Source organism: Bacillus sp. FJAT-29937 (assembly GCF_001509555.1).
Lineage (GTDB): Bacteria > Bacillota > Bacilli > Bacillales > Cytobacillaceae > Cytobacillus.
The window spans coordinates 1-56353 of sequence record NZ_LMAS01000016.1 but is presented as its reverse complement, the minus strand read 5'-3'; the positions used below and the strand labels follow the sequence as shown (position 1 = coordinate 56353).

The 56353-nt window shown below is 40.8% G+C and carries 72 protein-coding genes, 1 rRNA gene and 2 other annotated features (1 of these 75 cut by a window edge); of the genes, 69 read left to right on the top strand and 4 right to left on the bottom strand.

From position 1 onward, the window contains the following. The 58 genes from gltX to rpsI form a co-directional block, all read left to right on the top strand. Positions 1-156: the final stretch of a glutamate--tRNA ligase gene (gltX, locus tag AR328_RS21120; protein ID WP_066301613.1), read on the top strand. It extends 1302 nt beyond the left edge of the window; the window shows 156 of its 1458 coding nt (coding positions 1303-1458); the start codon falls outside the window, past its left edge; the stop codon is at positions 154-156. 42 nt (positions 157-198) lie between these two features. Further along, positions 199-435: a binding site (T-box leader), on the top strand. Between the two features lie 163 nt (positions 436-598). Further along, a complete protein-coding gene (gene cysE / locus AR328_RS21115; protein WP_331457209.1) occupies positions 599-1318 on the top strand; it encodes a serine O-acetyltransferase in 720 nt (239 codons plus the stop codon). Next, on the top strand, positions 1308-2711 hold the full coding sequence (gene cysS / locus AR328_RS21110; protein WP_066301607.1) for a cysteine--tRNA ligase: 1404 nt from the start codon (positions 1308-1310) through the stop codon (positions 2709-2711). The genes cysE and cysS overlap by 11 nt, the downstream gene beginning before the upstream one ends. 3 nt (positions 2712-2714) lie before the next feature. Further along, positions 2715-3140, top strand: coding sequence for a Mini-ribonuclease 3 (locus AR328_RS21105; RefSeq protein WP_066301605.1), 426 nt, complete (start codon positions 2715-2717; stop codon positions 3138-3140). Beyond that, positions 3137-3880 carry a 23S rRNA (guanosine(2251)-2'-O)-methyltransferase RlmB gene (gene rlmB / locus AR328_RS21100; protein WP_066301603.1) on the top strand — a complete coding sequence of 248 codons (744 nt, stop codon included), beginning with the start codon at positions 3137-3139 and terminating at the stop codon, positions 3878-3880. The genes AR328_RS21105 and rlmB overlap by 4 nt, the downstream gene beginning before the upstream one ends. A 2-nt stretch (positions 3881-3882) precedes the next feature. Next, positions 3883-4392, top strand: a complete 510-nt coding sequence (locus tag AR328_RS21095; RefSeq protein WP_066301601.1) for an NYN domain-containing protein — start codon at positions 3883-3885, stop codon at positions 4390-4392. A 116-nt stretch (positions 4393-4508) separates the two neighbouring features. After that, entirely contained in the window at positions 4509-5120 is a 612-nt protein-coding gene (gene sigH, locus AR328_RS21090; RefSeq protein ID WP_231735073.1) for an RNA polymerase sporulation sigma factor SigH, read from the top strand. A 104-nt stretch (positions 5121-5224) separates the two neighbouring features. Then, the gene (gene rpmG, locus AR328_RS22410) at positions 5225-5368 is read left to right on the top strand and encodes a 50S ribosomal protein L33 (protein ID WP_082677345.1); all 144 of its coding nucleotides are present in this window, start codon (positions 5225-5227) and stop codon (positions 5366-5368) included. 141 nt (positions 5369-5509) lie between these two features. Beyond that, a complete protein-coding gene (gene secE, locus AR328_RS21085; RefSeq protein ID WP_066301592.1) occupies positions 5510-5692 on the top strand; it encodes a preprotein translocase subunit SecE in 183 nt (60 codons plus the stop codon). A gap of 165 nt (positions 5693-5857) precedes the next feature. Next, a complete protein-coding gene (gene nusG, locus AR328_RS21080; RefSeq protein WP_066301590.1) occupies positions 5858-6391 on the top strand; it encodes a transcription termination/antitermination protein NusG in 534 nt (177 codons plus the stop codon). A 188-nt stretch (positions 6392-6579) separates the two neighbouring features. Beyond that, positions 6580-7005 carry a 50S ribosomal protein L11 gene (gene rplK, locus AR328_RS21075; protein WP_066301589.1) on the top strand — a complete coding sequence of 142 codons (426 nt, stop codon included), beginning with the start codon at positions 6580-6582 and terminating at the stop codon, positions 7003-7005. 141 nt (positions 7006-7146) lie between these two features. Then, entirely contained in the window at positions 7147-7845 is a 699-nt protein-coding gene (rplA, locus tag AR328_RS21070) for a 50S ribosomal protein L1 (protein WP_066301581.1), read from the top strand. A 67-nt stretch (positions 7846-7912) separates the two neighbouring features. Beyond that, positions 7913-8048 (top strand) — a sequence feature (ribosomal protein L10 leader region). 34 nt (positions 8049-8082) lie between these two features. Further along, entirely contained in the window at positions 8083-8583 is a 501-nt protein-coding gene (rplJ, locus tag AR328_RS21065) for a 50S ribosomal protein L10 (protein WP_066301660.1), read from the top strand. 60 nt (positions 8584-8643) lie between these two features. Further along, a complete protein-coding gene (gene rplL, locus AR328_RS21060) occupies positions 8644-9006 on the top strand; it encodes a 50S ribosomal protein L7/L12 (RefSeq protein WP_066301579.1) in 363 nt (120 codons plus the stop codon). 89 nt (positions 9007-9095) lie between these two features. Next, on the top strand, positions 9096-9698 hold the full coding sequence (locus AR328_RS21055; RefSeq protein ID WP_066301577.1) for a class I SAM-dependent methyltransferase: 603 nt from the start codon (positions 9096-9098) through the stop codon (positions 9696-9698). A gap of 356 nt (positions 9699-10054) precedes the next feature. Then, a complete protein-coding gene (gene rpoB / locus AR328_RS21050; protein ID WP_066301568.1) occupies positions 10055-13615 on the top strand; it encodes a DNA-directed RNA polymerase subunit beta in 3561 nt (1186 codons plus the stop codon). Positions 13616-13751: 136 nt separating this feature from the next. Further along, a complete protein-coding gene (gene rpoC, locus AR328_RS21045) occupies positions 13752-17351 on the top strand; it encodes a DNA-directed RNA polymerase subunit beta' (protein ID WP_066301564.1) in 3600 nt (1199 codons plus the stop codon). A 169-nt stretch (positions 17352-17520) separates the two neighbouring features. Continuing rightward, a complete protein-coding gene (locus AR328_RS21040) occupies positions 17521-17769 on the top strand; it encodes a 50S ribosomal protein L7ae-like protein (protein WP_066301556.1) in 249 nt (82 codons plus the stop codon). Positions 17770-17873: 104 nt separating this feature from the next. After that, the gene (rpsL, locus tag AR328_RS21035) at positions 17874-18296 is read left to right on the top strand and encodes a 30S ribosomal protein S12 (protein ID WP_066301546.1); all 423 of its coding nucleotides are present in this window, start codon (positions 17874-17876) and stop codon (positions 18294-18296) included. Between the two features lie 44 nt (positions 18297-18340). Next, positions 18341-18811, top strand: coding sequence for a 30S ribosomal protein S7 (rpsG, locus tag AR328_RS21030; protein WP_066301544.1), 471 nt, complete (start codon positions 18341-18343; stop codon positions 18809-18811). A gap of 51 nt (positions 18812-18862) precedes the next feature. Continuing rightward, complete coding sequence (gene fusA / locus AR328_RS21025) at positions 18863-20941, top strand: elongation factor G (RefSeq protein ID WP_066301541.1); 2079 nt, start codon at positions 18863-18865, stop codon at positions 20939-20941. 128 nt (positions 20942-21069) lie between these two features. Then, positions 21070-22257: an elongation factor Tu gene (tuf, locus tag AR328_RS21020; RefSeq protein WP_066301536.1), complete on the top strand. Its 1188-nt coding sequence runs from the start codon at positions 21070-21072 to the stop codon at positions 22255-22257. A 406-nt stretch (positions 22258-22663) separates the two neighbouring features. Further along, positions 22664-22972, top strand: coding sequence for a 30S ribosomal protein S10 (rpsJ, locus tag AR328_RS21015; protein ID WP_009336571.1), 309 nt, complete (start codon positions 22664-22666; stop codon positions 22970-22972). A 41-nt stretch (positions 22973-23013) separates the two neighbouring features. Then, on the top strand, positions 23014-23640 hold the full coding sequence (gene rplC / locus AR328_RS21010) for a 50S ribosomal protein L3 (protein WP_066301534.1): 627 nt from the start codon (positions 23014-23016) through the stop codon (positions 23638-23640). Between the two features lie 27 nt (positions 23641-23667). Then, on the top strand, positions 23668-24291 hold the full coding sequence (rplD, locus tag AR328_RS21005; protein WP_066301529.1) for a 50S ribosomal protein L4: 624 nt from the start codon (positions 23668-23670) through the stop codon (positions 24289-24291). Beyond that, a complete protein-coding gene (gene rplW / locus AR328_RS21000) occupies positions 24288-24575 on the top strand; it encodes a 50S ribosomal protein L23 (RefSeq protein ID WP_197414506.1) in 288 nt (95 codons plus the stop codon). The genes rplD and rplW overlap by 4 nt, the downstream gene beginning before the upstream one ends. Before the next feature lie 26 nt (positions 24576-24601). Next, positions 24602-25432, top strand: coding sequence for a 50S ribosomal protein L2 (gene rplB, locus AR328_RS20995; RefSeq protein ID WP_066301520.1), 831 nt, complete (start codon positions 24602-24604; stop codon positions 25430-25432). A gap of 60 nt (positions 25433-25492) precedes the next feature. Then, positions 25493-25771, top strand: a complete 279-nt coding sequence (gene rpsS / locus AR328_RS20990) for a 30S ribosomal protein S19 (protein ID WP_066301517.1) — start codon at positions 25493-25495, stop codon at positions 25769-25771. A gap of 18 nt (positions 25772-25789) precedes the next feature. Next, positions 25790-26131, top strand: coding sequence for a 50S ribosomal protein L22 (gene rplV / locus AR328_RS20985; protein WP_009336582.1), 342 nt, complete (start codon positions 25790-25792; stop codon positions 26129-26131). A 3-nt stretch (positions 26132-26134) separates the two neighbouring features. After that, positions 26135-26791 (top strand): 30S ribosomal protein S3, encoded by a 657-nt coding sequence (gene rpsC, locus AR328_RS20980; protein ID WP_066301514.1) that lies wholly within the window; start codon positions 26135-26137, stop codon positions 26789-26791. Position 26792: 1 nt separating this feature from the next. Further along, positions 26793-27227 carry a 50S ribosomal protein L16 gene (gene rplP / locus AR328_RS20975; RefSeq protein WP_066301509.1) on the top strand — a complete coding sequence of 145 codons (435 nt, stop codon included), beginning with the start codon at positions 26793-26795 and terminating at the stop codon, positions 27225-27227. Then, entirely contained in the window at positions 27217-27417 is a 201-nt protein-coding gene (gene rpmC, locus AR328_RS20970; protein WP_066301506.1) for a 50S ribosomal protein L29, read from the top strand. Before rplP ends, rpmC begins: the two co-directional genes overlap by 11 nt. 21 nt (positions 27418-27438) lie before the next feature. Continuing rightward, a complete protein-coding gene (gene rpsQ / locus AR328_RS20965) occupies positions 27439-27702 on the top strand; it encodes a 30S ribosomal protein S17 (protein WP_066301504.1) in 264 nt (87 codons plus the stop codon). A gap of 41 nt (positions 27703-27743) precedes the next feature. Next, positions 27744-28112 (top strand): 50S ribosomal protein L14, encoded by a 369-nt coding sequence (gene rplN / locus AR328_RS20960; protein WP_066301501.1) that lies wholly within the window; start codon positions 27744-27746, stop codon positions 28110-28112. A gap of 35 nt (positions 28113-28147) precedes the next feature. Continuing rightward, positions 28148-28459 (top strand): 50S ribosomal protein L24, encoded by a 312-nt coding sequence (rplX, locus tag AR328_RS20955; RefSeq protein ID WP_066301496.1) that lies wholly within the window; start codon positions 28148-28150, stop codon positions 28457-28459. A 26-nt stretch (positions 28460-28485) separates the two neighbouring features. After that, positions 28486-29025 (top strand): 50S ribosomal protein L5, encoded by a 540-nt coding sequence (gene rplE, locus AR328_RS20950; RefSeq protein WP_066301493.1) that lies wholly within the window; start codon positions 28486-28488, stop codon positions 29023-29025. Between the two features lie 25 nt (positions 29026-29050). Further along, positions 29051-29236, top strand: coding sequence for a 30S ribosomal protein S14 (rpsN, locus tag AR328_RS20945; protein ID WP_009499044.1), 186 nt, complete (start codon positions 29051-29053; stop codon positions 29234-29236). A 30-nt stretch (positions 29237-29266) separates the two neighbouring features. Further along, complete coding sequence (gene rpsH / locus AR328_RS20940; protein WP_066301490.1) at positions 29267-29665, top strand: 30S ribosomal protein S8; 399 nt, start codon at positions 29267-29269, stop codon at positions 29663-29665. 31 nt (positions 29666-29696) lie between these two features. Beyond that, positions 29697-30236, top strand: a complete 540-nt coding sequence (gene rplF / locus AR328_RS20935; RefSeq protein WP_066301487.1) for a 50S ribosomal protein L6 — start codon at positions 29697-29699, stop codon at positions 30234-30236. Between the two features lie 32 nt (positions 30237-30268). Further along, complete coding sequence (gene rplR / locus AR328_RS20930) at positions 30269-30631, top strand: 50S ribosomal protein L18 (protein WP_066301484.1); 363 nt, start codon at positions 30269-30271, stop codon at positions 30629-30631. Positions 30632-30655: 24 nt separating this feature from the next. After that, positions 30656-31156 (top strand): 30S ribosomal protein S5, encoded by a 501-nt coding sequence (gene rpsE / locus AR328_RS20925; protein ID WP_057776552.1) that lies wholly within the window; start codon positions 30656-30658, stop codon positions 31154-31156. Positions 31157-31169: 13 nt separating this feature from the next. Beyond that, positions 31170-31352, top strand: a complete 183-nt coding sequence (gene rpmD / locus AR328_RS20920) for a 50S ribosomal protein L30 (protein WP_066301482.1) — start codon at positions 31170-31172, stop codon at positions 31350-31352. A gap of 34 nt (positions 31353-31386) precedes the next feature. Beyond that, positions 31387-31827: a 50S ribosomal protein L15 gene (gene rplO / locus AR328_RS20915; RefSeq protein WP_066301477.1), complete on the top strand. Its 441-nt coding sequence runs from the start codon at positions 31387-31389 to the stop codon at positions 31825-31827. Then, entirely contained in the window at positions 31827-33122 is a 1296-nt protein-coding gene (gene secY, locus AR328_RS20910) for a preprotein translocase subunit SecY (protein ID WP_066301474.1), read from the top strand. The genes rplO and secY overlap by 1 nt, the downstream gene beginning before the upstream one ends. Before the next feature lie 60 nt (positions 33123-33182). Further along, a complete protein-coding gene (locus AR328_RS20905; protein WP_066301471.1) occupies positions 33183-33833 on the top strand; it encodes an adenylate kinase in 651 nt (216 codons plus the stop codon). Beyond that, complete coding sequence (gene map, locus AR328_RS20900) at positions 33833-34579, top strand: type I methionyl aminopeptidase (RefSeq protein WP_066301466.1); 747 nt, start codon at positions 33833-33835, stop codon at positions 34577-34579. Before AR328_RS20905 ends, map begins: the two co-directional genes overlap by 1 nt. 298 nt (positions 34580-34877) lie before the next feature. Beyond that, positions 34878-35096 (top strand): translation initiation factor IF-1, encoded by a 219-nt coding sequence (infA, locus tag AR328_RS20895; RefSeq protein ID WP_009336604.1) that lies wholly within the window; start codon positions 34878-34880, stop codon positions 35094-35096. Between the two features lie 35 nt (positions 35097-35131). Beyond that, positions 35132-35245: a 50S ribosomal protein L36 gene (gene rpmJ / locus AR328_RS20890; protein ID WP_000868344.1), complete on the top strand. Its 114-nt coding sequence runs from the start codon at positions 35132-35134 to the stop codon at positions 35243-35245. 21 nt (positions 35246-35266) lie between these two features. Then, on the top strand, positions 35267-35632 hold the full coding sequence (rpsM, locus tag AR328_RS20885; RefSeq protein WP_066301463.1) for a 30S ribosomal protein S13: 366 nt from the start codon (positions 35267-35269) through the stop codon (positions 35630-35632). A 21-nt stretch (positions 35633-35653) separates the two neighbouring features. Further along, on the top strand, positions 35654-36043 hold the full coding sequence (rpsK, locus tag AR328_RS20880) for a 30S ribosomal protein S11 (RefSeq protein ID WP_057776559.1): 390 nt from the start codon (positions 35654-35656) through the stop codon (positions 36041-36043). 173 nt (positions 36044-36216) lie between these two features. Then, complete coding sequence (locus AR328_RS20875) at positions 36217-37161, top strand: DNA-directed RNA polymerase subunit alpha (protein ID WP_066301462.1); 945 nt, start codon at positions 36217-36219, stop codon at positions 37159-37161. A 77-nt stretch (positions 37162-37238) separates the two neighbouring features. Further along, positions 37239-37601, top strand: coding sequence for a 50S ribosomal protein L17 (rplQ, locus tag AR328_RS20870; protein ID WP_066301459.1), 363 nt, complete (start codon positions 37239-37241; stop codon positions 37599-37601). 654 nt (positions 37602-38255) lie between these two features. Then, positions 38256-39098, top strand: a complete 843-nt coding sequence (locus AR328_RS20865) for an energy-coupling factor ABC transporter ATP-binding protein (protein WP_066301457.1) — start codon at positions 38256-38258, stop codon at positions 39096-39098. Beyond that, on the top strand, positions 39074-39943 hold the full coding sequence (locus AR328_RS20860; protein ID WP_066301455.1) for an energy-coupling factor ABC transporter ATP-binding protein: 870 nt from the start codon (positions 39074-39076) through the stop codon (positions 39941-39943). Before AR328_RS20865 ends, AR328_RS20860 begins: the two co-directional genes overlap by 25 nt. Continuing rightward, positions 39940-40737: an energy-coupling factor transporter transmembrane component T family protein gene (locus tag AR328_RS20855; RefSeq protein ID WP_066301448.1), complete on the top strand. Its 798-nt coding sequence runs from the start codon at positions 39940-39942 to the stop codon at positions 40735-40737. Before AR328_RS20860 ends, AR328_RS20855 begins: the two co-directional genes overlap by 4 nt. A 15-nt stretch (positions 40738-40752) precedes the next feature. Then, positions 40753-41490, top strand: coding sequence for a tRNA pseudouridine(38-40) synthase TruA (gene truA / locus AR328_RS20850; protein WP_066301659.1), 738 nt, complete (start codon positions 40753-40755; stop codon positions 41488-41490). A gap of 240 nt (positions 41491-41730) precedes the next feature. Continuing rightward, the gene (gene rplM, locus AR328_RS20845) at positions 41731-42168 is read left to right on the top strand and encodes a 50S ribosomal protein L13 (protein WP_066301446.1); all 438 of its coding nucleotides are present in this window, start codon (positions 41731-41733) and stop codon (positions 42166-42168) included. 21 nt (positions 42169-42189) lie between these two features. Further along, complete coding sequence (gene rpsI, locus AR328_RS20840; protein WP_066301440.1) at positions 42190-42582, top strand: 30S ribosomal protein S9; 393 nt, start codon at positions 42190-42192, stop codon at positions 42580-42582. 143 nt (positions 42583-42725) lie between these two features. Here the strand turns inward: rpsI and adaB are convergent, their stop codons facing one another. Together adaB and AR328_RS20830 are read right to left on the bottom strand one after the other, a co-directional pair. Continuing rightward, positions 42726-43259, bottom strand: a complete 534-nt coding sequence (gene adaB, locus AR328_RS20835; protein WP_066301438.1) for a methylated-DNA--[protein]-cysteine S-methyltransferase — start codon at positions 43257-43259, stop codon at positions 42726-42728. A gap of 776 nt (positions 43260-44035) precedes the next feature. Further along, positions 44036-44947, bottom strand: coding sequence for a polysaccharide deacetylase family protein (locus tag AR328_RS20830; RefSeq protein ID WP_066301657.1), 912 nt, complete (start codon positions 44945-44947; stop codon positions 44036-44038). Positions 44948-45141: 194 nt separating this feature from the next. Between AR328_RS20830 and AR328_RS20825 the strand changes: the two genes are divergently transcribed. From AR328_RS20825 to AR328_RS20790, 8 genes are all read left to right on the top strand, one after another. Continuing rightward, positions 45142-45585: a YbaK family protein gene (locus tag AR328_RS20825; RefSeq protein ID WP_066301429.1), complete on the top strand. Its 444-nt coding sequence runs from the start codon at positions 45142-45144 to the stop codon at positions 45583-45585. A 261-nt stretch (positions 45586-45846) separates the two neighbouring features. Next, positions 45847-47223 (top strand): sigma-54 interaction domain-containing protein, encoded by a 1377-nt coding sequence (locus AR328_RS20820; RefSeq protein ID WP_066301424.1) that lies wholly within the window; start codon positions 45847-45849, stop codon positions 47221-47223. A gap of 69 nt (positions 47224-47292) precedes the next feature. Continuing rightward, the gene (locus AR328_RS20815; protein WP_066301421.1) at positions 47293-48288 is read left to right on the top strand and encodes an ABC transporter substrate-binding protein; all 996 of its coding nucleotides are present in this window, start codon (positions 47293-47295) and stop codon (positions 48286-48288) included. An 81-nt stretch (positions 48289-48369) separates the two neighbouring features. Then, positions 48370-49167 (top strand): ABC transporter permease, encoded by a 798-nt coding sequence (locus AR328_RS20810; RefSeq protein ID WP_066301419.1) that lies wholly within the window; start codon positions 48370-48372, stop codon positions 49165-49167. A 22-nt stretch (positions 49168-49189) separates the two neighbouring features. Beyond that, positions 49190-50008, top strand: a complete 819-nt coding sequence (locus tag AR328_RS20805) for an ABC transporter ATP-binding protein (protein ID WP_066301655.1) — start codon at positions 49190-49192, stop codon at positions 50006-50008. A gap of 45 nt (positions 50009-50053) precedes the next feature. Then, positions 50054-51379: an aspartate aminotransferase family protein gene (locus tag AR328_RS20800; protein WP_066301417.1), complete on the top strand. Its 1326-nt coding sequence runs from the start codon at positions 50054-50056 to the stop codon at positions 51377-51379. Between the two features lie 147 nt (positions 51380-51526). Next, positions 51527-52249: an N-acetylmuramoyl-L-alanine amidase CwlD gene (cwlD, locus tag AR328_RS20795; RefSeq protein ID WP_066301415.1), complete on the top strand. Its 723-nt coding sequence runs from the start codon at positions 51527-51529 to the stop codon at positions 52247-52249. Between the two features lie 127 nt (positions 52250-52376). After that, positions 52377-53432, top strand: coding sequence for an Mrp/NBP35 family ATP-binding protein (locus tag AR328_RS20790; RefSeq protein ID WP_066301648.1), 1056 nt, complete (start codon positions 52377-52379; stop codon positions 53430-53432). Positions 53433-53484: 52 nt separating this feature from the next. On the opposite strand, the gene gerD is transcribed toward AR328_RS20790, so the two are convergent. After that, on the bottom strand, positions 53485-54120 hold the full coding sequence (gene gerD / locus AR328_RS20785; RefSeq protein WP_066301411.1) for a spore germination lipoprotein GerD: 636 nt from the start codon (positions 54118-54120) through the stop codon (positions 53485-53487). A gap of 155 nt (positions 54121-54275) precedes the next feature. Between gerD and AR328_RS20780 the strand changes: the two genes are divergently transcribed. Beyond that, positions 54276-54917: a KinB-signaling pathway activation protein gene (locus AR328_RS20780; protein ID WP_066301408.1), complete on the top strand. Its 642-nt coding sequence runs from the start codon at positions 54276-54278 to the stop codon at positions 54915-54917. Positions 54918-54928: 11 nt separating this feature from the next. On the opposite strand, the gene pdaB is transcribed toward AR328_RS20780, so the two are convergent. Then, positions 54929-55681: a polysaccharide deacetylase family sporulation protein PdaB gene (gene pdaB / locus AR328_RS20775; RefSeq protein WP_066301646.1), complete on the bottom strand. Its 753-nt coding sequence runs from the start codon at positions 55679-55681 to the stop codon at positions 54929-54931. Positions 55682-55817: 136 nt separating this feature from the next. On the opposite strand from pdaB, the gene AR328_RS20770 reads away from it, so the two are divergent. Next, entirely contained in the window at positions 55818-56048 is a 231-nt protein-coding gene (locus AR328_RS20770) for a hypothetical protein (RefSeq protein WP_066301405.1), read from the top strand. Between the two features lie 233 nt (positions 56049-56281). Next, positions 56282-56353, top strand: a 16S ribosomal RNA gene (locus AR328_RS20765); the annotation flags it as partial.

Below are 56353 nucleotides of genomic sequence, written 5' to 3'. Positions count from 1 at the left end.
GCTGTCCAGAAATCAACAGGCCATAAAGGGAAGAAGCTCTTTATGCCTATCCGTGTAGCGATTACAGGACAGACACACGGACCTGATCTTCCGCAAGCCATCGAGCTTTTCGGGAAAGAAAAAGTAAAAATGCGATTAATGAGTATTTTAGATTAACATATTGCCCAAAATGTAATATAGTAGTAAGTAACTCAATAGCTGAAAGTGTTGAAGAGGAAAAGTAAGAACATGATGCTTTTTAGAGAGAACCATCACCGGCTGAAAGTGGTTTAAGCCTCTCATTGATCTGAAGTGCCCCTCTGAGCCTCATTTCGAACGGATTTTCATGCATGAAAATTTCCTACTAGAAGTGGGCGGAACTAATCCGTTAACAAGTAAAAGTTGAGACATTTCGATGTCTAAACAGAGTGGAACCGCGCATAAAGCGTCTCTGTCGTAATTGACGGAGGCGTTTTTTTTATTCCCTAAAAAGCAGAATCGATATAACAATTTTGATTGGGTTTTTATAAACGTCCTGTAAATGACAGTTTAAATTCACTGAAAAGACATCGTGTACACACACTTTTCAAACCCGTGGAAATAAAAAATTTCCCGGAAAATACTATTCAAAAAAACCATTTTAAAAAAATATGATTATCGAATTAGGGAGGGGACAGACGTGTTTAAAAGGCTAAAGGAAGACATTGAGGTTATATTTGAACAGGATCCAGCTGCAAGAAGTTATCTAGAGGTAATCTTAACTTACTCTGGCCTACATGCCATATGGGCACATCGGTTAGCACACGCGCTTTTCAAAAAGAAACTCTATTTTCTTGCAAGAGTCGTCTCACAAATAAGCCGCTTTTTTACAGGAATTGAAATTCACCCAGGTGCAAAAATTGGGAGGAAGCTGTTCATTGACCACGGGATGGGAGTAGTCATTGGGGAGACATGCGAAATTGGTGATAATGTAACCATCTTCCAAGGGGTAACCTTAGGGGGGACTGGTAAAGAGAAAGGAAAGCGGCACCCTACTATTAAGGACAATGCATTGATTGCTACAGGAGCAAAGGTGCTTGGATCTATTACAATTGGGGAAAATTCAAAGGTTGGAGCAGGATCTGTCGTTTTACATGAAGTACCCCCTAATTCGACAGTAGTAGGAATACCCGGTAGAGTGAAAATCCAGGATGGGGTCCGGATTAACAAAGATTTAAATCACAGTGATCTTCCAGACCCAATCGCAGATCGTTTTAAAGATTTAGAACAAGAAATTGCCAAACTGAATAATGAATTAGAGGAGCTTAAGAAAGAAAGGAGCCTAGTTAATGGCCATTAAAATTTATAATACACTAACAAGACAGAAAGAACCGTTTATCCCTTTAGAGGAAGGGAAGGTAAAAATGTATGTGTGCGGTCCAACTGTTTATAATTATATTCATATAGGAAATGCAAGACCGCCAATTGTTTTTGATACGGTTAGAAGATATTTTGAGTATAGAGGTTATGATATCAAATACATCTCCAATTTTACTGATGTGGATGATAAATTAATCCGTGCGGCGAATGAATTGGGAGAAGAAGTTCCCGTCATTGCAGAGCGCTTTATCGATGCCTTTTTTTCAGATGTTTCGGCGCTTGGCTGCAAACGTGCTGACGCCCACCCGAGAGTGACCGAAAGCATGGACATTATTATTGAGTTCATTGAAGCATTAATTGAAAAGGGATATGCCTATGAGTCTGAAGGGGATGTCTACTACCATACCCGCAAATTTAAGGAGTATGGCAAGCTTTCACACCAATCCATTGATGAGCTTCGGTCAGGCGCCCGCATTGCTGTAGGGGAAAAGAAGGAAGATGCACTTGATTTTGCCCTTTGGAAGGCGGCAAAAGAAGGAGAAATTTATTGGGATAGCCCATGGGGTAAAGGACGCCCAGGCTGGCATATTGAGTGCTCCGCGATGGCGAAAAAGTATTTGGGTGAAACGATTGATATTCATGCGGGCGGACAGGATTTAGCCTTCCCTCACCATGAAAATGAAATCGCTCAATCCGAAGCAGTAAGCGGAAAAACATTTGCGCGCTATTGGATGCATAACGGTTATATTAATATCGATAATGAAAAAATGTCTAAATCACTTGGCAACTTTGTTCTTGTGCACGACATTATTAAGAATCATGATCCGCAGGTGCTTCGATTCTTCATGCTGTCCGTTCATTATCGCAACCCGATCAACTATAGTGAAGAATTATTAGAAAATACACGTGCGGGTCTTGAAAGAATTAAAACCTCTTACCAAAATTTGAAGCATCGCCAAGATACAAGTGCTGACCTAACTGAAAATAATCAGGAATGGCACGACAAAATTGCGGCGCTGCATGAAGAGTTCATCAGGGAAATGGACGATGATTTTAATACAGCAAATGCCATTTCTGTTCTCTTTGAGCTTTCCAAATTAGCGAATTATTATTTAATGGAGAAAAACACCTCCGTACAAGTGATTAAGGCATTTACTAAGGAATTTGAGGATCTTTTCCAAGTGCTTGGGCTCACTTTAGATTTCCCGAAAGAGGATTTGCTTGATGAAGAGATTGAGCGTTTAATCCAGGAGCGTATTCAAGCACGTAAGGATCGAAACTTCCAATTAGCCGACCAAATCCGTGACCAGCTGAAAGACATGAACATCATTCTTGAAGATACACCTCAAGGCATTAGATGGAAAAGAGGCTAAACAATGCTTCAATACGATCATAAAATTGATGAGAAACAGCTTAACAGCCTCGCCCTTGCTTATATGGGCGATGCTGTTTTTGAAATCTATGTAAGAAGACATCTAATCCAGAATGGGCAGGTTAGGCCTAATCAGCTGCATAGAGAAGCCACTCATTATGTGTCTGCTAAAGCTCAATCGGTCATTATTCACCAGTTGCTGGATTCAGACTTTCTGACAGAAGAGGAAATTGCCGTTGTGAAAAGAGGGAGAAATGCAAAGTCCGGATCAATCCCTAAAAATACAGATGTTCAAACCTATCGATATAGCACGGCATTTGAAGCGTTAATTGGCTACTTGCATTTATCAGGTAAAGAGGAGCGGATGGAGGAAGTGATCTTGTCTGCTTTTCGAATGGTAGAAGAAAGGAAAGGAGGAAATTCTAAATGAGCCAAGATTTTATTATGGGAAAAAACCCTGTAATGGAAGCACTTAAATCAGGACGGGATATTAATAAAATTTTCATAGCAGAGGGGTCACAAGGCGGACAAATGCAGCAGGTTATTGGACTTGCCAAAGCATCAAATGTATTTGTTCAATTCGTCCCGAAGAAAAAATTAGATCAGATGGCAGAAGGAAATCATCAAGGGGTTGTTGCTCAGGTTGCAGCCTACCAATATGCGGAAATAGATGATCTTTTCCAAGCAGCAGAAGAAAGAAATGAAGCTCCCTTTTTCTTATTATTGGATGAAATAGAGGACCCTCATAATCTCGGGTCAATCATGAGAACAGCGGATGCAGTAGGTGCTCATGGAATTATTATTCCGAAACGGAGAGCAGTAGGTTTAACTGCAACAGTTGCTAAGGCATCGACTGGCGCAATTGAGCATATCCCTGTTGTCCGTGTGACAAATATGGCTAGAACGATCGATGAATTAAAGGAAAAAGGTGTTTGGATTGCCGGGACTGATGCAAAGGGAAGTGAAGACTACCGCCGTTTTGACGGAACATTGCCGCTGGGACTAGTTATTGGCAGTGAAGGAAAAGGCATGGGCCGATTAATCAGGGATAAATGTGATTTCTTAATTCATTTACCGATGGCAGGCCATGTGACCTCCTTGAATGCATCTGTTGCAGCTGCTCTTTTAATGTATGAGGTGTTCAGGAAGCGACATCCTCTTGAGGGATAGAAATGGACATCCTACTTGTTGACGGGTATAACGTAATTGGTGCCTGGCCAGAGCTAAGAGAGCTAAAGAAAAAGGATTTAGCAGCTGCCAGAGACCGGTTAATTGAAAAAATGGCAGAGTATCAGGGGTACTCTGGATATAGGGTCATAGTCGTATTTGACGCTCATTATGTGAAGGGTACCGAGAAGAAATATAAGGATTCAAAGGTTGAGGTTATTTTTACACGGACAAATGAAACGGCTGATGAAAGAATTGAGAAACTGGCCATCAGCCTAAACAATATCAAAACTCAAGTTCATGTTGCAACCTCTGACTATACGGAGCAATGGGCGATTTTTGGACAAGGTGCGCTGCGAAAATCTTCAAGAGAATTATTAAATGAAATGAATTCGATTGAAAGTAAAATAGAAAAAAGGGTAAAGAAGATTCAAAAAAAGCAGCCATTCTCGAAAATTCCGCTTAGCAAAGAAATGGCAGAAATTTTTGAAAAGTGGCGCCGAGGGGACCAATGAGTGGTTGACGCTGGAAAAATTCTTACTGTATAATATTTCTATCTATGCTTGGTGCGGTCGGGGGGATCTTAGTGGATACTGACTTGAAAACAATCGATGAGAATAATTTAGGGTATATGCAGCTTGAAGATGAAGAATTGATTGATTTAGTGCATAAAGGCGAGAGTGAAGCGTTAGATTATTTAATTCATAAGTATCGCAATTTTGTACGTGCCAAAGCAAGGTCATATTTTTTAATTGGCGCAGATAAGGAAGATATTGTTCAAGAAGGAATGATTGGCTTATACAAGGCTATTCGTGATTTTAAAGAGGACAAGCTATCTTCGTTTAAAGCGTTTGCAGAGCTGTGTATTACTAGACAAATTATCACAGCCATCAAAACCGCTACGAGGCAGAAGCATATTCCGCTTAACTCATACGTGTCATTGGACAAGCCGATTTATGATGAAGAATCAGATCGGACGTTAATGGACGTTATTTCGGGTGCAAAGGTAATGGATCCTGAGGAATTAATCATTAATCAGGAAGAGTTCGATCATATAGAGGTCAAAATGTCCGAGCTGCTTAGTGATCTTGAAAGAAAAGTACTTTCCCTTTATTTGGATGGGCAATCTTATCAAGAGATTTCGGAAGAATTAAACCGTCATGTGAAATCAATAGACAACGCTCTGCAAAGGGTGAAACGAAAGCTTGAGCGGTATTTGGAGGTTCGAGAAATTACGTTGTAAAGCAGATGGGAACAAGCAGACCACTCCCACTCCCTGTTATTGACATCATTTATGGTCCATGATAAAGTTTTAAGGACGTAAATGTATTTTAGTAGGTGGAATGAATGAGGAAAAAAGTAGTACTAGCATGCAAGGAGTGCGGGTCCAGAAATTATTCGACAATGAATAATAAAGACTCTGAGCGCCTAGAGCTTAAGAAGTATTGCAATACATGCAGCAATCATACTATTCATAGAGAAACAAAGTAAGTGATGATAAACGAATTTTATATATGTATTTTTCTAAATTTCATAAACTCTTATTCATAAGAATAATCGTAATTTGATTACTCATTTAGTTAAATACATTATGAAATTTACTTAGATTATAAGTAAGTTGGGGGTTACAATATGCAGCGCATCTTGAATTTTTTCCGCGATATTGGACGTGAAATGAAAAAGGTCAGTTGGCCAAAGCGCAAAGAACTGACTGGCTATACTGTAACAGTCCTAGCAACTGTTGCGTTTTTTGCAGTGTTCTTCGCAGTGGTTGACTTAGGTATTTCTGAATTGATTCGATTAATTCTTGAATAACCCCTGTATATCCATGGTATAATGGTGAATAGCACAGGAAACATTTGCAAAGCCCGGTAACGGGTTTTTTATTTGGTTAAAAATGTTTAATATAGGCAATTTTTTGTGAAAATAGTCAGACCTATTTAATGATACAGGGAGGGAAGGACGATTTAGTCCCCTTGAATGGAAAAGAATTGGTATGTTGTTCATACGTATTCCGGTTATGAAAATAAAGTAAAGGCAAACCTGGAGAAACGTGTAGAATCTATGGGAATGCAAGACAAAATCTTCCGGGTTATCGTGCCGGAAGAAGAAGAAACTGATTTCAAAAACGGCAAAAAGAAAGTAGTAAAACGTAAAGTTTTCCCTGGTTATGTCCTCGTAGAAATTGTGATGACAGATGATTCATGGTACGTAGTTCGGAATACACCAGGCGTTACGGGCTTTGTCGGATCAGCCGGTTCCGGCTCAAAGCCGACACCGTTATTACCTGAAGAAGTGAATGTTATCTTAAAGCGTATGGGTGTCGATGAAAAACGAGTGGATATTAACTTCGAACTTGGAGAAACGGTACAAGTGAAAGAGGGACCGTTTGCCAACTTCACAGGATCGATTGAAGATATTGACAGAGACAAAGCGAAAATCAAAGTCCTTGTTAATATGTTTGGCCGGGATACACCGGTTGAATTGGATTTTTCTCAAATCGAGAAACTATAATTTGAAAAAAACTTGAAATTAGCTTTGAAAAGTGATAATATTTCAAAGGTCAGTATGTCTCAGGTTTTGAGACCAGACTATTGTTATGTTCTTTATCTTGATATAAAGACTATAAGTTGAGTGGGAGGGACCCTAACAGTCACTTAGGCCCCAATTACCACATCACGGACTTTAAGGAGGTGTGTCTCGTGGCTAAAAAAGTAATCAAACTTGTAAAATTACAAATTCCAGCAGGTAAAGCAAACCCTGCGCCGCCAGTAGGACCAGCACTAGGTCAAGCGGGTGTTAATATCATGGGATTCTGTAAGGAATTTAACGCACGTACAGCTGAACAAGCTGGCCTAATCATTCCTGTTGAAATTACGGTTTTTGAAGACCGTTCATTTACATTTATTACGAAAACTCCTCCTGCTGCCGTTCTTCTAAAAGTAGCAGCTGGAATCCAGTCTGGTTCTGGTGAACCAAACCGTAATAAAGTAGCAACAGTCAAGCGTGACAAGGTACGCGAGATTGCTGAAACAAAAATGCCTGACCTAAACGCTGCTAGCGTAGAAGCTGCAATGCTTATGGTTGAAGGTACTGCACGCAGCATGGGTATCGTTATCGAAGATTAATCCATGCTTAAAGTTTTAGGCAGTTCAATGGGGTTGCGTTGCTGAGCTTAGTTTCACACGCAACCTTTGTTCTGTCTAAGGCTTTTGCTTTTCAAGTGGGAGGATATTCCGCTAAAACCACAATTTTAGGAGGAAATAAAAATGGCTAAAAAAGGTAAAAAGTTTTTAGAAGCTGCAAAGCTTGTAGACCGTATGAAGGCTTATCCAATCGAAGAAGCGATTGATCTTGCAAAGAAAACAAACTTTACTAAGTTTGATGCGACTGTAGAAGTTGCTTTCCGTTTAGGAATTGATCCTAAGAAAGCTGACCAGAATATTCGTGGAGCGGTTGTGCTTCCAAACGGTACTGGTAAAACTCAACGCGTATTAGTATTCGCAAAGGGTGAAAAAGCGAAGGAAGCAGAAGCTGCTGGAGCAGATTATGTAGGCGATGCAGAGTATATCAACAAAATCAGCCAAGGCTGGTTCGAATTTGATGTAATCGTTGCGACACCTGACATGATGGGTGAAGTTGGTAAGCTTGGCCGTGTGTTAGGACCAAAAGGCTTAATGCCAAACCCTAAAACTGGTACTGTTACATTTGATGTAGAAAAAGCTGTTAACGAAATTAAAGCAGGTAAAGTAGAATACCGCACTGATAAAGCTGGTAACATCCATGTTCCTATCGGTAAAGTTTCTTTTGAAAACGATAAGCTTATCGAAAACTTCAACACAATTTTCGAAACAATGCTTAAAGTTAAACCATCTGCTGCAAAAGGTACTTACATGAAGAACGTATCTGTTACTTCAACAATGGGACCTGGCGTGAAAGTAGATCCTTCTACTGTAACAGTTAAGTAATTATTGGAAATAAACTTACAATATTGACAAACAAAACTACATCTAGTAATATGTATTTTGTTGTTAAAATATAATACCATTTGTACCGTAGACAGCAGGTGCTTCTCGCTTAATATCCTGCCGAGGTCATACGATAGATTATTGTCTTACCTATTGTATACTCCCTCCATGTCTGCTTGATGTGGAGGTTTTTTATTGAACGGTATAAGTGCAGAAATTTCTACAGGAGGTGTAATGATGAGCAGCGTTATCGAACAAAAGAAACAAACTGTCGAAGAAATTGCTGACAAACTAAAGGCTAGTGTATCAACAGTTGTTGTTGACTACCGTGGTCTATCTGTTGCTCAAGTAACTGAACTTCGTAAACAGCTTCGTGAAGCTGGTGTTGAATTCAAAGTATACAAAAATACTTTAACACGCCGTGCTGCAGAAGTTGCTGAACTATCTGCTTTAAACGAAGTATTAACAGGCCCGAATGCAGTTGCATTCAGTTCTGAAGATGTCATTGCTCCAGCAAAAATCATTAATGAATTTGCTAAAAAGAATGACGCTCTTGAAATTAAAGCAGGTGTTATTGAAGGAAACGTTGCAACTGCAGAAGAAGTTAAGGCTCTTGCAGAACTACCATCTCGCGAAGGCTTACTATCTATGCTACTCAGCGTGCTTCAAGCACCTATCCGCAATCTTGCTCTTGCTGCAAAAGCTGTTGCAGACCAAAAAGAAGAACAAGGCGCGTAAGTTAAATTTTTTAACGGTAAACACATCGGTTTAAACCAAATATAAGGAGGAAACATTATCATGACTAAAGAACAAATCATTGAAGCAGTAAAATCTATGACTGTTTTAGAATTAAACGACTTAGTAAAAGCTATTGAAGAAGAATTTGGTGTAACTGCTGCAGCTCCTGTAGCTGTTATGGGTGGCGCTGCTGGTGCTGCTGTTGAAGAAAAAACTGATTTTGATGTAATCCTTGCTTCTGCAGGCGATCAAAAAATCAAAGTTATCAAAGTTGTTCGTGAAATCACAGGTCTTGGACTTAAAGAAGCAAAAGAACTTGTTGACAACACTCCAAAAGCAGTTAAAGAAGGCGCTTCTAAAGAAGAAGCTGAAGAAATCAAAGCTAAACTTGAAGAAGTTGGAGCTGGCGTTGAAGTTAAGTAATATAGAAAATGAAAAGTCCGCTGTTTAGCGGGCTTTTTTTAACCTCTCATTATTTCTGCAATCAAATCCCCGTTGGAGGTGACTATGTCGTGTCAGAACATTACTTTTCCAAAACACAAAGTACAGAAAGCAATCCTAAATATTGGAGCTTTACTTTAAAGGAGCATTCATTTCGTTTTAAGACGGATAATGGAGTCTTCTCAAAAAGCGAAGTTGATTTTGGATCCAGGCTGCTAATCGAAATGTTCGAAAAGCCGGGTATTGAAGGAAACATCCTTGATGTTGGCTGTGGATATGGGCCAATTGGACTTTCAGCAGCAATGCTTATGGAGGACCGAATTGTCCATATGGTGGATGTCAATTCAAGGGCGTTAGCACTCGCCCGTGAAAATGCGGAATTAAATCAAATTAAAAATGTACGTATTTATGAAAGTGATCGACTTGAAAATGTGAAGGATGACAAGTTTGCGGCGGTATTAACGAATCCTCCGATACGGGCTGGCAAAAAAGTTGTTCATGATATTTTTGAGCAAAGCTATCATAAATTACAAAAAGGCGGAGACCTCTGGGTTGTGATACAAAAAAAGCAGGGAGCCCCGTCAGCTATTGAAAAGCTATCAGAGTTTTTTGGTGAAGTGGAAACGGTAGAGAAGAAAAAGGGCTATTATATTTTGCGGGCAAAAAAAGATTGACTTGACTTTTTGCGTATGTTAGCATTATATAATGCCAACATAATATGTTCCGATTATTTACTAAAATACACAAAAGTTGTATAATTTTGGTTTTTGTTGGGAAAGATAACAAAATATTGTCGTAATGTGAAAATGTGGTTTTTGAACTAAAAACCCTTTTTTCTTTTTGTCTTGGCTGAATTAGTGATTATCGTTGATTAGCTATTTGTGCATGTGAACGATGTTTTTCGAGAACATGGGAGAAATGGCCTTTGTAAGTCAACGATATTATTTAACATAGCCTTTGTCTTAAGATAGGACAGTTGTTCTATTTGAGAATATTATTGCCATTAAGCTTGATTTGAGGGGTGAATCAGTTGATAGGTCAACTTGTTCAGTATGGACGACACCGCCAACGTAGGAGTTACGCGCGAATCAGTGAAGTTTTAGAATTACCAAATCTAATCGAAATCCAAACCTCTTCTTATCAATGGTTTCTTGATGAGGGTTTACGTGAAATGTTCCAGGACATTTCACCGATTGAAGACTTTACTGGTAATTTATCGCTTGAATTTATTGATTACAGCCTTGGCGATCCAAAGTATTCCGTTGAGGAATCGAAAGAACGAGATGTTACATACTCTGCACCGTTACGTGTAAAGGTACGTCTTGTAAACAAAGAAACAGGCGAAGTTAAAGACCAGGATGTCTTTATGGGTGACTTCCCGCTTATGACAGAAACAGGTACATTCGTGATCAATGGAGCTGAACGTGTAATCGTTTCACAGCTTGTTCGTTCACCGAGTGTATATTATAGTGGAAAATTAGATAAGAACGGGAAGAAAGGCTTTACGGCAACTGTCATCCCGAACCGCGGCGCTTGGCTTGAGTATGAAACAGATGCCAAGGATGTCGTGTACGTTAGAATAGATCGTACTCGGAAACTGCCCGTTACGGTTCTTTTGCGTGCCCTTGGGTTCGGTTCTGATCAAGAAATCATCGATTTGATTGGGGACAATGAATACATTCGCAACACGCTTGAGAAAGACAATACAGAGGGTACCGACAAGGCCTTATTAGAAATTTACGAGCGCCTTCGTCCAGGAGAGCCTCCAACAGTAGAAAATGCAAAAAGCTTATTAGTATCAAGATTTTTCGATCCTAAACGTTATGATCTAGCAAACGTAGGAAGATACAAGATTAATAAAAAGCTTCATATTAAAAATAGATTGTTCGGACAAAAATTAGCAGAAACGCTAGTAGATCCGGAAACAGGTGAAATTATCGCTGAAAAAGGGGTAACTCTTGATCGCCGTACACTTGACCGTATTCTGCCAAACCTTGAGAAAGATATTGGCTTCAAGACAGTAAGTCTTGTTGGCGGAGTATTAGATGAGGATATCACTCTTCAGTCTATTAAAATTTATGCACCTAATGAAGATGGCGAAAAAGTAATTAATATAATTGGGAATGCGTATGTGGAAGAGGCTGTAAAGAATATCTCTCCATCAGATATTATTGCTTCTATCAGCTATTTCTTTAACCTATTGCATTCTGTCGGGGATACAGATGACATTGATCATCTTGGAAATCGTCGTTTGCGTTCTGTTGGTGAGCTTTTGCAAAACCAGTTCCGTATTGGTCTTTCCAGAATGGAACGTGTGGTTCGTGAAAGAATGTCCATTCAAGATACAAACACGATCACTCCGCAGCAATTAATTAATATTCGCCCTGTTATTGCATCTATTAAAGAGTTCTTCGGAAGCTCACAGCTATCTCAATTCATGGACCAGACAAATCCGCTTGCAGAGTTAACGCATAAACGCCGTTTATCTGCGCTTGGACCAGGTGGATTAACTCGTGAACGCGCAGGCTTTGAAGTGCGTGACGTTCACTATTCACACTATGGCCGCATGTGTCCGATTGAGACTCCTGAGGGGCCGAATATTGGATTGATTAACTCATTATCATCATTTGCAAAGGTGAACAGATTCGGCTTTATTGAAACGCCTTATCGTCGAGTTGACCCTGAAACAGGCAAAGTTACAGACCGTATTGATTATTTAACGGCTGATGAAGAGGATAACTATGTAGTAGCCCAGGCCAATGTGCTTCTTGCTGATGACGGCTCCTTCCTTGAAGAGGAAGTTGTAGCACGTTTCAAAGGTGAAAACACTGTTGTACCTCGTGATCGTGCCGACTACATGGATGTATCACCGAAGCAGGTTGTATCTGCTGCTACAGCGTGTATTCCGTTTTTAGAAAATGATGACTCCAACCGTGCACTAATGGGTGCGAACATGCAGCGACAAGCTGTACCATTGATGCAGCCAGAAGCTCCAAGAGTTGGAACGGGGATGGAATATGTGTCTGGAAAAGACTCCGGTGCTGCGGTTATTTGTAAGCACGAAGGAATCGTTGAACATGTTGAAGCCCGTGAAGTATGGGTTCGCAGAATGGTTAATGTAGATGGCCAGGAAGTAAAAGGCGATCTTGATAAATATAGAATGCTGAAATTCATCCGTTCTAACCAAGGAACTTGCTACAACCAGCGTCCAATCGTTGCTGTTGGCAACCGTGTGACGAAAGGTGAAATCTTGGCGGACGGTCCTTCCATGGAACTTGGAGAATTAGCGCTTGGGCGTAATGTTCTAGTTGCCTTCATGACATGGGATGGATATAACTATGAGGATGCAATCATTATGAGTGAGCGTCTCGTGAAAGATGATGTTTACACCTCTATCCATATTGAGGAGTATGAATCTGAATCACGCGATACGAAGCTTGGACCTGAGGAAATTACTCGTGATATTCCAAACGTTGGGGAGGATGCTCTTCGCAATCTGGATGAAAGAGGAATTATTCGTACAGGTGCTGAGGTGAAGGATGGCGATTTGCTAGTAGGTAAAGTAACGCCTAAGGGTGTAACAGAACTTACTGCGGAAGAAAGATTGTTACATGCTATCTTTGGTGAAAAGGCTCGAGAAGTCCGTGATACTTCCCTTCGTGTTCCACACGGGGGCGGAGGAATAGTCCTGGATGTAAAAGTCTTTAATCGTGAAGATGGAGATGAACTGCCACCAGGTGTAAATCAACTCGTGCGTGTATACATTGTTCAAAAGCGTAAAATCTCCGAAGGGGATAAGATGGCTGGACGACATGGTAACAAAGGGGTTATCTCTAGAATTTTACCAGAAGAAGATATGCCTTACATGCCGGACGGAACACCTGTTGACATTATGTTAAACCCATTAGGGGTACCATCACGTATGAACATTGGTCAGGTGCTTGAGCTGCATCTTGGAATGGCTGCCAGATCTTTAGGTATTCACGTTGCATCACCTGTATTTGATGGTGCTACTGAAGAGGATGTTTGGGATACGATAGAAGAGGCTGGAATGGCCCGTGATGCGAAAACAGTCCTATATGATGGACGTTCAGGTGAGCCTTTTGACAACCGGGTATCTGTTGGTGTCATGTACATGATCAAGCTTGCCCACATGGTTGATGATAAACTTCATGCACGTTCGACAGGTCCATACTCTCTTGTTACACAGCAGCCGTTGGGCGGTAAAGCACAATTTGGCGGACAGCGTTTCGGAGAGATGGAAGTATGGGCGCTTGAAGCATATGGTGCTGCTTATACATTGCAGGAAATCTTAACAGTTAAATCGGATGATGTTGTAGGACGTGTGAAAACGTATGAAGCCATCGTCAAAGGCGAAAACGTTCCAGAGCCAGGTGTACCTGAGTCATTTAAAGTATTAATTAAAGAACTTCAGAGTCTGGGTATGGATGTTAAGATTCTTTCAGGTGATGAGGAAGAAATTGAAATGCGTGATACGGAGGATGAAGAGGATCTGCAGCAAGCGGAATCCTTCACAATTGCTCCTGAACCAGAAAACTCAGAAGCTGAAGAAGTTGTTACTAAAGAGTAGGTTACGGATAAAATTTAATATTAGTTCACAGCCTTCGCCTTTATGAGCGGGGCTGATGAACATTTAACATTGCACCCCAATTGCTTTTTATGGGCAAAATGGGCATAGCCCGGAGATAAAAAGGGAGGTAGGCCCCTTGATAGATGTTAACAATTTTGAGTATATGAAAATCGGTCTTGCTTCACCAGATAAGATTCGTTCATGGTCACACGGTGAGGTGAAAAAGCCTGAAACGATTAACTATCGTACGTTAAAACCTGAAAAAGACGGCTTATTCTGTGAACGAATTTTCGGACCAACAAAGGACTGGGAATGTCATTGCGGAAAATACAAACGTGTACGCTATAAAGGTGTAGTTTGTGACCGATGCGGCGTTGAGGTAACGCGTGCAAAGGTTCGCCGTGAAAGAATGGGGCATATCGAGCTTGCTGCTCCTGTTTCCCACATCTGGTATTTCAAAGGAATCCCAAGCAGAATGGGACTTGTTCTAGATATGTCTCCACGAGCGCTTGAAGAAGTCATTTATTTTGCTTCTTATGTAGTAACGGATGCTGGTGACACAGCCCTTGAAAGAAAGCAGCTGCTTTCAGAAAAGGAATACCGGGCATATCGTGAAAAATACGGAAATAAGTTTCAAGCTTCTATGGGTGCTGAATCCATTAAAAAACTACTTTCAGATATTGATTTAAATAAAGAAGTAGATATTTTAAAAGATGAGCTTAGAACCGCACAAGGACAACGAAGAACTCGTGCGATTAAGCGTTTGGAAGTATTGGAAGCTTTCCGTGGTTCAGGCAATGAGCCATCTTGGATGATCCTTGATGTGCTTCCTGTTATCCCGCCGGAGCTTCGTCCAATGGTTCAGCTTGATGGCGGCCGTTTCGCTACATCTGACCTAAATGATTTATACCGTCGTGTGATTAATAGAAATAATCGTCTAAAACGTTTATTGGATCTTGGCGCGCCTAGTATTATCGTTCAAAACGAAAAGCGTATGCTCCAAGAAGCCGTAGATGCTTTAATTGATAATGGCCGTCGCGGCAGACCTGTTACCGGGCCTGGTAACCGTCCGTTAAAATCACTATCTCACATGTTAAAAGGTAAGCAAGGACGCTTCCGTCAAAACCTATTAGGGAAACGTGTTGACTACTCTGGCCGTTCGGTAATCATTGTTGGACCTAACTTAAAGATGTATCAGTGCGGACTACCGAAAGAAATGGCATTAGAGCTATTTAAGCCGTTCGTTATGAAAGAGTTAGTCGAGAAGGGCTTATCTCATAATATTAAATCAGCCAAACGCAAAATAGAACGTGTTCAGCCAGAGGTTTGGGATGTGTTAGAAAGTGTTATCAAGGAACACCCAGTTCTCTTGAACCGTGCCCCTACTCTTCATAGATTAGGAATTCAAGCGTTTGAACCAACATTAGTTGAAGGTCGTGCTATTCGTCTTCATCCGCTCGTATGTACAGCCTATAATGCTGACTTCGATGGTGACCAAATGGCGGTTCACGTTCCGCTTTCGTCAGAAGCACAAGCTGAAGCACGTCTATTAATGCTTGCAGCCCAAAACATTCTGAATCCGAAAGACGGAAAACCGGTTGTTACTCCTTCTCAGGATATGGTGTTAGGAAACTACTACCTGACTCTAGAAAGAGATGGTGCTGTCGGAGAAGGTATGATTTTCAAGGATATTAGTGAAGCGTTGCTTGCGTATCAAAATGGATATGTCCATTTACATACACGTGTGGCAGTTCATGCTGGTTCCTTGAAAAACCCAACATTTACACCGGAGCAAAATCAGAAGCTCCTTATTACAACTGTAGGGAAACTTATTTTTAATGAGATTTTACCAGCGTCATTCCCTTATATAAACGAACCTACAAGATATAATTTAGAGGAAGAAACTCCTGCTAAATATTTTGTAGAAAAAGGGCAAGAAATACCTTCAGTTATTCGAGAAATGCCGCTTGTGGATCCATTTAAGAAGAAGATTCTTGGTAATATTATTGCTGAAGTTTTCAAACAGTATAAAATCACTGAAACATCAAAAATGCTTGACCGTATGAAAGACCTTGGATTTAAGTACTCTACAAAAGCTGGGATTACAGTTGGTGTATCAGACATTGTGGTACTTAGTGAGAAGGAATTGATTATTCAAGAAGCGCAAGCGAAGGTTGATAATGTCATGAAGCAGTTTAGACGTGGTCTAATTACTGAGGATGAGCGTTATGACCGTGTTATCTCCATTTGGAGTGCTGCGAAAGACACTATTCAAGAGAAATTGATGAGATCACTAGATAAATCAAACCCGATCTTTATGATGAGTGATTCAGGAGCCCGTGGTAACGCATCTAACTTTACTCAGTTAGCAGGTATGCGCGGACTGATGGCGAACCCGGCTGGTAGAATTATCGAGTTACCTATTAGATCAAGTTTCCGTGAAGGTTTAACAGTATTGGAATACTTTATTTCCACTCACGGTGCTCGTAAAGGTCTTGCCGATACAGCCCTGAAAACTGCGGATTCTGGTTACTTAACACGACGTCTAGTAGATGTTGCACAGGATGTCATTGTACGTGAAGATGATTGCGGTACTGATAGAGGCTTGTTCATTAGCGCCCTTAAGGATGGAACTGAAGTCATTGAAACCCTTGAGGAACGTCTAGTTGGCCGTCATGCAAGAAAAGCGATTAAACATCCGGAAACAAAAGAAGTGATTGTACCTGAAAATGGCTTAATCACGGAGGACCTTGCACAAGAGGTTACAGCAGCAAATGTTGAAACAGTATGGATTCGTTCAGCATTTACTTGCAACACGCGCCACGGCGTATGTAAGAAATGTTATGGCCGCAATCTAGCAACTGGTCAAGAGGTTGAAGTGGGAGAGGCAGTAGGTATTATCGCTGCTCAATCTATCGGTGAGCCTGGAACACAGTTAACGATGCGTACATTCCATACAGGCGGGGTTGCGGGAGACGATATTACACAAGGTTTGCCGCGTATCCAAGAATTGTTTGAAGCGCGTAATCCTAAAGGGGTAGCTGTTATTTCCGAAATTGAAGGAATTGTAATAGGCATTAATGAAGGCAGAGACCGTCAGCATGAGATTGTTGTCCAAGGTGAAGTGGAATCCCGCACATACTCAGCGCCATACACAGCACGACTTAAAGTAGCGGTGAATGACCAAGTAGAGCGCGGTCAGGAATTAACGGAAGGTTCGATTGATCCGAAGGAATTAATCAGAGTGAAGGACGTTACCGCTGTTCAAGAATACTTATTACGCGAAGTACAGAAGGTTTATCGTATGCAAGGGGTTGAAATTGGTGACAAGCACATCGAAGTAATGGTTCGCCAGATGCTTCGTAAGGTACGTGTCATTGATGCAGCTGAAACAGATGTACTGCCAGGGACGCTTCTTGACATTCATCAGTTTACAGATGCTAATGAGAAAGCTCTTCTTGCTGGTAAGCTTCCTGCAACAGGACGTCCAGTTTTACTGGGTATCACAAAAGCATCACTTGAAACAGATTCATTCCTATCTGCAGCATCATTCCAAGAAACAACTAGAGTTCTTACAGATGCGGCGATTAAAGGAAAACGTGATGAACTACTGGGATTAAAGGAAAATGTTATCATTGGTAAGTTAGTCCCAGCTGGAACTGGAATGCAGCGTTATCGCAGAGCTGAGCCTTACACGAAGGAAGAGGCAGCTGAGGATGCAGTTCCTGTAGAATAAAATAAAAAATGATCGGTGCTGGCTAATTCGCTTGGCCAGTACCGTTTTTTAAACGTATTATCATCATGTTTTTTTAAAAAATATAAGATTGTTTGTTGACATCGAAAAATGAAGATGGTAATATAGCAAAGGTGCTCCTATTAACTGGATACTTTGGAGGATGTCACTTATGTCTTATGAAAAAGTATTGCAGGCAAAAGAAGTAATAATAGGAACTAGGCAAACTGTAAAAGCACTTCAGACAGGAACAACTAAAGAGATTATTATTGCCAAAGATGCAGACGCGAAAGTGATTGCAAATGTGGCAAGTAAAGCATCTGAAGTAAATGTTCCGGTTCACTATGTAGATTCCATGAAAAAGCTTGGAAAAGCATGTGGAATTGATGTTGGTGCAGCAGCTGTTGCGATTATCAATTAAAAACTGTTTTTGTAGAGTGATTCTGCAAAGACTTTGTTTTTTGCAACAAAATGAACCACCTGGATGTGTGGGCTTAAACAAAATAATGAAGGGAGGACAATTCAATGCCTACAATTAACCAATTAGTGCGCAAGCCTCGTCAAACAAAAGAGGATAAGTCAAAATCACCTGCGCTAAACAAAGGCTATAACAGCTTCAAAAAATCACAAACAAATGTTTCTTCACCACAAAAACGCGGTGTATGTACTCGTGTTGGTACAATGACTCCGAAAAAACCAAACTCAGCATTACGTAAATATGCTCGTGTACGTTTATCTAACGGAATCGAGGTTAATGCTTACATTCCTGGTATCGGTCATAACCTTCAAGAACACAGCGTTGTTCTAATCCGTGGCGGACGTGTAAAGGACTTACCGGGGGTACGTTACCATATCGTTCGTGGAGCATTAGATACAGCTGGTGTTGCTAACCGTATGCAAAGCCGTTCTAAGTACGGTCAGAAGAGACCAAAAGCACCGAAAAAATAATTTCACTAAAATAAAGAAGAGAATTTCTGAAAGGAGGAACTAATATGCCACGTAAAGGTCCTATAGCAAAAAGAGACGTATTACCGGATCCGATTTACAACTCAAAGCTTGTTAGCAAACTTATCAACAAAATGATGGTTGACGGTAAGAGAGGTAAATCACAAGCAATTCTTTACTCAGCATTTAATATTATTAGCGAGCGCTCTGGAAAAGAACCAATGGAAGTTTTCGATCAAGCGCTTAAAAACATCATGCCTGTACTTGAAGTAAAAGCACGCCGTGTCGGCGGATCTAACTACCAAGTACCAGTAGAGGTGCGTCCAGATCGTCGTACAACTCTTGGTCTTCGTTGGTTAGTAAACTACTCTCGTCTACGTGGAGAAAAGACGATGGAAGAGCGTTTAGCTAACGAAATTCTAGATGCTGCTAACAATACTGGTGCATCTGTTAAGAAACGTGAAGACACTCACAAAATGGCAGAAGCTAACAAAGCATTTGCTCACTATCGTTGGTAGGATTTATACCCAATACAAACTATTACTCATACTAGGAAGGAGAAAGACCCAATGGCAAGAGAGTTCTCCTTAGAAAATACTCGTAATATCGGGATCATGGCTCACATCGATGCCGGTAAAACAACAACAACTGAGCGTATTCTTTACTACACAGGAAAAATCCACAAAATCGGTGAAACACACGAAGGTGGAGCTCAGATGGACTGGATGGAGCAAGAGCAGGAGCGCGGAATCACGATTACATCTGCAGCAACAACTGCACAATGGAAAGGTCACCGCGTAAACATCATCGATACACCTGGACACGTAGACTTCACAGTAGAAGTTGAACGTTCACTTCGTGTGCTTGATGGTGCTGTAACAGTGCTTGATGCTCAATCTGGGGTAGAACCACAAACTGAAACAGTATGGCGCCAAGCTACAACTTACGGCGTACCACGTATTGTTTTCGTAAACAAAATGGATAAGCTAGGTGCGGATTTCTTATATTCTATTAGCACCCTTCATGACCGTTTACAAGCGAATGCGGCTGCAATCCAACTACCAATTGGTGCTGAAGATTCATTCAGAGGTATCATTGACTTAGTTGAAATGGACGCTACATTCTACAACAACGATCTTGGAACTGATATTCAAGTAGGAGAAATCCCAGAAGAATATCAAGCTCAAGCTGAAGAATACCGCGAAAAGTTAATTGAAGCTGTATCTGAATTCGATGAAGAATTAATGGAAAAGTATCTTGGTGGAGAAGAAATCACTAAGGAAGAGCTAAAAGCAGCGATTCGTAAAGGTACTTTAAGTGTTGAATTCTATCCAGTATTATGCGGAACTGCTTTCAAAAACAAAGGTGTTCAAAAAGTTCTTGATGCTGCAGTTGATTACCTTCCATCTCCACTGGACATTCCTGCTATTAATGGTGTGGATCCAGAAACAGATGAAGCAACAGAACGTCATGCGGATGACAGTGAGCCGTTCTCAGCTCTTGCTTTCAAAGTTATGACTGACCCTTACGTTGGTAAGCTGACATTCTTCCGTGTTTACTCTGGTACATTGAACTCAGGTTCTTATGTCAAGAACTCAACGAAAGGTAAGCGTGAGCGTGTAGGACGTATTCTGCAAATGCATGCTAACTCTCGTGAAGAAATTTCAATCGTACATGCTGGAGATATCGCAGCAGCTGTAGGTTTGAAAGACACGACAACAGGGGATACACTTTGTGATGAGAAAGCTCCTGTTATCTTAGAATCTATGGAATTCCCAGAGCCAGTTATTCAATTATCTATTGAGCCAAAAACTAAGGCTGACCAAGATAAGATGACAACAGCTCTTCAAAAGCTTCAAGAAGAAGATCCAACATTCCGTGCACATACTGACCAGGAAACTGGGGAAGTAATCATTGCAGGTATGGGTGAGCTTCACCTTGATATCCTTGTTGACCGTATGCGTCGTGAATTTAAAGTGGAAGCTAACGTTGGTGCACCACAAGTTGCCTACCGTGAAACTTTCCGTGGTTCTGCATCAGTTGAAGGTAAATTCGCACGTCAATCTGGTGGACGTGGACAGTATGGTCATGTTTGGATCGAATTCTCTCCAAACGAAGAAGGAAAAGGCTTCGAATTCGAAAATGCAATCGTTGGTGGGGTTGTTCCTCGTGAATATATCGCTCCTGTACAAGCTGGTCTTGAAGATGCATTAGATAGAGGAGTTCTTGCTGGATTCCCGTTAGTTGATATTAAAGCTAAATTATTTGATGGATCATACCATGATGTTGACTCATCTGAAATGGCATTTAAAATCGCTGCATCAATGGCATTGAAAAATGCAGCATCTAAATGTAACCCTGTAATTCTTGAGCCGGTAATGAAAGTTGAAGTCATTATCCCTGAAGAATACATGGGAGATATTATGGGTAACGTTACTTCACGCCGTGGTCGCGTTGAAGGTATGGAGGCTCGTGGCAACGCTCAAGTTGTACGCGCAATGGTTCCACTTTCAGAAATGTTTGGTTATGCAACTTCATTACGTTCAAGCACGCAAGGCCGTGGTGTGTTCTCAATGACATTTGACCACTATGAAGAAGTACCAAAATCAATTTCTGAAGAAATCATCAAAAAACACAAAGGTGAATAAAAGTAATTGATTTTACCTTTTTAATCAAGTATAACTACTATTGTAAGCATCATGGCTGCGAAAGGGATATGCCTTTTCGTGGCTCAAAAAAATACTTAATTTTTATATATTAAAGGAGGATTTCCCTAATGGCTAAAGCTAAATTTGACCGTTCAAAACCCCATGTTAACATTGGTACAATCGGACACGTTGACCATGGTAAAACTACTCTAACTGCGGCTATCACTACTGTTCTTGCAAAGAAAATGGGTGGAGAAGCAAAAGGTTACGACCAAATCGATAACGCTCCAGAAGAAAAAGAGCGTGGAATCACAATCTCAACTTCTCACGTTGAGTACGAAACTGAAAACCGTCACTATGCACACGTTGACTGCCCAGGACACGCTGACTATGTTAAAAACATGATCACTGGTGCTGCTCAAATGGACGGCGGTATCCTAGTAGTTTCTGCTGCTGATGGCCCAATGCCACAAACTCGTGAGCACATTCTTCTTTCTCGTCAAGTAGGTGTACCTTACCTTGTTGTATTCATGAACAAGTGTGACATGGTTGACGATGAAGAGCTTCTTGAATTAGTAGAAATGGAAGTTCGTGACCTTCTTTCTGAATACGACTTCCCAGGAGATGACATTCCTGTAGTTAAAGGTTCTGCTCTTAAAGCTCTTGAAGGCGAAGCAGATTGGGAAGAAAAAATCATCGAGCTTATGGCTGCTGTTGATGAGTATGTTCCAAACCCAACTCGTGACACTGAAAAGCCATTCATGATGCCAGTTGAGGACGTATTCTCAATCACTGGTCGTGGAACGGTTGCTACTGGACGTGTTGAGCGTGGAGTAGTTAAAGTTGGGGACGTTGTTGAAATCACTGGTTTCACAGAAGAGCCAAAATCAACTACAGTTACTGGAGTTGAAATGTTCCGTAAATTACTAGACTATGCTGAAGCTGGAGATAACATTGGTGCTCTTCTTCGTGGTGTAGCTCGTGAAGATATCCAACGTGGACAAGTACTTGCTAAGCCAGGTACTATCAAGCCACACACTACTTTCAAAGCTGAAGTTTACGTTTTGTCTAAAGAAGAAGGTGGACGTCACACTCCATTCTTCACTAACTACCGTCCTCAGTTCTACTTCCGTACAACTGACGTAACTGGTATTTGTAATCTTCCTGAAGGCGTAGAAATGGTTATGCCTGGAGATAACATTGAAATGCACGTTGAGCTTATCGCTCCAATCGCTATCGAAGAAGGAACTAAGTTCTCAATTCGTGAAGGCGGACGTACAGTAGGCGCTGGCGTTGTTGCTACAATCGTTGAATAATAAATTCATATTAAAACCAGGTGGATGACGATCCATCTGGTTTTTTTATTTTTTTTTTTTTATAGACTATGGAAATATTTCTGTTTCTTCTATATATATGTATGTCGAAGTAAATAATGATGTTTTTAAATGGATAGCAACTTGATATGTAATTATTGGATTACAGAAGACACACTTGAAAATTAGAATGAATGCCGCTATAATTATACGAGTGTGCAAGACATATAGAAATTGCAGGAATTTATGTTGCAATTGACTTGTGTTTTCTGTATAATAGACAATGTTGGTCTTTGACTGCGATGAAGTGAAAGGTTGCTGACACACCCGGCCGCTTTGCCATGGCGAGTGTGTGGGAAATTTTCACGGAGAATGTCTATTTTAAAATAGGCGAAAAGGAGGGAAAATAATGGCAAAACAAAAAATTCGTATTCGTTTAAAAGCGTATGATCACAGAATCCTTGATCAATCTGCTGAAAAGATTGTTGAGACTGCAAAACGTTCTGGTGCGGCTGTATCTGGTCCAATTCCATTACCAACTGAAAAGTCGATCTACACAATCCTTCGTGCGGTTCACAAGTATAAAGATTCTCGTGAGCAGTTCGAAATGCGTACGCACAAACGTCTAATCGACATCGTTAACCCAACACCACAAACGGTAGATTCATTAATGCGTTTAGATTTACCATCAGGTGTAGATATCGAAATTAAACTTTAATGAAATAAATTTAATTTAACAATCTAGGAGGTGTGACTGAAATGACCAAAGGAATCTTAGGAAGAAAGATTGGTATGACTCAAGTGTTCGCTGAGAACGGTGACTTAATCCCAGTAACAGTAGTTGAGGCGGCTGCTAACGTTGTTCTTCAAAAGAAATCAGTTGAAACTGACGGCTACGAAGCAATCCAAATTGGATTTGATGACAAACGTGAAAAGCTATCTAACAAACCTGAAAAGGGCCATGTTGCAAAAGCTAACACTGCTCCTAAGCGCTTCGTTCGTGAATTACGCGGAGTAAATTTAGGAGAATATGAAGTTGGTCAAGAAGTCAAAGTTGATATTTTCGCAGCAGGTGAAACTGTTGATGTAACAGGAATTTCAAAAGGTAAAGGTTTCCAAGGTGCTATCAAACGCCACGGACAATCTCGCGGACCAATGTCTCACGGTTCACGTTACCACCGTCGTGTTGGTTCAATGGGCCCTGTTGCTCCAAACCGTGTATTCAAAGGTAAATTACTACCTGGACGTATGGGTGGAGAGCAAGTTACAGTACAAAACCTTGAAATTGTAAAAGTTGACGCTGAACGCAACTTATTACTAATCAAAGGAAACGTACCTGGATCTAAAAAAGCTTTACTAAAAATCAAAAGTGCGGTTAAAGCATAGTAATAAGTCGGAAAGGAGGAAACAAGAATGCCGAAAGTAGCATTATTTAACCAAAGCGGATCTCAAGTTGGTGAAATCGAGCTTAATGATACGATCTTTGGTATTGAGCCTAATAACCATGTTCTATTTGAAGCGGTTGTTATGCAAAGAGCTTCTTTACGTCAAGGAACTCACAAAACTAAAATTCGTTCTGAAGTAGCAGGCGGCGGTCGCAAGCCATGGCGCCAAAAAGGCACTGGCCGTGCACGTCAAGGTTCTATCCGTTCACCACAATGGCGTGGCGGTGGTACTGTGTTTGGTCCTGTTCCACGCAGCTACAGCTACAAGCTTCCTAAAAAAGTTCGTCGCTTAGCAATCAAATCAGCATTATCTTCTAAAGTGTTAGCAGAAAACATTTTAGTATTAGAAAGCCTTGCTTTCGAAACTCCAAAAACAAAAGACTTTAAAGGTGTTTTAAAAGGACTTTCTGTTGAATCCAAAGCACTTATTGTAACAGCAGACCTTGATGAAAACGTAGCATTATCTGCTCGTAACATCCCTGGTGTAACTGTTGTAACTGCTACAGGAATCAACGTTTTGGACGTTTTAAATCATGATAAACTAATCATGACGAAAGCAGCAGTTGAAAAAGTAGAGGAGGTGCTTGCATAATGGATGCACGCGATATCATTAAGCGCCCCGTAATTACTGAAGCTTCTTCTGATATAATGGCCGATAAAAAATATACTTTTGAAGTTGACGTTAGAGCTAACAAAACTCAAGTAAAAGACGCTGTAGAAACAATCTTCGGTGTTAAAGTTGAGAAAGTAAACGTTATGAACTACAAAGGTAAATTCAAGCGTATGGGACGTTTTGGCGGATACACTAACAAGCGTCGTAAAGCAATTGTTAAATTAACAGCAGACAGCAAAGAAATCGAATTCTTTGAAGTTTAATATTATTTGAAGAGGAGGGAAATGAAATGGCGATTAAAAAGTATAAACCTACCTCTAATGGTCGTCGCGGAATGACAGGTTTCACTTTCGAAGAAATCACTACTGATAAACCCGAAAAATCCCTGTTAGCTCCATTAAATAAAAAAGCAGGCCGCAACAACCAAGGTAAGATAACTGTTCGTCATCAAGCCGGCGGTCATAAACGCCAGTATCGTATTATCGATTTTAAACGTAACAAAGATGGCATTCCAGGACGCGTTGCTACGATCGAATATGATCCAAACCGTTCATCAAGAATTGCACTAATCAACTATGTAGATGGTGAAAAGCGCTACATCCTAGCTCCTAAAAACCTAGAAGTAGGTATGGAAGTAATGTCTGGTCCAGAGGCTGACATTAAAGTGGGTAACGCACTGCCATTAATAAACATTCCAATGGGTACTGTAATCCATAACATCGAGTTAAAACCTGGTAAAGGTGGACAATTAGTCCGTTCTGCAGGTACTTCTGCTCAAGTTCTTGGTAAAGAAGGCAAATATGTTCTTGTTCGTCTAAACTCTGGCGAAGTACGTATGATCCTTGCTACTTGCCGTGCAACAATCGGTCAAGTTGGAAACGAGCAACACGAGCTTATTAACATCGGTAAAGCAGGACGTTCCCGCTGGTTAGGTAAGCGCCCAGCAGTGCGTGGATCTGTAATGAACCCTAACGATCACCCACATGGTGGTGGTGAAGGACGTTCACCAATCGGACGTAAGTCTCCAATGACTCCTTGGGGCAAACCAACACTTGGTTTCAAAACACGCAAAAAATCAAACAAGTCGGATAAGTTTATTGTTCGTCGCCGTAAAAAATAACGGGATTGTCCTACGGTTCACATATGGAACCGTAGATCAATCGCGAAGGGAGGTTCACTCATGGGTCGCAGCTTAAAAAAAGGACCTTTTGTTGATGATCATTTAATGACAAAGATCGAAAAGCTAAATGAAACTGATGGCAAACAAGTTATCAAAACTTGGTCTCGCCGTTCTACGATCTTCCCGCAATTCATCGGACACACAATTGCAGTTTACGATGGTCGTAAACACGTTCCTGTATATGTCACTGAAGACATGGTAGGCCACAAGCTTGGAGAATTCGCTCCAACTCGCGCTTACAAAGGGCATGGCAATGATGATAAGAAAACAAGACGTTAATGAGAGGAGGGCATTCTTATGCAAGCTAAAGCTGTTGCAAGAACAGTTCGTATTGCTCCTCGTAAAGCTCGTTTAGTCGTAGATTTAATTCGAGGAAAGCAAGTAGGTGAAGCAGTAGCAATTTTGAACTTAACTCCAAAAGCTGCTTCTCCAATCGTAGAGAAAGTTTTGAAATCTGCATTAGCAAACGCTGAGCACAACTACGAAATGGACGTTAACAATTTAGTAGTTGCTCAAGCTTTCGTTGACGAAGGACCAACATTGAAACGTTTCCGTCCTCGCGCAATGGGCCGTGCAAGCCAAATCAACAAACGTACTAGCCATATTACTATCGTTTTATCAGAAAAGAAGGAGGGATAATCAGTGGGTCAAAAAGTAAATCCAGTCGGTTTGCGTATCGGTGTTATCCGTGATTGGGAATCAAAATGGTACGCAGGCAAAGACTATGCTGATCTTTTACACGAAGACCTTAAAGTTCGTGAGTACATCACAAAGCGTCTGAACGATGCTTCTGTATCAAAAGTTGAAATCGAACGTGCAGCTAATCGTATAAACATCACTATTCACACTGCCAAGCCAGGAATGGTTATTGGTAAAGGTGGTACTGAAGTTGAAGCACTTCGTAAAGCTCTTAACTCACTTACTGGCAAACGTGTACACATCAATATTCTTGAAATCAAAAGAGCTGATATCGATGCGAAATTAGTTGCGGAAAACATTGCTCGTCAATTAGAAAACCGCGTATCTTTCCGTCGTGCTCAAAAGCAAACTATTCAACGTGCAATGCGCGCTGGTGCTAAAGGTATCAAAACAATGGTATCTGGACGCCTAGGCGGTGCTGATATCGCTCGTTCTGAATCTTACAGCGAAGGAACAGTTCCACTTCATACTCTTCGTGCTGATATCGATTATGCTACAGCTGAAGCTGATACAACTTACGGTAAGCTTGGTGTGAAAGTATGGATTTATCGTGGAGAGGTCCTTCCTACGAAGAAGAAATCTGAGGAAGGAGGCAAATAATATGTTACTGCCTAAACGCGTAAAATATCGTCGTGTGCACCGTGGGAATATGCGCGGTCAATCAAAAGGCGGCACAGAAGTAAATTTCGGTGAATTCGGTCTACAAGCTACTGAAGCTTCATGGATCACGAACCGCCAAATTGAAGCAGCTCGTATCGCTATGACCCGTTACATGAAACGTGGCGGTAAAGTTTGGATTCAAATATTCCCTCATAAGCCTTTCACTGCAAAGCCTCTAGAAGTCCGAATGGGTTCCGGTAAGGGTGCTCCAGAAGGATGGGTAGCAGTTGTTAAGCCTGGGAAAGTAATGTTCGAAATTGCAGGTGTTTCAGAAGAAATCGCTCGTGAAGCTCTTCGCCTTGCAGCACACAAGCTTCCTGTTAAGTGTAAGTTTATAAAACGAGAAGAAATTGGTGGTGAATCAAATGAAAGCTAATGATATTCGTGACCTTACCACTGCCGAAATTGAACAAAAAGTCAAATCATTAAAAGAAGAATTATTCAATCTTCGCTTTCAATTAGCGACTGGCCAGCTTGAGAATACTGCTCGTATTCGTGAAGTGCGCAAAGCAATCGCTCGTATGAAAACAGTGATTCGTCAAAGAGAAATTGGTTTTTCAAAGTGAAATTGAGAGGAGGTTCGCACAATGAGTGAACGCAACCAACGCAAAGTTTACACTGGGCGTGTTGTTTCAGACAAGATGGATAAGACTGTTACTGTTCTTGTTGAAACTTACAAAAAGCACCCTTTATACGGTAAACGCGTTAAGTACTCTAAAAAATTCAAAGCTCATGATGAGCAAAACACAGCGAAAACTGGCGATATCGTCCGTATTATGGAAACTCGTCCGCTTTCAGCTACAAAACGCTTCCGCCTTGTAGAAGTAGTAGAAAAAGCAGTTATTATCTAATTGTTCGGAAAAGAGTTTAATTCCGAAGGGAGGTTACACACATGATTCAACAGGAATCACGTTTGAAAGTTGCTGACAACTCTGGTGCTCGTGAAGTACTTACAATTAAAGTTCTTGGTGGCACTGGCCGCAAGTACGCTAACATTGGTGATATTATCGTTTGTACAGTGAAACAAGCAACACCAGGTGGCGTTGTTAAAAAAGGTGATGTTGTTAAAGCAGTAGTTGTTCGGACAAAGAGCGGTGTACGCCGTAATGACGGTACTTACATTCGTTTTGATGAAAACGCATGTGTAATTATTCGTGACGATAAGGGTCCTCGTGGAACTCGTATCTTCGGACCTGTTGCTCGTGAACTACGCGACAGCAACTTCATGAAAATTATTTCTTTAGCTCCAGAAGTTCTATAATTCAAACTAAATTGCCTTTAAGGAGGTGCTTACTGATGCATGTGAAAAAAGGTGACAAAGTTATGGTCATCTCTGGTAAGGATAAAGGCAAAACGGGTGTCATTCTTGCAGCGTTCCCTAAACAAGACCGTGTTCTTGTTGAAGGAGTAAACATTGTGAAAAAACATTCCAAGCCATCCCAAGTGAATCCGCAAGGCGGGATCATTAGCCAAGAGGCTCCAATTCATGTATCAAACGTTATGCCTGTTGACCCTAAGTCTGGCAACCCAACACGGGTAGGCTATAAAACGGTTGATGGCAAAAAAGTACGTGTAGCAACAAAATCCGGTGAAGTTCTAGATAAATAGTTTATAGAAGAAGGGAGGTAAAATGAATGAGCCGCCTAAAAGAAAAGTATAAAAAAGAAATTACTCCTGCTCTTATGAGCAAGTTCAACTATAAATCAATTATGCAAGTACCTGCGATTGATAAAATCGTTATCAACATGGGTGTTGGTGATGCTGTTCAAAACGCTAAAGCATTAGACAATGCGGTTGAAGAGTTAGCACTTTTAGCTGGTCAAAAACCAGTTGTAACTCGTGCGAAAAACTCTATCGCTGGATTCCGTCTTCGTGAAGGTATGCCGATCGGTGCTAAAGTTACACTTCGTGGAGAGCGTATGTATGAGTTCTTCGATAAGTTAGTCTCTGTATCACTTCCACGTGTACGTGACTTCCGCGGTATTTCCAAGAAGTCTTTTGACGGACGTGGAAACTATACTTTAGGTGTTAAAGAGCAGTTAATCTTCCCTGAGATTGATTACGATAAAGTAAACAAAGTTCGTGGTATGGATATTGTTATCGTAACTACAGCTAATACTGATGAAGAAGCTCGTGAACTTTTAACTCAATTTGGAATGCCGTTCCAAAAGTAATCGCTAAATAGAGGGAGGCGAAAACGTGGCTAAAAAGTCAATGATTGCGAAACAAAAACGCACGCCTAAATACAAGGTACAAGAATACACACGCTGCGAACGTTGCGGACGTCCACATTCTGTTTACCGTAAATTTAAGCTTTGCCGTATCTGTTTCCGTGAATTAGCATATAAAGGTCAAATTCCTGGCGTGAAAAAAGCTAGCTGGTAAACCAATAGGTTTAGGAAGGAGGTAAAAACAATGGTCATGACAGATCCAATTGCAGATTTGCTAACTCGCATCCGTAATGCGAATATGGTACGTCACGAAAAATTAGAAGTTCCTGCTTCTAATATCAAAAAAGAAATCGCTGATATCCTTAAGCGTGAAGGTTTCGTACGCGATGTTGAGTTTATTGAAGACAACAAACAAGGGATCATCCGCATTTTCTTAAAATACGGTTCTAATAACGAACGTGTAATCACTGGTCTAAAGCGTATTAGCAAACCTGGACTTCGTGTATATGCAAAAGCTGATGAAGTTCCACGTGTACTTAACGGCCTTGGAATTGCACTAGTTTCTACTTCTCAAGGTGTTCTTTCTGATAAAGAAGCTCGTGCAAAACAAGTTGGCGGAGAAGTTTTAGCATACGTTTGGTAATAGACTTTCTTAATGAATGGAGGTGCAATAAATGTCTCGTATAGGTAAAAAACCAATTGAAGTTCCTACGGGAGTTACAATTAACATCGATAGCAATAACACTGTTACAGTAAAGGGTCCTAAAGGTGAACTTACTCGTTCATTCAGCCCGGACATGACGATCCAACTGGAAGAGAATGTACTAACTGTTTCTCGTCCATCTGAATCGAAAGAACACCGTACTTTACACGGTACTACTCGTGCATTACTTTCTAACATGGTTGAAGGTGTATCTAAAGGTTTTGAAAAAGGTCTTGAGCTAATCGGGGTCGGATACCGTGCTCAAAAGCAAGGTAATAAACTTGTTCTTAACGTAGGATACTCTCATCCTGTTGAAATTGAACCTGAAGCTGGCGTGGAAGTGGATGTTCCATCTAACACAAAGGTTATCGTTAAAGGAATCAACAAAGAACGTGTTGGCGCTTTAGCAGCTAACATTCGTGATGTTCGTCCTCCAGAGCCTTACAAAGGAAAAGGTATCCGCTATGAAGGCGAATATGTGCGTCGTAAAGAAGGTAAAACTGGTAAGTAATGCCGCATAGGTAAACGAAAGGAGTGACTTAAATGATTACGAAGGCTGACAAAAATGCAGTTCGTAAGAAAAGACATGGCCGTGTACGCGCTAAACTTTCTGGAACTGAAGCTCGTCCTCGTTTAAACGTGTTCCGCTCTAATAAGCATATTTATGCTCAATTAGTTGACGATGTAAAGGGAGTTACTTTAGCAAGTGCTTCTACTTTAGATAAAGAAGTAAGTCTAGAATCTACAGGCAACGTTGATGCAGCAGTTAAGGTCGGAGAATTAGTTGCAAAGCGTGCAGTTGAAAAAGGAATCAAAGCTGTCGTATTTGACCGTGGAGGTTACCTCTATCATGGCCGCGTTAAAGCATTAGCTGATGCTGCTCGCGAAAACGGTTTAGAATTTTAATAGACAAAGGAGGGACACAAAAAGATGCGTCGTATTGATCCAAACAAACTTGAACTTGAAGAACGCGTAGTTACGGTTAATCGTGTAGCGAAGGTTGTTAAAGGTGGACGTCGTTTTCGTTTCTCTGCTCTTGTAGTAGTAGGTGACAAAAACGGTCATGTCGGCTTTGGTACTGGTAAAGCACAAGAAGTACCAGAAGCAATCCGTAAAGCGATTGAAGATGCTAAGAAAAACTTAATCGAAGTACCAATGGTTGGAACAACGATTCCTCACCAAGTTATTGGTAACTTCGGTGCAGGGGAAGTACTTCTAAAGCCTGCATATGAAGGTACTGGAGTTATCGCTGGTGGACCAGTTCGTGCGGTACTTGAATTAGCTGGTGTTGGTGACATTCTATCTAAATCATTAGGAACGAATACACCAATCAATATGGTTCGAGCTACTTTGAACGGTTTAACACAATTAAAACGTGCTGAGGACGTAGCTAAATTACGTGGTAAATCAGTAGAAGAACTGTTAGGATAAGGAGGGAAATCAAATGGCGAATAAACTAGAAATTACCCTCACTCGCAGCGTGATTGGCCGCCCAGGGGACCAACGCGAAACAGTTAAAGCTCTTGGCTTACGTAAAATGCACCAAACAGTTGAGCATCAAGACAATCCGGCTATTCGCGGAATGATCAATAAAGTTGCTCACCTTGTTACGGTAAAAGAAATATAATATTCACTCTTCTACAAAATAAGGAGGTGCCAACATGAAACTTCATGAATTAAAGCCTGCAGAAGGTTCACGCGGGGAGCGTAAACGCAAAGGCCGTGGAATCGGTTCTGGTAATGGTAAAACTGCTGGTAAAGGTCATAAAGGTCAAAATGCTCGTTCTGGCGGCGGTGTACGCCCTGGTTTCGAGGGTGGTCAAACACCTTTATTCCAACGTTTACCGAAGCGTGGATTTACAAACATCAACCGCAAAGAATATGCGGTAGTGAACCTTGATGCTCTAAATCGTTTTGAAGAAGGAACGGAAGTAACTCCTGAACTTCTTATCGAAACAGGTGTAGTAAGCAATGAAAAAGCAGGAATCAAAATTCTTGCAAAAGGCAAAGTTGAGAAAAAGCTTACTGTTAAAGCTCATAAATTCTCCTCTGCTGCAAAGGAAGCGATTGAAGCTGCCGGCGGTCAAACTGAGGTGATTTAATGTTTCAGACAATCTCCAATTTTATGCGCGTGGGTGATATAAGAAGAAAGATCATATTCACCCTTTTAATGCTGGTTGTATTCCGCATCGGTACATTTATACCGGTACCAGGCGTGAATGCGGAGTTTTTGAAGTCACAAGACCAATTTAATGTATTTGGACTTCTAAATACATTTGGCGGCGGAGCGCTAATGAATTTCTCCATACTGGCAATGGGTATCATGCCGTATATCACGGCATCCATTATCATTCAGCTTTTACAAATGGACGTTGTTCCTAAGTTTACTGAGTGGTCAAAGCAAGGAGAAGTGGGACGCCGTAAGTTAGCTCAGTTTACCCGCTATTTTACGATTGTGCTTGGTTTCATCCAAGGTTTTGGTATGTCCTATGGGTTTAATAACCTTGCTGGTGGACAGCTGATTGAAAATCCAGGTATTGGAAGTTACCTTCTGATTACAACTGTATTAACGGCTGGAACTGCATTCTTAATGTGGTTAGGTGAGCAAATTACCTCTAAAGGTGTTGGAAATGGAATCTCTATCATCATCTTCGCTGGGATCGTGGCTGGTATTCCATCAACGATTAACCAAATCTACGCTCAGCAATTTGAAAATGCTGGAGAACAGCTATTCCTTCGCATTGTAACAGTCGTATTAATTGCAATTGCTGTCGTTGCTATCATTGTAGGTACCATTTTTATTCAGCAGGCTTTAAGGAAAATTCCTATTCAGTATGCAAAAAGAATGGTAGCAGGCAAAAGCCCTGTTGGAGGTCAATCCTCACACTTACCTTTAAAAGTAAATGCTGCTGGTGTTATTCCAGTTATCTTCGCAGTTTCTTTTATCGTAACTCCTAGAACCGTTGCCTCGTTCTTCGAGCAAAATGATGTAACACTCTGGATTCAGCGAGTATTTGATTACTCACATCCAATTGGTATGGTCGTGTACAGTGCACTGATCATTGCCTTTACTTATTTCTACGCATTCATTCAAGTAAACCCAGAACAGGTTTCTGACAACTTGAAGAAGCAGGGTGGATATATACCTGGTATTCGTCCAGGGAAAAACACGCAAGAGTATTTAACACGCGTTCTTTATCGTTTAACATTCGTAGGTGCCTTATTCTTAACCGCTATTGCGATTTTGCCAGTTCTATTCATTAATATTGCTGGATTGCCTGAATCAGCTCAAATTGGTGGAACTAGTTTACTCATCGTTGTCGGTGTTGCACTGGAAACAATGAAGCAGCTAGAGGCTCAGCTTGTTAAACGTCACTATAAAGGCTTTATTAAATAATTTGGTTTTTAGGGAACCACGAAGGTCCCTAAAAGCCAATCAGATTTAGGGGGATTTCACATGAACCTAGTATTAATGGGGCTCCCTGGTGCCGGAAAAGGTACACAAGCAGAAAAGATTGTCGCTAAATACGGCATCCCTCATATCTCTACTGGAGATATGTTCCGTGCAGCCATCAAGGATGAAACGGAACTTGGCCTTCAGGCGAAATCATTCATGGATAAAGGCGAACTTGTTCCTGATGAAGTGACAATTGGCATTGTCCGCGAAAGATTATCCAAGGATGACTGTCAAAAGGGCTTCCTGCTCGACGGCTTTCCTCGAACTGTTGCTCAAGCAGAAGCATTAGAAAACATCCTTGCAGGGCTAAATAAACAGATAAATTATGTGATTAATATTGATGTTGATAATAGCATTCTTATGGATCGCCTTACTGGCCGCCGCATCTGTAAAGATTGTGGTGCAACTTATCATCTTGTTTTCAATCCTCCTGCAAAAGAGGGAGTATGCGATCGCTGTGACGGAGAGCTGTATCAGCGTGCTGATGATAACGAGGATACTGTGAAGAATCGCTTAGATGTTAATATTAAACAAACAAAACCACTGCTCGATTTTTACGAAACAAAAGGCTATTTGCGCAATATTGATGGGCAGCAGGAAATAGATAAAGTATTTTCTGATGTAGATCAATTACTCGAGGGCTTGCAATAATGATCATTTGCAAAACACCGCGTGAAATTGATATCATGCGCGAGGCTGGAAAAATTGTAGCACTCACTCATGAAGAACTGAAAAAACATATTGCACCCGGCATTACAACGTTAGAGCTAGATGATATTGCAGAAAAGTTTATTCGTAAACATAATGCAATTCCATCCTTTAAAGGTTATAATGGCTTTCGCGGCAGCGTTTGTGTTTCGGTTAATAATGAGCTTGTTCATGGCATTCCTAGTAATCGGGTATTAAAAAATGGCGATATAATTAGCGTTGATATCGGTGCTAAATATAACGGTTATCATGGTGATTCAGCTTGGACGTATCCGGTAGGTATCATTGATAAGGAAACTCAGGCTCTTCTTGATGTGACTGAGGAATCATTATTCAGGGGCCTTATGGAAGCAAAACCAGGTGTGCGTCTGTCGAACATCTCACATGCGATTCAAACGTATGCGGAATCATTTGGTTTCTCCATTGTACGTGAGTATGTGGGTCATGGAATCGGGCAAGACTTACATGAGGATCCGCAAATTCCTCATTATGGTCCCCCAGATAAGGGCCCGCGTTTAAAACCAGGAATGGTTCTTTGTATTGAACCCATGGTGAATGCAGGAAGCCGATATGTGAAAACGTTAGAAGACAATTGGACAGTTGTGACGGTTGATGGAAAAATGTGTGCCCACTTTGAGCATACGATTGCGATCACCGATACAGGCTATGAGATTTTGACTAGAGCTTAAGTCAGGTCGTAATCTCGCTGTTAATGCAATTTGTTCTGCTTTTAGTCAAACCGTATTGGTTCTTTGCGGACTTGATGCTATCGATGTGGTATAATAATAAGGTTGTTGTACGGCCGATATTTTTTAAGATTCATCTTAAGAATAAACCCAAACTGCAACTGTAATTTCATTGATCATGCATCTCCAGAAGTTCAGGAAGTTTACAAGAATCCGGTTGTGTAATGGATGGAATACACTTTGACTTTTATGCAAAGTGAAATAATGAATTCGTATATATTTGAAAAGGGGGTCTTGTTCGATGGCGAAAGACGATGTAATTGAAATAGAAGGTACTGTTGTTGACACTTTGCCAAATGCCATGTTTAAAGTAGAATTAGAGAATGGTCATACTGTACTAGCTCACGTTTCTGGGAAAATTCGCATGCACTTCATTCGAATTCTGCCAGGAGATAAGGTAACAGTTGAGCTTTCTCCATATGACTTAACACGCGGAAGAATCACTTATCGTTTTAAATAACCACTGCACTCCGTACTACTAAGGAGGTTAGGATAATGAAAGTAAGACCATCAGTCAAACCAATCTGCGAAAAGTGTAAAGTTATCCGCAGACGTGGAAAAGTTATGGTTATCTGTGAAAACCCTAAACATAAACAAAAACAAGGCTAAAAACAAGGAGGTGCGCAAAGAATGGCACGTATTGCTGGTGTAGATATTCCACGTGAAAAACGTGTAGTAATCTCATTAACTTACATCTATGGGATTGGTAAAGAAACAGCTAAGAAAGTTTTATCAGAGGCTGGTGTTTCTGAAGACACTCGTGTTCGTGATTTAACTGAAGACGAATTAAATAAAATTCGTGAAGTCATCGATAAATTAAAAGTTGAAGGTGACCTTCGCCGTGAAGTATCACTTAACATTAAGCGTCTAATGGAAATCGGCTGCTACCGCGGTCTTCGTCACCGTCGTGGTTTACCTGTTCGTGGACAAAATACTAAGAACAATGCTCGTACACGCAAAGGTCCTCGTAAGACTGTAGCGAACAAGAAGAAATAATCAGTAAAGGAGGTACTTTAAATGGCACGTAAAACTAATACACGCAAACGCCGTGTGAAAAAGAATATTGAACAAGGTGTTGCACACATTCGTTCTACTTTCAATAACACAATTGTAACTATTACTGACGCTCATGGAAATGCACTTTCTTGGTCAAGCGCTGGCGCATTAGGGTTTAAAGGTTCTCGTAAATCTACTCCTTTCGCAGCTCAAATGGCAGCAGAAACTGCAGCGAAGGCTTCTATGGAGCATGGAATGAAAACTCTAGAAGTAACTGTTAAAGGACCTGGTGCAGGCCGTGAAGCTGCAATTCGTGCACTTCAAGCTGCTGGTTTAGAAGTTACTGCAATTAGAGACGTAACTCCAGTTCCTCATAATGGATGCCGTCCGCCAAAACGTCGCCGTGTATAATTTTTCTGTATAAATTTTGTATCCTTGTCTATAATGGGATATGATGGAAAAGTTTCTCGCTTTTATACAGACTATTATTCAAGTTGTTGTGCGCAAAACGGGAACGTATACATGGGGAATTTCGGTTATGAATGTAGCCGGGGTTTCGACGTTTTGAAGGAGGGTGTATTTTCATGATCGAAATAGAAAAACCAAAAATCGAAACGGTTGAGATCAGCGATGATGCCAAGTACGGGAAGTTCGTTGTAGAGCCACTTGAGCGTGGATATGGTACAACTTTGGGTAACTCCTTACGTCGTATCCTTTTATCCTCACTTCCTGGTGCCGCAGTTACATCAATTCAAATTGATGGGGTACTTCATGAGTTCTCAACAATTGAAGGCGTCGTAGAAGATGTAACATCTATTATTTTGAACATCAAAAAGCTTGCACTTAAGATCTACTCTGATGAAGAGAAGACGCTTGAGCTTGATGTACAGGGTGAAGGTGCTGTTAAGGCTGCTGATATTACTCATGACAGTGATGTTGAAATTCTAAATCCAGATCTTCACATCGCGACTTTAGGAACAAATGGTCATTTGCGTATGCGTTTAACTGCTAAGCGCGGACGTGGATATACACCTGCTGTCCAAAATAAAAGAGAAGATCAGCCGATTGGTGTCATTCCAATTGATTCAATCTATACACCAGTTTCACGTGTTTCTTTCCAAGTAGAAAATACACGCGTAGGCCAAATGACTAACTACGATAAGTTAACATTTGACGTTTGGACTGACGGAAGTACTGGTCCTCAGGATGCGGTAGCACTTGGTGCAAAGGTTTTAACTGAGCATTTAAATATCTTCGTTGGTTTAACTGATGAAGCTCAAAATGCTGAGATTATGGTTGAAAAAGAAGAAGATCAAAAAGAAAAAGTACTTGAGATGACAATCGAGGAACTAGATTTATCTGTTCGTTCATATAACTGTTTAAAACGTGCTGGCATCAATACCGTTCAAGAGTTAGCTAATAAAACGGAAGAAGATATGATGAAGGTTCGTAACTTAGGCAGAAAGTCTCTTGAGGAAGTTAAACACAAACTAGAAGAGCTTGGACTAGGCCTACGAAAAGATGACTGATAGGCACAACGCTTTGAAGCATTTTCAATTAGCTGCGAAAGCTTAAAGAATCACTTCAACAAAGGAGGGAAACTTTCATGGGATACAGAAAGTTAGGACGTACTAGCTCTCAACGTAAAGCTATGCTACGTGACTTAGCAACAGACTTAATCATCAACGAGCGTATTGAAACAACTGAAGCTCGTGCGAAAGAACTTCGTTCAGTTGTTGAGAAATTAATCACTCTTGGAAAGCGCGGCGACTTACACGCTCGTCGTCAAGCTGCTGCATTCGTTCGTAACGAGGTAGCTAACGCTGAAACGAATCAAGATGCTGTACAAAAATTATTCAGCGATATCGCATCTCGCTTTGAAGAGCGCCAAGGTGGATATACTCGTATTATGAAGCTTGGACCTCGTCGTGGAGACGGTGCACCAATGGTCATCATCGAGTTAGTATAATTTTTTAACAAAAAGGGGCGAGAGACAGTTTATTCAGAAACTTGTTCATTGCCCCTTTTTTGTAAAATGTCCTTTTGCCTAATTGTGGCATCCGAGGAATTTAAGTAAAAAGTGAGTGTTACGATGAGCATACTTTTTTTAAAGTTTTTTTGTCTAGCTACAGCGCCTAGGGTCTCGAGGTCATAAGCCAATCCGACAAGAAGGTTAAAGTACAACCTTCTCGCCGGCTCGTCTTATGCTTGTCGACCCTGGACGAGGCGCTTCCGCTTTTCGTGTATGACTCGTCTAGCTCTTGCACCTTTCCGAGTTTTTTTAGTTTGCGTATAACAGGTGGGGCCTGTTCTTTTCGGAAAGGTGCAGACTTTTTAAAAATAAGTAAAATGACAACTGTTGTATGGGCTTTTAATAGGGAGGCAGACTTGGCATTTTATACAGCTCAGATAACAGATTTGAAATTGGAGATTATAGTTTTCTATCGTGAGGAAAGTGTAATTTCTAAAAAATTGTTATCAGCATTATATATCCGCTGTCATACTATTGAGGCTCGCCAATTGTGGCGGGTTTTTTAATAGCTAAAATTCTATTTCAGTATTGATTGTCTGGCAGTTCAGTTTAGAATAGAGAGAGAAGAGTGAGATGAGGGGAGGAACAACTATGAGCAAGAAACCGCTAGTTCAGCTAAATAATATCTCATTTCAATATGATATTCAGGCTCCGTATGCGCTTCATGATGTATCCTTTGAGATTTATGAAGGGGAATGGCTTGCCATTGTAGGCCATAATGGTTCTGGTAAATCAACGTTAGCGAAGCTATTAAATGGCTTGCAGTACGCACAGGAAGGTTCCATTACAGTGAATGGGATCCCATTAACTGAAGAGACGGTTTGGGATACTCGGAAAGTGATTGGAATGGTATTCCAAAACCCAGATAATCAGTTTGTTGGGACGACTGTTCAGGATGATGTGGCTTTTGGTTTAGAAAATAACGGAATTGCTAGAGAAGAAATGATTGAAAGAGTTCAACACTCCTTGGAAAAGGTGAAAATGGCGCAATTTCTTGATCAAGAGCCGCACCATCTATCAGGTGGTCAGAAGCAAAGGGTGGCCATTGCAGGTGTCATTGCTCTTAGGCCTTCCATTATCATTTTAGATGAAGCAACATCCATGCTGGATCCACGGGGCAGGGAAGAGGTTCTAGAAACGGTCAGGGAGTTAAAAGAAACCCATAATATGACCGTTATTTCCATCACTCATGATTTAGAAGAGGCAGCAAAAGCTGATCGAATTATTGTGATGAACAAAGGTAAGCTGTATAGAGAGGGAACACCGGCTGAAATATTCCAAATGGATGAGGAGCTGGTGAAGCTTGGTTTAGATATTCCTTTTCCAGTCAAAATAAGTAAGCTATTAAAGGAACAAGGAATTTCCTTATCAAGGCATTTTTTATCTGAAGAAGAGTTGGTGACTGAGCTATGGACATCTCACTGCAAAGAGTAGAATATCGCTATCAGGCTAATACGCCTTTTGAACATTTAGCTATAAAAGATGTCTCCATTGATATTCCATCGGGAACGTTTCTGGCGATAATTGGGCATACAGGCTCCGGTAAGTCTACTGTTCTTCAGCACTTAAATGCCCTGCTAAGACCAACAGCTGGAAAAGTCTTGATTGGCGACAAAGAAATTACCTCAGAAAAGAAGCAAAAAAACCTAAGGGTAATCCGGCAAAAGGTTGGCATAGTTTTTCAGTTTCCCGAGCATCAATTGTTTGAAGAAACCGTTGAGAAAGATATTTGCTTTGGGCCAATGAATTTCGGCGTTTCTGAGGAGGAAGCGAAGAAACGGGCTAGAATTGCCATCAAGCAAGTAGGGCTTGCAGACGAAATTCTGGAGAAATCCCCATTTGACTTATCTGGTGGGCAAATGCGCAGAGTTGCGATTGCTGGAGTACTAGCGATGGAGCCGGATGTGATTGTCCTGGACGAGCCTACTGCAGGCCTTGATCCAAGAGGGCGGAAGGAAATCATGGATATGTTTCACGCACTCCATCAGGAAAGAAACTTATCAACCATTCTAGTCACTCATAGTATGGAGGATGCTTCCAGATATGCAGATCAAATTGTGATTATGCATAAGGGAGAAGTGTACAAAAAAGGAACGCCTGAAGAGATTTTTTCAAAGCCTGAAGGTTTAATTGAGCTTGGATTAGATGTGCCAGAGGTTGTCCGTTTCCAGCAAAAAATTGAAAAGACATTCCAAATGAAATTTCCACAAACATGCTTATCTGTTGAAAAGCTAACAGAGGAAATTGCTGCTGTCATAAAGAGGGGTGACCAAAAATGATGGAGAAAATGATTTTTGGCCGCTACGTACCAGCTCAGTCTGTTATTCATCGAATGGATCCCAGATCTAAGCTTATTGTGATTTTTCTATTTGTATGTATCGTTTTTATTGCAAACAACAGTTTAACTTATGGGGCATTATTAATTTATACTTTTTTAATGGTATCGATGTCTAAAGTTCCTTTGCAATTCATTCTTTCAGGCCTGAAACCTGTTCTTTGGCTCGTGCTTTTTACATTGCTTTTGCATTTGTTTTTGACAAAGGAAGGAAATGTCCTGTTTCAAGCAGGCTGGTTCACTATTTATGAAGAGGGATTAAGGCAGGGGCTATTTATTTCTATGCGATTCTTTCTGTTGATCTTAATGACATCCATCCTGACGTTAACAACGACACCGATTGAAATTACAGATGGTCTTGAAAGTCTGCTGCATCCATTAAACAAAATTAAGTTTCCCGTTCACGAGCTTGCTCTCATGATGTCCATCTCTTTAAGATTTATTCCAACCTTGATGCAGGAAACAGATAAAATTATGAAGGCGCAGACAGCAAGAGGGGTAGACTTTACAAGCGGACCGATAAAAGACAGGGTGAAGTCGATTATTCCTCTTCTCATCCCACTATTTGTCAGTTCCTTTAAACGGGCTGAGGAGCTTGCCACAGCCATGGAAGCAAGGGGATACCGCGGTGGTGAGGGAAGAACGAAATACAGGCAGCTTAGCTGGAGCTTTACAGATTCAGCGATGATTGTTCTTCTTGGAATTTTAACCATTGTTTTATTCTTATTAAGAACATAATGGGGCCCTTAGATGATGAAAAGGTTTAAGTGTTTAGTTGCTTATGATGGAACTTTATTCTCTGGCTATCAGGTCCAGCCGAATAAGCGGACTGTACAAGGAGAACTGGAAAAAGCCTTTAAAAAGCTTCATAAAGGGGCAGACATTAAAGTTAGCGCCTCTGGGAGAACGGATGCGGGCGTTCATGCAAAGGGCCAGGTGATTCATTTTGACTCCGATTTAAGTATTCCGCTTGATAAGTGGGATATTGCGCTTAATTCGCTTTTGCCAGATGACGTTGTCGTTATGAGCACGGAAGAAGCTGATAGCGGATTTCATGCTCGATTTGATGCAAAGGGGAAGGAATATCGGTATGTCATGAGCCTTTCCTCTAAGAGAGATCCTTTTAGCCGAAATTATGCCTTTCAGTATCCTTATCCATTGAATATTTCAGCCATGAAGGAAGCGGCAGCTTATTTAATAGGGACTTATGATTTTACAAGCTTTTGCTCCGCCAAGACGGAGGTAGAGGATAAGGTCAGGGAATTAAAGGGAATTGATCTAATTGAGGGAAAAGGCTCTCTTGCGTTTCGATTTGTTGGCAATGGCTTTTTGTATAATATGGTCAGGATATTGGTTGGCACTCTTTTAGAGGTTGGGGCTGGAGAGAGAAGTCCGAATTCCATGGCAGATATATTGGAAAAGAAGGATCGATCCTTCGCGGGAAAAACAGCACCAGCTCAAGGGTTATATTTGTGGAAGGTATTTTATTAAGAGCTAAAATATTTTCTGAAAACCATATGATCCACTTGGTACCGTTGTGATGCAGATTTTTGATAAAAAAAATTTCAAAACAACTAAACCTGGCGTAACATTTTATTGACATTAGCTGTATAAAAGTGTATCATAGCAAAGGTATTGTTATTAAAACCACGATAAGCCCCGGAACTTATTGTGTCTAAGATAAATGAAACCAATGAAATGATGAAGATTGAATTTTTAGGAGGGAAAATAATGCGTACAACGTTTATGGCGAATGCAAACAATATCGAGCGTAAATGGTACGTGATTGATGCAGAAGGCAAAACTCTAGGTCGTCTTGCTAGTGAAGTTGCGTCAATCCTACGTGGTAAACATAAACCAACTTTTACACCACATGTTGATACTGGTGATCATGTAATTATTCTTAATGCAGCAAAGATCGAATTAACAGGTAATAAATTAAATGACAAAATTTACTACCGCCACACAAACCACCCAGGTGGTTTAAAACAAAGAAATGCTAATGAAATGCGTACGAAATTTCCTGAGAGAATGTTAGAGCTTGCTATTAAAGGCATGCTTCCAAAGAACACTCTTGGCCGTCAAATGTTCAAGAAATTACACGTATATGCTGGCGCTGAACATAAGCACCAAGCACAACAACCTGAAGTTTACGAACTTCGTGGATAATTTATAGGGGAGGTTATTAACTTGGCACAGGTTCAATATATTGGCACTGGTCGTCGTAAGAGCTCCGTTGCACGAGTTCGTTTAGTTCCAGGCGACGGTAAAATTATTATCAATGGTCGTGAAATTACAGATTATATCCCATTTGCTGCTTTACGTGCAGTTGTAAACCAACCGTTAGCAGCTACTGAAACTCAAGGCAGCTATGACGTTCATGTAAATGTAAATGGTGGAGGTTACACTGGTCAAGCTGGCGCAATCCGCCACGGTATCGCTCGTGCGTTACTTCAAGCTGATCCAGAATACCGTCCAACACTTAAAGCTGCTGGACTATTAACTCGTGACGCTCGTATGAAAGAACGTAAAAAATACGGTCTTAAAGGCGCTCGTCGTGCACCTCAGTTCTCAAAACGTTAATCTTACGTTTCCAAAACTCTCAACCGATTGGTTGGGAGTTTTTTTGTGTAGTTGACTTAAATTGGTCGTGAAAAAACAAACCCCTATTCCGAAAAATGGGGTTTGTCTCTACATTATCTGGGGAAAGCCCGTTTACAGTATTTTTATTTATTGCTGGATGAACCCTGTCTTTCAAGGTCCAAAAGCTTTGTCTTCATTTCTAACCCACCACGATAGCCCGTTAACGCTCCGTTTTTGCCTACTACACGATGACATGGAACGGTGATTAAAACGGGGTTGGCTCCGATGGCTGTTCCGACAGCACGAACTGCTGCTGGTTTATTTATATCGTTTGCTATGTCAGAGTAGGACTTTGTCTGTCCATACGGAATCTCGCAAAGTGCATTCCAGACTGCCATCTGGAAGGGGGTCCCATTGTAATCAAACGGGACTGTAAAGGTTTGCCGTTTTCCGTCAAGATACTCCGTGATTTCAACCGTATAAGGTTCGAGCTTACCCCCATCTTCAACAAGCGTACTTCCGGGAAAACGTTTATTAGCCCATTCAGATAATTCCTCGAATGGTTTATCCTGTGAGCCGACAAACACAAGCCCCTTAGAAGTCGAAGCGATATAAAAGTTCCAATGCTTATATTTTAGCAAGGACCAATAAAGTGTTGGTTTATTTTCTGATCTCATTTTCATTTCCCTCCGTTTCTTCACTGGCTAATTTGAGGCTTCCACGATTAAAGTCGCAAGCCCTACAGTCATAATGGGAAACGGGTAGGATTCTTGCGTGATTTAGCATTCGCGATTCACTTTTTCTTCGCTCTTACCTATATTATTTATATTATATTAGATTTTTCATTGTACAGCAACGTATGTTCGTAATTAATGATATCGGTGTTTTTAACGCTCATTTCGCAAGGGAACAGCAGAAAACACACAATGTTAGGTGTTTATGACGTTGATTTTGCAAGGGTATAGCAAAAAATACGCACCATGAAGAGTTCATGATGCTCGTTTTACAAGAGTATAGCAAAAAACACGCACCCTGAAGAGTTCATGAGTCTCGTTTCGCAAGGGTATAGCAAAAAACACGTACTATGAATGGTTCATGAGGCTAGTTTCGCAAGGGTACAGCAAAAAACACGTACCATGAAGAGTTTATGAGTCTCGTTTTACAAGGGTACAGCAAAAAACACGTACTATAAAGGGTTCATGAAGATCGTTTCGCAAGGGTACAGCAGAAAACGCACACTATGAAGAGTTCATGAGTCCCGTTTTGCAAGGGAACAGAAGAAAACGCGCACTATGAAAAGTTCATGATGCTCGTTTCGCAAGGGTACAGCAAAAAACATGTACCATGAAGAGTTCATGACGCTCGTTTGGCCGTTTTTGACAGATATGAATATCAAAGCCCCAGGCACCCTATAGCTAAACTAGAGGTCCCTAGGGCTTTTCCGGCTTACTTACTAATCAACACGCTTTTCGCTCATCAGCTCGCTCACGGTACCGAGTTTGTACCCTTTCGCTTTAATCTCAGTTATCATGGTCTCCAATCCTTCGGCAGTCGGCTTTGTAGGATGCATAAGAATCATTGTTCCATTCTCTACCTTTGACACAACTCTTCTCACCATTTCGGAAGCAGGCGGTTTTTTCCAATCGACCGTATCGACTGTCCAGAGAATGGTTTTCATATTAAGTCGTTTAGCAACTTGAATCGTGACTTGATTAAAGCTTCCGCTTGGCGGAGCAAACCAAACTGGTGTGATGCCGAGGGTTTCTCTAATGACATCATTCGTCTTTTTCAGCTCCATCACCGTTTCTGCCTCAGACCGCTGCTGTAGATTCGGATGGCTATAGGCGTGGTTGCCAATCTCATGACCGGCATCCTTAATCGACTTGGCTAGACCAGGATTCTTTTTAACCCAACTTCCATCGAAAAAAAACGTGGTCTTTATTTGATGTTTATTTAAAACATCCAGCATTCCCGGAATGTATTCATTTCCCCAGGCCACATTAATTAAAAAAGCTACCATCGGCTTCTCAGGATTACCTCTATAAATCGGATGCGGCCCCAAACTATCTAAATGGACATTTGGCGATATTTCCTTAAAAACAATATCGTTTTTATTAAATACACCGCTTGCTTTCATCTTTTTATAACTGGCTTCAATATCTACGCTCAGGCCGTTGTATCCAGGTATCGCTTTCCAAATCCGGTCGACTCTTGCATCAATTGGCTTTATATTATGTTGATCACTATACATTTTAATTTCCCTATAAAGTTGATTTTCCTCATTTATTTTGGCGGAAGTTGTGACTCCATAATCAGCACTGGCATTATACGGAATGATAAAAATCCCTAGCAACAAAATGATCATTCGCAAAAAAAACTTTCTAATCAAAGCAAACCCTCCATCTTCTTTTGATGGTATTAGGCTTCCCATTCGCGAGAATTTAAATAGGAGTAACAAGGCTCAAGAAAATTCTGAGGTTTTTATTAAAAATTGGCAGTTGGCCTTTTTGTATGTCTCTCCTTGCGGAGTTAAAGACTATTTCTAAGAGGTGAGACTGTATGAATGTAATTACAACCTTTGTAGAAAAGAAAAGGGAAAAACAAATTAAATATGAAAAATCCGTGTTGCGTGAAATTTCGATAAAAGCTCTAAAGGAAAAGGTGCAGCAGCATTTTGGTTCCTCACGATTTATGAACGGCTTGCTGATGAATAATGGAATAGAAGAAGCCTGCTATGATGTGGCCATTGAAGCGTATTTATTAGGAGCGCATTTTAGCCGGTTTGGATATTACGGTGAAAGCGCAGAGGATGTAAGATACCGCTGCAGGCAAGAAGAAAAGCATTTGGTTGATACTTTATACCATTTCCTGCTGTATTGGGGGCACGGGGAAGAAGGGGTAATGAGTGAATCCCTCTACTATTTATGCGAGCAATACGTATTATACTGGTGGATGGAAGGTTTTGATAAAGGAGAAAAAAGACATAGATTAAGGCTTCATTAAAGATTTCTGCCTAACCCTTTATAAAAATAGGCGTCCGTTCCCTTTGTTAATATTGTCATTTCAATGACTCTCAACCTAATTGGCTGAGGGTCTTTTATTGTTTAAATGGCAGATTCCGAAGAAATCCTATTCAAAAATAAATAAATTATTCAAAATTGTATAAAAACATTTCATCTTTTGGTATAACTAGATAATAAAGCATATTTATTTGAAAATTATTCATTTTTAAATAATTCTTGAGCAGTAGAGGGGGAACTAGTTTTGACTGAGGAAAAAAAAGTTTGGAATGAAAATGAAGCGATTCTTCACTCCTTGCGAGATGACATTTTAGTAACAGATACTGATGGAATGATCTTAAAGGTTAGTGAAGCAACGGAAGCCATATACAATATGAAGTCAAATGAAATGGTCGGCCGATCGGTATATGATCTAGAAAAAGAGGGGGTATTTACCCCGCTTTTAACACCAATGGTTATTAAAGAAAAGAAGAAAATTACGTTTGTCCAAACAACGATGGAAGGGAAGAAGCTGCTTGTTACAGGCATTCCCGTTTTTGACCCGAATAATAAGCTTGTTCGGATTGTTAGTTATTCTCATGATGTGACAGAACTGCTTAATATGAAGAAGTACTTAACGGATATGGAAGACGAAATGGAGAGAGTGAAGGGGGAGCTTGAGATCCTTCGCAACCTTCATTACACAGACGGCATGATTGCTACATGTGACGAAATGAAAAAGGTTCTTCACTTAGCCTTGCAGGTGGCTGAAATTGATGTAAATGTGCTGCTTCTCGGTGAATCAGGAGTGGGGAAATCTCACATTGCCAGTTTTATTCATAAAAAGAGTAATCGAAACAAAGGGCCCTTTATTGAAGTGAATTGCGGGGCAATTCCGGAGTCGCTTTTTGAGGCAGAGTTTTTTGGGTATGAATCAGGTGCTTTCACTGGTGCAAATACGAAAGGAAAGCTAGGGCTGGCAGAGCTTGCAGATGGTGGAACGCTGTTTTTAGACGAGATAGGTGAGCTGTCACTAGCCAACCAAGTAAAAATACTCAAGTTCATCCAAGAGAAGCAGTTTTACCGTGTTGGCGGTACAAAAATGCGAACCGCAGATTTTCGATTGCTGGCAGCAACGAATCGAAATTTAGAGGAAGCTGTGGAAACCGGAACGTTTAGAAAGGACCTTTTCTTCCGGTTAAATGTTGTTCCAATTATCATTCCACCTTTAAGGAAGCGGCAGACCGATATTATTCCTTTAATTGATTATTTTCTTAAGTTTTTTTCGGAAAAGTATAATCGTCCGCGAAGTTTGGATGAAGGCGTTATTCATGTCTTGTTGTCCCATGAATGGAGAGGAAATGTACGAGAGTTGATCAATTTAATGGAAAGGCTTGTGGTGACCTCATCTAAACACCTGATTGAGATGGAAAACCTCCCCCATCAATACAGAAAATCAGTCCCAGATGTCTCATCCTTTGATGACAGAAATCGGTCATTGACTGAGATTCTGGAAAGTGTGGAAAAGCAAGTACTTATTAATGCAAGACAGCGTTATAAAACGACAACGCAAATGGCTAAGGCGTTAGGCGTAAGTCAGCCATCCATCGTTAGAAAAATCAAAAAACACAGAATTAAATAAAGATGGCACAATTCTTGCAGAGTAATTTAGTAGAAAAACATTTTTTTTCTAAAAAGAGGGGGAAGTTTGATGAAGAAATGGTTGATGTTAATATGTTCATTTATGCTGCTAATCGCATTAGCTGCCTGTGGAAAGGAAGAAGCAGCGAATAAGGCTGGCAGTGAAAAGTCCTCGCAGCCGTTAAGAGTAACCCTTCCGACTTGGACAGGATATGGACCGCTATTTTTGGCAAAAGAAAAGGGCTTTTTTGAAAAGAACGGTGTTGATGTTGAGCTTTCCATTATTGAAGGATTGGGAGAACGGAAACAAGCATTAGCAGGCGGAAAAATTGATGGTATGGCAACGGCATTAGATGTGCAAGTAACATTAGCAGCTTCAGACATTCCTGTACAAGTCGTATGGTTATTGGATGATTCATATGGCGGAGATGGAATCCTTGTAAAAAACGACATTCAAGATGTGAAAGACTTAAAAGGCAAACAAGTAGCATTTGAAGTGGGTTCCACAAGCCACATGCTTGCTTTAACAGCGCTGAAGCAAGGGGGATTAACGGAAAGTGATATTGAAGTCGTACAAATGTCTGCAGGGGATGCTGGTGCTGCGTTTGCAGCGGGCAAAGTGGATGCAGCTGTAACGTGGGAGCCTTGGTTAACAAAAGGGGCAGAAGCGAACGGAAAAGTCTTATTAACGACTAAAGATCTGCCGGGTATTATCGTTGATACGATTAGCTTTAAAGAGGATATTATTAAAAATCGTCCTGAAGATGTAAAGGCTTTTGTGAAGGCAATGGGAGAAGCAATGGATTATTGGAAAGAGAATAAAAAAGATGCGAATGAAGTGATGGCGAAAGGCTTAAACATTGATGTAGCTGAATTTGAAGCAACAGAAACAGGCCTGAAATTCATGACAAAAGAAGATAATGAAAAACTATTTGGCTCAGAAAGCAGTAAAGGGGCTATCTATCAATCGACAGAAAATGCTATCAAGTTTTATTTAGAGCAAAAATTGATTGATAAAGAGCCGAAAGCAGAAGACGTCCTTAACGGAAGCTTTGTATCGAAATAATAGGCAATAAAAGTGGATGAAGAGGCATATCCTTAGTGCCTCTTTATTTGCCCAAATAGGTTAATAGACAGGGGGATTTAAATGGGGAGAAATTGGTTTACTCCTAAAAAAGAAATACCAAAAACGATTTATACCTCAGCGGGATTTATAATATTTGCTCTTGTTTTTGGGATCTGGTCAGCGTTGAGCTATGGGGGGATTGTGAATCCATTATTTTTACCTACGCCTACGAAAGTATTAGCAACAGCTATAGATTTATTTGTCAATGGCGGAATCCTTTCTGATATCGGAATTAGTTTTTCTAGAGTTCTCGCGGGATTTCTTTTAGCGGCTGCCATAGGAATACCTTTAGGAATTTTCATGGGATCGCTGCGAATTATTGAAGGAGCTTTTGAGCCAATCATTGGTTTTATTCGTTATATGCCGGCTTCTGCATTTATTCCTTTATTAATATTATGGATCGGTCTTGGTGAAACAGAAAAAATGTCAGTTATTTTTTTAGGAACGTTTTTTCAGCTCACGCTTATGGTGATGGATGTGACAAAAAACGTTCAAAACGATTTAATTGATGTTTCCTATACGTTAGGGGCTAAAAAGGGACAAATTTTTGGCAAAGTCATCTTGCCGGCTTCCTTGCCGGGAATTGTCGATACCCTTCGCATTACATTTGGATGGGCGTGGACGTATTTAGTTGTTGCTGAGATTGTCGGGTCATCTAGTGGTTTAGGGTATATGATCATGCAAGCCTCCCGTTTTCTGAAGCCAGACAAAATTATCGTCGGAATCTTGATTATCGGTTTATTAGGGCTGATTACAGACTTGTTGTTTAAAGCCATTTACCGAGCTTCGTTTTCTTGGATGAGAAAGGATGGTTATTAATATGGGAACACCGAAGTTGGAAATGAGTGAAGCGGAAACATTCGATTCGAAGATTGTTCCTCATACGAAAACGCCCAAGCTGGAAATAAGAGATGTGGGGAAAATCTTTAAAACGAGAAGCGGAGAAACAACAGCCTTGGAAAAGACCTCTTTTACTATTGATGATGGGGAATTCGTCACTATCTTAGGACCGTCGGGGTGCGGGAAATCAACGGTATTGCGCATTGTAGCAGGCTTAGAGGAGTCAACGTCAGGGACTGTTCTTCTTGATGGGCAGGAAATTAAAGGGCCAGGACCTGACCGTGGAATGGTCTTTCAATCATACACATTATATCCGTGGCTGAATGTGAAGGAGAATATTACATTCGGGCTAAAGCTTAAGGGAGTTTCGCAAAAAGAGCGGGACGATGTGGCACGGCATTATTTGCAATTAATTGATTTGGAAGGGTTTGAGAAGCATTACCCGATTCAGCTGTCAGGCGGAATGAAGCAGCGTGTTGCGATTGCCCGCGCATTGGCGAACGACCCGAAAATATTATTAATGGATGAGCCATTTGGCGCGCTAGATGCCCAAACAAGAAATATCATGCAGGAAGTGCTGCTGAAAGCATGGGAGGAGTCTAAGAAGACGATTTTATTTATTACCCACGATGTGGAGGAATCAATCTTCTTAGCGGATTCTGTTTATGTTATGACGGCAAGGCCCGGGCGTTTAAAGAAAAGGGTTCCAATTTTACTTGATAGGCCGAGAGAGTTTAGCGTGAAGGGAACGGCGGAGTTTGGAGCTTACAAAGAGGAACTATTGACGCTCATTCGAGAAGAAAGTTTAAAGATTAAATGACAGCTTTATTTTTAAGAATCGAATTAGAATGTGGAGGTCAATGATATGGAGAATAAATGGGCTCATCTCATAAATAATATGCCAAACCGGCTTGCGCCAAGCATGGCTAAGGATCACCCAAATCTTCCAGTTATAAAAGAAGAAGGCTGTTATTATTACGGAGCGGATGGCAGGGAATATCTTGACTTTACATCAGGAATTGCTGTAACGAATGTTGGACATCGCCATCCGAAAATCGTTCAAGCGATTAAAGATGCAGCTGACAAATTAGTGCATGGACCTTCTGGTGTCATTATGTATGAATCCATCTTGCGATTAGCTGATGAATTGGCGGATATTCTGCCAGGCGATCTGGATTGCTTTTTCTTTTCCAACAGTGGGGCGGAAGCGATTGAAGGAGCAATTAAACTGGCTAAGTACGTAACGAAGCGCCCTTATGTCATTTCATTTACAGGCTGTTTCCATGGCCGTTCATTAGGTGCGTTAAGTGTAACGACTTCTAAAAGTAAATACCGAAAATTTATGCAGCCATCAGGACTAACGTATCAAATCCCATATGCAAATACGAAGGACTGCCCTTCAGGTTCTGACCCTGAAGCCTATGTCATTGCTCAATTGGAAAAAAACTTTGCCGCCTTATTTAGCCATCAAGTGACTCCGGAAGAGGTAGCATGTGTGATTCTGGAGCCTGTTCTTGGGGAAGGAGGCTATATTGTGCCTCCAAAAGGGTGGCTGAAAAAGGTACGTGAAATTTGTGACCGCCATCAAATCTTACTTATTTTTGATGAAGTCCAAACGGGGTTTGGGCGAACAGGTGAATGGTTTGCCGCACAGACATTTGGGGTTACACCAGATATTATGGCCATTGCAAAAGGCATCGCTTCAGGTCTCCCTCTAAGTGCGACCGTTGCTTCCGGTGAATTAATGAAGCAGTGGCCGCTTGGAAGCCATGGTACGACATTTGGAGGCAACCCAATTGCCTGCTCTGTTGCCTTAGCAACATTAGAAGTATTAAAAGAGGAGAATCTTCTTGATAACACGAAGCGGATGGGCAGGTACGCGGTCGAGAAGCTTGAACAAATGAAGGATCGGCACAGTGTCATCGGAAGTGTCCGGGCTGTAGGGCTAATGATTGGCATTGAAATCATTCATCCAAAAACCGGGGAACCGAATGGAGAAGGATTATTAAAAATTCTTGATTTAGCGTTAGAAAAAGGGGTACTATTCTACCTTTGCGGAAATCATAGCGAAGTCATCCGAATGATTCCTCCGCTAACCGTCACGAAGGAACAAATCGATAAAGGATTGCGAATTCTTGATGAGGCTTTGACAGAATATGAAGCAACATTGATGAATGCAAGAAAAGCGTAGTTAGAATGGAGAGACTGACCCTATATGGGTCAGTTTTCCTTTTTTAAAATAGGGTACAAGCTCAGTTGTTAAAGTCATCTCCAAGTTCTATTTCTCCAACTCGTCCCATATATTGAAATGAGGACGAGCGGGAGGACTGACTATTTAATGGGGAATAGACTAAAAAAAGTGGCATTTGCCATGGGCCTAATCATTTTATTTTTCATTTTGCAATATGATTTCACAGATAATGACTCGTGGGAGTCATGGAACTTGCCTCTGACAGGAAAAATCATTTTGCTAGATCCGGGTCATGGAGGGCCGGATGGGGGTGCAGGTGATGATGAGGTACTTGAAAAGGACATTGCTCTCGCTGTATCTCTAAAGGTTCGGGAACTTCTCCAGCAGCAGGGGGCGCTTGTTCTGATGACAAGAGAGGACGATCGGGATTTAGCTCCTGAAGGGACAAGGGGATACAGCCGAAGGAAAGTTGAGGATTTAAAACAAAGGCTGGATATGATCAACAATTCAGGAGCAGAGTTTTTTGTAAGTATTCATCTAAACTCTATTCCTTCTCCTCGGTGGAGCGGGGCACAAACCTTTTATGCAGCGAAACGAGATGAAAATGCTCGAGCGGCTAAGTTTATTCAAGATGAGCTTCGGAGAAACCTTGAGAATACGACAAGAAGAGCAAAAGAGCTGAACGTATATATATTAAAGAACGCAAAAATTTCCGGCTCACTCGTAGAAATTGGTTTCTTATCAAACCATGCTGAGAGAGCGAACTTAAGGAAAGAGGAATATCAGAATAAAGTAGCCGCCTCCATTTACACGGGGATTTTGCGTTACTATTCTGATGAAAAAGAATTAATAGAGCCGGAATGGGAATGAAAGGTGCTGCTTAAAAAGCATCTTTTTCTTTATTAATGAGCGAATAAGGTGTGATACAATTAACAGTGGGGAATAAATGATATGGTATACTTTAATGGAAACGAATACAATAAGGCAGGTGCTTAATTTGTTAACTGAACAAAATATAAGAGAAGTCTTAAGTGGACTGCAGGAGCCATTTTTACATAAAACTCTAGGAGAGTTAAACGCAATTGAAGAGGTAAAGATTAAAGAAGAAAAAAATCATGTAAGCGTGAAGGTGCTAATTGCCAAAACAGGGACAGCTGAGCAGCTTCAACTCCAAACTCAAGTAGTAAATCTTCTAAAAGAGGCGGGAGCGGCTACGGTTGGAATCCGATTCAGCGAACTTCCGGAAGAAGTTTTGTCTCAATATCGCCAAGCAGCAAAAGGGGAAGATAAAGGATTGCTCTCCCCAGACAGCCAAACAACCTTTATTGCGATTGCGAGCGGAAAAGGCGGGGTAGGGAAATCGACTGTATCTGTAAACCTAGCCGTTTCTTTGGCAAGACTAGGTAAGAAGGTCGGTCTGATTGATGCGGATATTTATGGCTTTAGCGTGCCTGATATGATGGGCATTACGACTCGCCCTGTCGTAAGAGGGGAAAAGATTATTCCAGTGGACCGGTTTGGGGTAAAGGTCATTTCGATGGGATTCTTTGTTGAAGATAATTCACCAATCATTTGGAGAGGTCCAATGCTTGGAAAAATGTTAAACAGCTTCTTTAATGAAGTCGAGTGGGGAGATATTGACTACTTGTTACTAGATCTTCCTCCTGGAACAGGGGATGTAGCATTAGATGTTCATACGATGCTTCCGTCTTGTAAAGAAATCGTTGTTACAACGCCGCATCCAACAGCTGCTTTCGTTGCAGCCCGTGCTGGCGCCATGGCAATCCGGACAGAGCATGAAATTCTAGGTGTCGTTGAAAATATGTCCTATTTTGAAAGTAAGCTTACGGGCGAGAAGGAATATGTCTTCGGAAAAGGCGGAGGCGAAAAGCTAGCTGAGGAACTCCAAACAAATGTGCTAGGGCAATTGCCGTTAGAGCAGCCAGATTGGAACGAAGCAGATTTTGCTCCATCCGTCTATGACGCGGACCATAAACTAGGCCAAATCTATAGTGATATTGCGCAAAAGATTGTACAAACATTGGAAAAATAACAGGAAAAAACCTCTTCCCTTCGGAAGAGGTTTTTATGTTTGGCAGCGGGCATTACCCACCGCCGTCCCCGCCGCCATCTGAGCCGCCGCCAGCAGGTTCTTTGCCACCGCCTTCTTTCCCGCCTCCGCTTTTCTCGCCGCTTTTTACTTCATCAGCGGCTTTTAAAAGAATATCTTGGATTTTTGCTTTAAAGAGCGGGCTTTCAAAGGTTTCCTTTACAACGGTTTGCAAATGCTCACGGTATTCCTTGCTTTTTAATACTTTTGTTACGTCTTTTTCTAGTGCGGGGTCTTGTAAGACTTCTATCATCATGCCGCGATACTCAGGATCCTTCATTAAATCTTTAAGAAGCTTTTCATTTTCTTTTTTCATGCTTTTAGCAACACTTTCAGCAAATTTAGGATCCTCAAATGATTTCTTCCAGAAATCCGCTCCCTTATCAGATGTTAAGGTTTTTTCAATTGTCTCTGAAACAATTTTCTGATCCATGATCAGCTGCTCTTTGATTTTATCATCTTCCATTAGTTCTTTTATCGCTTTTTTACCGTCATCGGTTTTTAGAATATCGACAACCATTTTTTTGGTTTGCTCATAATCCATCTGATTGCCGCCAGTTTCACCTTGAGCACAGCCCGTCATGAGAATGATCAGCAGAATAGGCAGGAGCAAACGGAATGTCTTTATCATATTTTGAAGCTCCTTTCAGGAGAAGGTATCCTTATTTCTAGAATGAAGAAAAAGGCCAAATTTTATTCGTCACAAAATACTATCCCTAGATTTTTCAAAGCATGGTTTGGTACAATCATATAGGTGATTAATTTTTACTATGGAGGAAAAATAAATTGACTAGCCGAAATTGGGTAAAGCTGTTTCTATCCACACTTTTGGTAGGGGGATTAACTACTGGGGTTGTTGGTTTTATTGTTAGATGGAAAGAATTTGAATCTATATTTGTTCCTTTTGATTTTCTTGAAATTGTATCAGTTTTATTATGGTTAATGGGAGTTGGATTAATTTTTAGTATTCTGAGCCAGATGGGTTTCTTTGCCTATTTGACGATCCATCGATTCGGATTAGGAATTTTTAAATCGCGGTCTTTGTGGAATGCTGTTCAAGTTTTTCTTACTTTGTTCGTACTATTTGATTTAGTGTATTTCCGCTATAGTGCTTTTGCTATAGAGGGAGAAAGCATAATGCCTTATATCGGTATTGCCTTATTTATATTGGCTGTTGCTATTCTGGTAGCTTCTATTAAGGTGAAATTAACGAATAAGGATGCGTTTATTCCTGCTGTTTTCTTCATGGTTGTCGTGACGACGATTGAATGGGTCCCAGTCTTAAGGGTTAACGAGCAGAGCTGGGTATACCTAATGATTTTTCCATTATTAGTATGTAACGCCTATCAGCTGCTTATTCTTCATAAGCTTAATGAAAAGTCTCAAGTACAAAGACAACAAATCTCATCAAAAAAGCCGTCCAAATAATGGGCGGCTTTTTAATTAATTGCTTTAGTTTTGGTATCGGCATTTGCAAGCATCTCAGAAACGGTCACGAGCTTTAGCCCTTTTTTATTCACATTATTAATGATTTGCGGTAAAGCTTTAGCCGTTTGTTTGGCAGAGTCTGAAGCATGAAGGAGAATAATATCCCCCTTTTTTGCCCGTGAGACATTGTTGACAATTTCCTCTATACCCGGGTTCGTCCAGTCCTTCGAATCAATGCTCCAATGAACAACTGAATATCCGAGTCTATCGGCAATTTTTAAAGTCCTTTGATCGAAATGTCCAGTAGGAGCGCGAACAAGCTTAATATCTTTTATGTTTAGTTTTTTAAACACTACCTGAGCTTTTGCTAAATCCTGTCTAATTTTGGCATCCTCAAGATCTGAATAATCCTCATAATTATAGCCAAGAATGCCAATTTCATATCCTCCTTTTACGATCCTTGCCACTAAATCCGGATGTCGCTCTGCCCATGAACCGGAAAGGAAGAAGGTTGCTGATTTAACATTCTCCTTTTGAAGAATATCAAGAATAGGTTCGGCCTTTTCGTCTCCCCATCCTATATTAAAGGTAAGGGCAAGATCCTTTTCCCCCTTATATACAGCTTTAGGTCCATCTTTCGTTGAAAAAGCCGGCATGTGTACAACGTTCCCAATATATAAGAACCATGCAGCAAAAAAGGCGAACACCACGATTAAAGCCATTTTTTTTATTGACTTCTTACTCCAAATATAAAAGAAATTCATCCCTCTCACCTCGTCCAATACTCCTTGTCTCAATCTTATGCACAGAATTTCAATAAATGAGTTCAAAAAGAAATTCATAAAATATTTTTATTTGGAAAATACTACAAAAACCAAATTAGAAGTGAGGATGATTAGCATGCTAGGAATTTTAATTAATGATAGAGAACAGAAGGAGATGCAATACTTAATTAAGAGAGAAATGGATGAAATTCTATTTGACTTAAATGATGAGCGAATTGATCATATTGTAAAAAGAGCAATGGAGGAGAGATATAAGATATTGTTTTCTTTATTTAAGAGGGTAGCTTCACCAGGCGATATTCTGAGATATACACGAAACAATCAGTGGAAAGAACAAAAGGGTTGAAAAAAATAAATAAAATCTATTGACTTCTATGTTGTTAGTTGTTATATTAATAAGCGTCGCTGCTGACGAGTCGAAACAAACTTAAAAAAAGTTGTTGACACTTTAAGCGAAAGATGTTAAATTTAAAAAGTCGCTTCTGAGCGATTAGATAGTTCTTTGAAAACTGAACGAACAAAAACGTCAACGTTTTAGTCTTTTTATCAAAAAGGCATTATGAGCTAATCAACTCAACTTTATTGGAGAGTTTGATCCTGGCTCAGGACGAACGCTGGCGGCGTGCCTAATACATGCAAGTCGAGCGAATC

Bases quoted from the DNA above. Each gene is read 5' to 3' on its own strand.
- cysS (WP_066301607.1), top strand. From the start codon at position 1,308: ATGGCCATTAAAATTTATAATACACTAACAAGACAGAAAGAACCGTTT.
- AR328_RS21105 (WP_066301605.1), top strand. From the start codon at position 2,715: ATGCTTCAATACGATCATAAAATTGATGAGAAACAGCTTAACAGCCTC.
- rlmB (WP_066301603.1), top strand. From the start codon at position 3,137: ATGAGCCAAGATTTTATTATGGGAAAAAACCCTGTAATGGAAGCACTT.
- AR328_RS21095 (WP_066301601.1), top strand. From the start codon at position 3,883: ATGGACATCCTACTTGTTGACGGGTATAACGTAATTGGTGCCTGGCCA.
- sigH (WP_231735073.1), top strand. From the start codon at position 4,509: ATGCAGCTTGAAGATGAAGAATTGATTGATTTAGTGCATAAAGGCGAG.
- rpmG (WP_082677345.1), top strand. From the start codon at position 5,225: ATGAGGAAAAAAGTAGTACTAGCATGCAAGGAGTGCGGGTCCAGAAAT.
- secE (WP_066301592.1), top strand. From the start codon at position 5,510: ATGCAGCGCATCTTGAATTTTTTCCGCGATATTGGACGTGAAATGAAA.
- nusG (WP_066301590.1), top strand. From the start codon at position 5,858: ATGGAAAAGAATTGGTATGTTGTTCATACGTATTCCGGTTATGAAAAT.
- rplA (WP_066301581.1), top strand. From the start codon at position 7,147: ATGGCTAAAAAAGGTAAAAAGTTTTTAGAAGCTGCAAAGCTTGTAGAC.
- rplJ (WP_066301660.1), top strand. From the start codon at position 8,083: ATGAGCAGCGTTATCGAACAAAAGAAACAAACTGTCGAAGAAATTGCT.
- rplL (WP_066301579.1), top strand. From the start codon at position 8,644: ATGACTAAAGAACAAATCATTGAAGCAGTAAAATCTATGACTGTTTTA.
- AR328_RS21040 (WP_066301556.1), top strand. From the start codon at position 17,521: ATGTCTTATGAAAAAGTATTGCAGGCAAAAGAAGTAATAATAGGAACT.
- rpsL (WP_066301546.1), top strand. From the start codon at position 17,874: ATGCCTACAATTAACCAATTAGTGCGCAAGCCTCGTCAAACAAAAGAG.
- rpsG (WP_066301544.1), top strand. From the start codon at position 18,341: ATGCCACGTAAAGGTCCTATAGCAAAAAGAGACGTATTACCGGATCCG.
- fusA (WP_066301541.1), top strand. From the start codon at position 18,863: ATGGCAAGAGAGTTCTCCTTAGAAAATACTCGTAATATCGGGATCATG.
- tuf (WP_066301536.1), top strand. From the start codon at position 21,070: ATGGCTAAAGCTAAATTTGACCGTTCAAAACCCCATGTTAACATTGGT.
- rpsJ (WP_009336571.1), top strand. From the start codon at position 22,664: ATGGCAAAACAAAAAATTCGTATTCGTTTAAAAGCGTATGATCACAGA.
- rplC (WP_066301534.1), top strand. From the start codon at position 23,014: ATGACCAAAGGAATCTTAGGAAGAAAGATTGGTATGACTCAAGTGTTC.
- rplD (WP_066301529.1), top strand. From the start codon at position 23,668: ATGCCGAAAGTAGCATTATTTAACCAAAGCGGATCTCAAGTTGGTGAA.
- rplB (WP_066301520.1), top strand. From the start codon at position 24,602: ATGGCGATTAAAAAGTATAAACCTACCTCTAATGGTCGTCGCGGAATG.
- rpsS (WP_066301517.1), top strand. From the start codon at position 25,493: ATGGGTCGCAGCTTAAAAAAAGGACCTTTTGTTGATGATCATTTAATG.
- rplV (WP_009336582.1), top strand. From the start codon at position 25,790: ATGCAAGCTAAAGCTGTTGCAAGAACAGTTCGTATTGCTCCTCGTAAA.
- rplP (WP_066301509.1), top strand. From the start codon at position 26,793: ATGTTACTGCCTAAACGCGTAAAATATCGTCGTGTGCACCGTGGGAAT.
- rpmC (WP_066301506.1), top strand. From the start codon at position 27,217: ATGAAAGCTAATGATATTCGTGACCTTACCACTGCCGAAATTGAACAA.
- rpsQ (WP_066301504.1), top strand. From the start codon at position 27,439: ATGAGTGAACGCAACCAACGCAAAGTTTACACTGGGCGTGTTGTTTCA.
- rplN (WP_066301501.1), top strand. From the start codon at position 27,744: ATGATTCAACAGGAATCACGTTTGAAAGTTGCTGACAACTCTGGTGCT.
- rplX (WP_066301496.1), top strand. From the start codon at position 28,148: ATGCATGTGAAAAAAGGTGACAAAGTTATGGTCATCTCTGGTAAGGAT.
- rplE (WP_066301493.1), top strand. From the start codon at position 28,486: ATGAGCCGCCTAAAAGAAAAGTATAAAAAAGAAATTACTCCTGCTCTT.
- rpsH (WP_066301490.1), top strand. From the start codon at position 29,267: ATGGTCATGACAGATCCAATTGCAGATTTGCTAACTCGCATCCGTAAT.
- rplF (WP_066301487.1), top strand. From the start codon at position 29,697: ATGTCTCGTATAGGTAAAAAACCAATTGAAGTTCCTACGGGAGTTACA.
- rplR (WP_066301484.1), top strand. From the start codon at position 30,269: ATGATTACGAAGGCTGACAAAAATGCAGTTCGTAAGAAAAGACATGGC.
- rpsE (WP_057776552.1), top strand. From the start codon at position 30,656: ATGCGTCGTATTGATCCAAACAAACTTGAACTTGAAGAACGCGTAGTT.
- rpmD (WP_066301482.1), top strand. From the start codon at position 31,170: ATGGCGAATAAACTAGAAATTACCCTCACTCGCAGCGTGATTGGCCGC.
- rplO (WP_066301477.1), top strand. From the start codon at position 31,387: ATGAAACTTCATGAATTAAAGCCTGCAGAAGGTTCACGCGGGGAGCGT.
- secY (WP_066301474.1), top strand. From the start codon at position 31,827: ATGTTTCAGACAATCTCCAATTTTATGCGCGTGGGTGATATAAGAAGA.
- AR328_RS20905 (WP_066301471.1), top strand. From the start codon at position 33,183: ATGAACCTAGTATTAATGGGGCTCCCTGGTGCCGGAAAAGGTACACAA.
- map (WP_066301466.1), top strand. From the start codon at position 33,833: ATGATCATTTGCAAAACACCGCGTGAAATTGATATCATGCGCGAGGCT.
- infA (WP_009336604.1), top strand. From the start codon at position 34,878: ATGGCGAAAGACGATGTAATTGAAATAGAAGGTACTGTTGTTGACACT.
- rpmJ (WP_000868344.1), top strand. From the start codon at position 35,132: ATGAAAGTAAGACCATCAGTCAAACCAATCTGCGAAAAGTGTAAAGTT.
- rpsM (WP_066301463.1), top strand. From the start codon at position 35,267: ATGGCACGTATTGCTGGTGTAGATATTCCACGTGAAAAACGTGTAGTA.
- rpsK (WP_057776559.1), top strand. From the start codon at position 35,654: ATGGCACGTAAAACTAATACACGCAAACGCCGTGTGAAAAAGAATATT.
- AR328_RS20875 (WP_066301462.1), top strand. From the start codon at position 36,217: ATGATCGAAATAGAAAAACCAAAAATCGAAACGGTTGAGATCAGCGAT.
- rplQ (WP_066301459.1), top strand. From the start codon at position 37,239: ATGGGATACAGAAAGTTAGGACGTACTAGCTCTCAACGTAAAGCTATG.
- AR328_RS20865 (WP_066301457.1), top strand. From the start codon at position 38,256: ATGAGCAAGAAACCGCTAGTTCAGCTAAATAATATCTCATTTCAATAT.
- AR328_RS20860 (WP_066301455.1), top strand. From the start codon at position 39,074: ATGGACATCTCACTGCAAAGAGTAGAATATCGCTATCAGGCTAATACG.
- AR328_RS20855 (WP_066301448.1), top strand. From the start codon at position 39,940: ATGATGGAGAAAATGATTTTTGGCCGCTACGTACCAGCTCAGTCTGTT.
- truA (WP_066301659.1), top strand. From the start codon at position 40,753: ATGAAAAGGTTTAAGTGTTTAGTTGCTTATGATGGAACTTTATTCTCT.
- rplM (WP_066301446.1), top strand. From the start codon at position 41,731: ATGCGTACAACGTTTATGGCGAATGCAAACAATATCGAGCGTAAATGG.
- adaB (WP_066301438.1), bottom strand. From the start codon at position 43,259: ATGAGATCAGAAAATAAACCAACACTTTATTGGTCCTTGCTAAAATAT.
- AR328_RS20830 (WP_066301657.1), bottom strand. From the start codon at position 44,947: ATGATCATTTTGTTGCTAGGGATTTTTATCATTCCGTATAATGCCAGT.
- AR328_RS20825 (WP_066301429.1), top strand. From the start codon at position 45,142: ATGAATGTAATTACAACCTTTGTAGAAAAGAAAAGGGAAAAACAAATT.
- AR328_RS20815 (WP_066301421.1), top strand. From the start codon at position 47,293: ATGAAGAAATGGTTGATGTTAATATGTTCATTTATGCTGCTAATCGCA.
- AR328_RS20810 (WP_066301419.1), top strand. From the start codon at position 48,370: ATGGGGAGAAATTGGTTTACTCCTAAAAAAGAAATACCAAAAACGATT.
- AR328_RS20805 (WP_066301655.1), top strand. From the start codon at position 49,190: ATGAGTGAAGCGGAAACATTCGATTCGAAGATTGTTCCTCATACGAAA.
- AR328_RS20800 (WP_066301417.1), top strand. From the start codon at position 50,054: ATGGAGAATAAATGGGCTCATCTCATAAATAATATGCCAAACCGGCTT.
- cwlD (WP_066301415.1), top strand. From the start codon at position 51,527: ATGGGGAATAGACTAAAAAAAGTGGCATTTGCCATGGGCCTAATCATT.
- gerD (WP_066301411.1), bottom strand. From the start codon at position 54,120: ATGATAAAGACATTCCGTTTGCTCCTGCCTATTCTGCTGATCATTCTC.
- pdaB (WP_066301646.1), bottom strand. From the start codon at position 55,681: ATGAATTTCTTTTATATTTGGAGTAAGAAGTCAATAAAAAAAATGGCT.
- AR328_RS20770 (WP_066301405.1), top strand. From the start codon at position 55,818: ATGCTAGGAATTTTAATTAATGATAGAGAACAGAAGGAGATGCAATAC.